60 protein-coding genes (2 of these 60 running past the window's edge) are annotated in these 55445 nt (G+C 61.0%); 26 read left to right on the forward strand and 34 right to left on the reverse strand.

The features are described 5' to 3' along the window. A protein-coding gene (locus CWE16_RS00305; RefSeq protein WP_131592064.1) for an AI-2E family transporter crosses the window boundary here: on the reverse strand, positions 1-928 show its 5' portion. The gene continues 134 nt to the left of window position 1, outside the view; 928 of the gene's 1062 nt are visible here — the first part of the coding sequence; it begins with the start codon at positions 926-928; its stop codon lies beyond the left edge, outside the window. 56 nt (positions 929-984) lie between these two features. Further along, positions 985-1518 (reverse strand): 5-(carboxyamino)imidazole ribonucleotide mutase, encoded by a 534-nt coding sequence (gene purE, locus CWE16_RS00310; RefSeq protein ID WP_131592066.1) that lies wholly within the window; start codon positions 1516-1518, stop codon positions 985-987. A 62-nt stretch (positions 1519-1580) separates the two neighbouring features. On the opposite strand from purE, the gene CWE16_RS00315 reads away from it, so the two are divergent. After that, positions 1581-2735 carry an N-acetylglucosamine-6-phosphate deacetylase gene (locus CWE16_RS00315; RefSeq protein ID WP_131592068.1) on the forward strand — a complete coding sequence of 385 codons (1155 nt, stop codon included), beginning with the start codon at positions 1581-1583 and terminating at the stop codon, positions 2733-2735. Between the two features lie 28 nt (positions 2736-2763). Further along, the gene (bchM, locus tag CWE16_RS00320) at positions 2764-3477 is read left to right on the forward strand and encodes a magnesium protoporphyrin IX methyltransferase (RefSeq protein ID WP_131592070.1); all 714 of its coding nucleotides are present in this window, start codon (positions 2764-2766) and stop codon (positions 3475-3477) included. 2 nt (positions 3478-3479) lie between these two features. On the opposite strand, the gene CWE16_RS00325 is transcribed toward bchM, so the two are convergent. The 3 genes from CWE16_RS00325 to CWE16_RS00335 are packed head-to-tail and all read right to left on the reverse strand — an operon-like array spanning position 3480 to position 5741. Continuing rightward, positions 3480-4436 carry a pseudouridine synthase family protein gene (locus tag CWE16_RS00325; RefSeq protein WP_236629483.1) on the reverse strand — a complete coding sequence of 319 codons (957 nt, stop codon included), beginning with the start codon at positions 4434-4436 and terminating at the stop codon, positions 3480-3482. After that, positions 4433-5185, reverse strand: coding sequence for a response regulator transcription factor (locus CWE16_RS00330; protein ID WP_236629484.1), 753 nt, complete (start codon positions 5183-5185; stop codon positions 4433-4435). The genes CWE16_RS00325 and CWE16_RS00330 overlap by 4 nt, the downstream gene beginning before the upstream one ends. A gap of 34 nt (positions 5186-5219) precedes the next feature. Continuing rightward, entirely contained in the window at positions 5220-5741 is a 522-nt protein-coding gene (locus CWE16_RS00335) for a hypothetical protein (RefSeq protein WP_131592072.1), read from the reverse strand. Between the two features lie 25 nt (positions 5742-5766). Here CWE16_RS00335 and CWE16_RS00340 point away from each other — a divergent pair, with 25 nt between their 5' ends. Continuing rightward, positions 5767-6951, forward strand: coding sequence for a cysteine desulfurase family protein (locus CWE16_RS00340; protein ID WP_131592074.1), 1185 nt, complete (start codon positions 5767-5769; stop codon positions 6949-6951). A 51-nt stretch (positions 6952-7002) separates the two neighbouring features. Next, positions 7003-7758, forward strand: a complete 756-nt coding sequence (locus tag CWE16_RS00345; protein WP_131592076.1) for a hypothetical protein — start codon at positions 7003-7005, stop codon at positions 7756-7758. Between the two features lie 61 nt (positions 7759-7819). Here the strand turns inward: CWE16_RS00345 and rsmH are convergent, their stop codons facing one another. Next, on the reverse strand, positions 7820-8746 hold the full coding sequence (rsmH, locus tag CWE16_RS00350) for a 16S rRNA (cytosine(1402)-N(4))-methyltransferase RsmH (RefSeq protein ID WP_131592078.1): 927 nt from the start codon (positions 8744-8746) through the stop codon (positions 7820-7822). Positions 8747-8789: 43 nt separating this feature from the next. Between rsmH and CWE16_RS00355 the strand changes: the two genes are divergently transcribed. Together CWE16_RS00355 and CWE16_RS00360 are read left to right on the forward strand one after the other, a co-directional pair. Continuing rightward, positions 8790-9974 (forward strand): NAD(P)H-quinone oxidoreductase subunit H, encoded by a 1185-nt coding sequence (locus CWE16_RS00355; protein ID WP_131592080.1) that lies wholly within the window; start codon positions 8790-8792, stop codon positions 9972-9974. Then, positions 9964-10425: an acyl-CoA thioesterase gene (locus CWE16_RS00360; protein WP_131592082.1), complete on the forward strand. Its 462-nt coding sequence runs from the start codon at positions 9964-9966 to the stop codon at positions 10423-10425. The genes CWE16_RS00355 and CWE16_RS00360 overlap by 11 nt, the downstream gene beginning before the upstream one ends. A 168-nt stretch (positions 10426-10593) precedes the next feature. Here the strand turns inward: CWE16_RS00360 and CWE16_RS00365 are convergent, their stop codons facing one another. From CWE16_RS00365 to menA, 4 genes are read right to left on the reverse strand one after another with little or no spacing between them, the layout of a single operon-like run. Continuing rightward, positions 10594-10872: a TM2 domain-containing protein gene (locus CWE16_RS00365; RefSeq protein WP_131454936.1), complete on the reverse strand. Its 279-nt coding sequence runs from the start codon at positions 10870-10872 to the stop codon at positions 10594-10596. After that, a complete protein-coding gene (locus CWE16_RS00370; protein ID WP_131592084.1) occupies positions 10856-12148 on the reverse strand; it encodes an AMP-binding protein in 1293 nt (430 codons plus the stop codon). Before CWE16_RS00370 ends, CWE16_RS00365 begins: the two co-directional genes overlap by 17 nt. Continuing rightward, entirely contained in the window at positions 12145-13146 is a 1002-nt protein-coding gene (menC, locus tag CWE16_RS00375; protein ID WP_131592086.1) for an o-succinylbenzoate synthase, read from the reverse strand. Before menC ends, CWE16_RS00370 begins: the two co-directional genes overlap by 4 nt. A gap of 4 nt (positions 13147-13150) precedes the next feature. Further along, positions 13151-14125 (reverse strand): 2-carboxy-1,4-naphthoquinone phytyltransferase, encoded by a 975-nt coding sequence (gene menA / locus CWE16_RS00380; RefSeq protein ID WP_131592088.1) that lies wholly within the window; start codon positions 14123-14125, stop codon positions 13151-13153. A 68-nt stretch (positions 14126-14193) separates the two neighbouring features. Between menA and CWE16_RS00385 the strand changes: the two genes are divergently transcribed. Beyond that, positions 14194-15609, forward strand: coding sequence for an isochorismate synthase (locus CWE16_RS00385; RefSeq protein ID WP_131592089.1), 1416 nt, complete (start codon positions 14194-14196; stop codon positions 15607-15609). Here CWE16_RS00385 and gshB read toward each other — a convergent pair. Together gshB and grxC are read right to left on the reverse strand one after the other, a co-directional pair. Continuing rightward, a complete protein-coding gene (gene gshB, locus CWE16_RS00390) occupies positions 15597-16523 on the reverse strand; it encodes a glutathione synthase (protein ID WP_131592091.1) in 927 nt (308 codons plus the stop codon). The genes CWE16_RS00385 and gshB overlap by 13 nt on opposite strands. Positions 16524-16534: 11 nt before the next feature. Continuing rightward, positions 16535-16798, reverse strand: a complete 264-nt coding sequence (gene grxC / locus CWE16_RS00395; RefSeq protein WP_131592093.1) for a glutaredoxin 3 — start codon at positions 16796-16798, stop codon at positions 16535-16537. Between the two features lie 80 nt (positions 16799-16878). Between grxC and prfB the strand changes: the two genes are divergently transcribed. The 6 genes from prfB to CWE16_RS00425 all read left to right on the forward strand — a co-directional run bounded on the left by prfB (position 16879) and on the right by CWE16_RS00425 (position 20637). Further along, positions 16879-18007 (forward strand): peptide chain release factor 2 gene (prfB, locus tag CWE16_RS00400; RefSeq protein WP_131592095.1). Its coding sequence is split into 2 segments (ribosomal slippage): positions 16879-16953 and positions 16955-18007, totalling 1128 coding nucleotides; the frame shifts between segments, so codons are not numbered across the junction. Positions 18008-18046: 39 nt separating this feature from the next. Continuing rightward, positions 18047-18226 (forward strand): DUF3285 domain-containing protein, encoded by a 180-nt coding sequence (locus tag CWE16_RS00405; RefSeq protein WP_131592928.1) that lies wholly within the window; start codon positions 18047-18049, stop codon positions 18224-18226. After that, positions 18223-18792, forward strand: a complete 570-nt coding sequence (gene ybeY / locus CWE16_RS00410) for an rRNA maturation RNase YbeY (RefSeq protein ID WP_131592097.1) — start codon at positions 18223-18225, stop codon at positions 18790-18792. Before CWE16_RS00405 ends, ybeY begins: the two co-directional genes overlap by 4 nt. Positions 18793-18800: 8 nt before the next feature. Further along, positions 18801-19280, forward strand: coding sequence for a diacylglycerol kinase family protein (locus CWE16_RS00415; RefSeq protein ID WP_131592099.1), 480 nt, complete (start codon positions 18801-18803; stop codon positions 19278-19280). A gap of 8 nt (positions 19281-19288) precedes the next feature. Then, positions 19289-19897: an anthranilate synthase component II gene (locus CWE16_RS00420; protein ID WP_131454945.1), complete on the forward strand. Its 609-nt coding sequence runs from the start codon at positions 19289-19291 to the stop codon at positions 19895-19897. A 32-nt stretch (positions 19898-19929) separates the two neighbouring features. Beyond that, the gene (locus CWE16_RS00425; RefSeq protein WP_131592101.1) at positions 19930-20637 is read left to right on the forward strand and encodes an MBL fold metallo-hydrolase; all 708 of its coding nucleotides are present in this window, start codon (positions 19930-19932) and stop codon (positions 20635-20637) included. Here the strand turns inward: CWE16_RS00425 and CWE16_RS00430 are convergent. Genes CWE16_RS00430 through mnmE form a run of 6 tightly spaced genes read right to left on the reverse strand, consistent with a single transcriptional unit; the run spans position 20634 to position 27483 of the window. After that, on the reverse strand, positions 20634-21686 hold the full coding sequence (locus CWE16_RS00430) for an asparaginase (RefSeq protein WP_131592103.1): 1053 nt from the start codon (positions 21684-21686) through the stop codon (positions 20634-20636). The genes CWE16_RS00425 and CWE16_RS00430 overlap by 4 nt on opposite strands. A gap of 13 nt (positions 21687-21699) precedes the next feature. After that, entirely contained in the window at positions 21700-22824 is a 1125-nt protein-coding gene (locus CWE16_RS00435) for a pyridoxal phosphate-dependent aminotransferase (RefSeq protein ID WP_131592105.1), read from the reverse strand. Positions 22825-22835: 11 nt separating this feature from the next. Then, positions 22836-24641, reverse strand: a complete 1806-nt coding sequence (gene argS, locus CWE16_RS00440) for an arginine--tRNA ligase (RefSeq protein WP_131592107.1) — start codon at positions 24639-24641, stop codon at positions 22836-22838. A 31-nt stretch (positions 24642-24672) separates the two neighbouring features. Continuing rightward, a complete protein-coding gene (nadC, locus tag CWE16_RS00445) occupies positions 24673-25548 on the reverse strand; it encodes a carboxylating nicotinate-nucleotide diphosphorylase (RefSeq protein WP_131592930.1) in 876 nt (291 codons plus the stop codon). Then, positions 25548-26054: a TerB family tellurite resistance protein gene (locus CWE16_RS00450; RefSeq protein ID WP_236629485.1), complete on the reverse strand. Its 507-nt coding sequence runs from the start codon at positions 26052-26054 to the stop codon at positions 25548-25550. The genes nadC and CWE16_RS00450 overlap by 1 nt, the downstream gene beginning before the upstream one ends. A gap of 46 nt (positions 26055-26100) precedes the next feature. Then, entirely contained in the window at positions 26101-27483 is a 1383-nt protein-coding gene (mnmE, locus tag CWE16_RS00455; RefSeq protein WP_131592111.1) for a tRNA uridine-5-carboxymethylaminomethyl(34) synthesis GTPase MnmE, read from the reverse strand. Positions 27484-27563: 80 nt separating this feature from the next. On the opposite strand from mnmE, the gene CWE16_RS00460 reads away from it, so the two are divergent. Beyond that, on the forward strand, positions 27564-28037 hold the full coding sequence (locus CWE16_RS00460) for a DUF2062 domain-containing protein (protein ID WP_131592113.1): 474 nt from the start codon (positions 27564-27566) through the stop codon (positions 28035-28037). A gap of 58 nt (positions 28038-28095) precedes the next feature. Here the strand turns inward: CWE16_RS00460 and CWE16_RS00465 are convergent, their stop codons facing one another. Genes CWE16_RS00465 through CWE16_RS00475 form a run of 3 tightly spaced genes read right to left on the reverse strand, consistent with a single transcriptional unit; the run spans position 28096 to position 32422 of the window. Beyond that, positions 28096-28911, reverse strand: coding sequence for a class I SAM-dependent methyltransferase (locus tag CWE16_RS00465; RefSeq protein WP_131592115.1), 816 nt, complete (start codon positions 28909-28911; stop codon positions 28096-28098). Further along, on the reverse strand, positions 28877-30070 hold the full coding sequence (locus CWE16_RS00470; protein WP_131592117.1) for a cyclic nucleotide-binding domain-containing protein: 1194 nt from the start codon (positions 30068-30070) through the stop codon (positions 28877-28879). Before CWE16_RS00470 ends, CWE16_RS00465 begins: the two co-directional genes overlap by 35 nt. 18 nt (positions 30071-30088) lie before the next feature. Further along, the gene (locus CWE16_RS00475; RefSeq protein ID WP_131592119.1) at positions 30089-32422 is read right to left on the reverse strand and encodes a RelA/SpoT family protein; all 2334 of its coding nucleotides are present in this window, start codon (positions 32420-32422) and stop codon (positions 30089-30091) included. Positions 32423-32478: 56 nt separating this feature from the next. On the opposite strand from CWE16_RS00475, the gene CWE16_RS00480 reads away from it, so the two are divergent. Further along, positions 32479-34086, forward strand: coding sequence for an ABC transporter ATP-binding protein (locus CWE16_RS00480; protein ID WP_131592121.1), 1608 nt, complete (start codon positions 32479-32481; stop codon positions 34084-34086). Here CWE16_RS00480 and CWE16_RS00485 read toward each other — a convergent pair. From CWE16_RS00485 to CWE16_RS00495, 3 genes are read right to left on the reverse strand one after another with little or no spacing between them, the layout of a single operon-like run. Next, positions 34040-35047, reverse strand: coding sequence for an RluA family pseudouridine synthase (locus tag CWE16_RS00485; protein ID WP_131592123.1), 1008 nt, complete (start codon positions 35045-35047; stop codon positions 34040-34042). The two genes, CWE16_RS00480 and CWE16_RS00485, sit on opposite strands and share 47 nt — an antisense overlap. Next, entirely contained in the window at positions 35044-35910 is an 867-nt protein-coding gene (ylqF, locus tag CWE16_RS00490; protein WP_131592125.1) for a ribosome biogenesis GTPase YlqF, read from the reverse strand. The genes CWE16_RS00485 and ylqF overlap by 4 nt, the downstream gene beginning before the upstream one ends. After that, positions 35907-36290 carry a universal stress protein gene (locus tag CWE16_RS00495; protein WP_131592932.1) on the reverse strand — a complete coding sequence of 128 codons (384 nt, stop codon included), beginning with the start codon at positions 36288-36290 and terminating at the stop codon, positions 35907-35909. Before CWE16_RS00495 ends, ylqF begins: the two co-directional genes overlap by 4 nt. Positions 36291-36388: 98 nt before the next feature. Between CWE16_RS00495 and CWE16_RS00500 the strand changes: the two genes are divergently transcribed. Continuing rightward, entirely contained in the window at positions 36389-37597 is a 1209-nt protein-coding gene (locus CWE16_RS00500; protein WP_131592127.1) for a phosphoglycerate kinase, read from the forward strand. Positions 37598-37647: 50 nt separating this feature from the next. Here the strand turns inward: CWE16_RS00500 and CWE16_RS00505 are convergent, their stop codons facing one another. Next, entirely contained in the window at positions 37648-38103 is a 456-nt protein-coding gene (locus CWE16_RS00505; RefSeq protein WP_201737934.1) for a hypothetical protein, read from the reverse strand. 76 nt (positions 38104-38179) lie between these two features. Between CWE16_RS00505 and CWE16_RS00510 the strand changes: the two genes are divergently transcribed. Then, on the forward strand, positions 38180-39118 hold the full coding sequence (locus CWE16_RS00510) for an NAD(P)-dependent oxidoreductase (protein WP_131592129.1): 939 nt from the start codon (positions 38180-38182) through the stop codon (positions 39116-39118). 21 nt (positions 39119-39139) lie between these two features. Here CWE16_RS00510 and CWE16_RS00515 read toward each other — a convergent pair whose 3' ends face one another. Further along, positions 39140-39880, reverse strand: a complete 741-nt coding sequence (locus CWE16_RS00515) for a hypothetical protein (protein WP_131592131.1) — start codon at positions 39878-39880, stop codon at positions 39140-39142. 62 nt (positions 39881-39942) lie between these two features. Here CWE16_RS00515 and CWE16_RS00520 point away from each other — a divergent pair, with 62 nt between their 5' ends. Then, positions 39943-41019, forward strand: a complete 1077-nt coding sequence (locus CWE16_RS00520; RefSeq protein ID WP_131592133.1) for a UDP-N-acetylglucosamine--N-acetylmuramyl-(pentapeptide) pyrophosphoryl-undecaprenol N-acetylglucosamine transferase — start codon at positions 39943-39945, stop codon at positions 41017-41019. Positions 41020-41042: 23 nt separating this feature from the next. On the opposite strand, the gene CWE16_RS00525 is transcribed toward CWE16_RS00520, so the two are convergent. After that, a complete protein-coding gene (locus CWE16_RS00525) occupies positions 41043-42191 on the reverse strand; it encodes a pyridoxal phosphate-dependent aminotransferase (RefSeq protein ID WP_236629486.1) in 1149 nt (382 codons plus the stop codon). Between the two features lie 74 nt (positions 42192-42265). Then, entirely contained in the window at positions 42266-42943 is a 678-nt protein-coding gene (locus CWE16_RS00530; protein WP_131592135.1) for a histidine phosphatase family protein, read from the reverse strand. A 715-nt stretch (positions 42944-43658) separates the two neighbouring features. On the opposite strand from CWE16_RS00530, the gene CWE16_RS00535 reads away from it, so the two are divergent. The 5 genes from CWE16_RS00535 to CWE16_RS00555 all read left to right on the forward strand — a co-directional run bounded on the left by CWE16_RS00535 (position 43659) and on the right by CWE16_RS00555 (position 49426). Further along, positions 43659-44120, forward strand: a complete 462-nt coding sequence (locus tag CWE16_RS00535) for a prepilin-type N-terminal cleavage/methylation domain-containing protein (protein WP_131592137.1) — start codon at positions 43659-43661, stop codon at positions 44118-44120. Between the two features lie 97 nt (positions 44121-44217). Further along, positions 44218-45522 (forward strand): pilus assembly FimT family protein, encoded by a 1305-nt coding sequence (locus tag CWE16_RS00540; RefSeq protein ID WP_131592139.1) that lies wholly within the window; start codon positions 44218-44220, stop codon positions 45520-45522. After that, positions 45522-47165, forward strand: a complete 1644-nt coding sequence (locus tag CWE16_RS00545; protein ID WP_131592141.1) for a GspE/PulE family protein — start codon at positions 45522-45524, stop codon at positions 47163-47165. Before CWE16_RS00540 ends, CWE16_RS00545 begins: the two co-directional genes overlap by 1 nt. Before the next feature lie 20 nt (positions 47166-47185). Further along, positions 47186-48238, forward strand: coding sequence for a type IV pilus twitching motility protein PilT (locus CWE16_RS00550; protein WP_131592143.1), 1053 nt, complete (start codon positions 47186-47188; stop codon positions 48236-48238). A 114-nt stretch (positions 48239-48352) separates the two neighbouring features. Continuing rightward, positions 48353-49426: a type II secretion system F family protein gene (locus tag CWE16_RS00555; RefSeq protein WP_131592145.1), complete on the forward strand. Its 1074-nt coding sequence runs from the start codon at positions 48353-48355 to the stop codon at positions 49424-49426. A gap of 39 nt (positions 49427-49465) precedes the next feature. On the opposite strand, the gene pilM is transcribed toward CWE16_RS00555, so the two are convergent. The 6 genes from pilM to CWE16_RS00585 all read right to left on the reverse strand — a co-directional run bounded on the left by pilM (position 49466) and on the right by CWE16_RS00585 (position 54075). After that, entirely contained in the window at positions 49466-51235 is a 1770-nt protein-coding gene (pilM, locus tag CWE16_RS00560; protein ID WP_131592147.1) for a type IV pilus biogenesis protein PilM, read from the reverse strand. Positions 51236-51238: 3 nt separating this feature from the next. Beyond that, a complete protein-coding gene (locus tag CWE16_RS00565; protein WP_131592149.1) occupies positions 51239-51769 on the reverse strand; it encodes a hypothetical protein in 531 nt (176 codons plus the stop codon). A gap of 38 nt (positions 51770-51807) precedes the next feature. Beyond that, a complete protein-coding gene (locus CWE16_RS00570) occupies positions 51808-52026 on the reverse strand; it encodes a hypothetical protein (protein ID WP_131592151.1) in 219 nt (72 codons plus the stop codon). Between the two features lie 12 nt (positions 52027-52038). Beyond that, a complete protein-coding gene (locus tag CWE16_RS11980) occupies positions 52039-52572 on the reverse strand; it encodes a hypothetical protein (RefSeq protein ID WP_131592153.1) in 534 nt (177 codons plus the stop codon). Positions 52573-52675: 103 nt separating this feature from the next. Continuing rightward, positions 52676-53395 (reverse strand): hypothetical protein, encoded by a 720-nt coding sequence (locus CWE16_RS00580; protein WP_131592155.1) that lies wholly within the window; start codon positions 53393-53395, stop codon positions 52676-52678. Next, entirely contained in the window at positions 53392-54075 is a 684-nt protein-coding gene (locus CWE16_RS00585; protein WP_161567549.1) for a PilN domain-containing protein, read from the reverse strand. The genes CWE16_RS00580 and CWE16_RS00585 overlap by 4 nt, the downstream gene beginning before the upstream one ends. A 66-nt stretch (positions 54076-54141) precedes the next feature. Here CWE16_RS00585 and CWE16_RS12445 point away from each other — a divergent pair, with 66 nt between their 5' ends. From CWE16_RS12445 to CWE16_RS00600, 3 genes are all read left to right on the forward strand, one after another. Next, positions 54142-54894 carry a DsbA family protein gene (locus tag CWE16_RS12445; RefSeq protein WP_131592159.1) on the forward strand — a complete coding sequence of 251 codons (753 nt, stop codon included), beginning with the start codon at positions 54142-54144 and terminating at the stop codon, positions 54892-54894. Between the two features lie 3 nt (positions 54895-54897). Beyond that, on the forward strand, positions 54898-55275 hold the full coding sequence (locus CWE16_RS00595; RefSeq protein WP_153188429.1) for a hypothetical protein: 378 nt from the start codon (positions 54898-54900) through the stop codon (positions 55273-55275). Positions 55276-55336: 61 nt separating this feature from the next. Then, positions 55337-55445, forward strand: partial view of a pentapeptide repeat-containing protein gene (locus CWE16_RS00600; protein WP_330848512.1) — the 5' end (the start) only. 722 nt of this gene lie beyond the right edge of the window; only the first 109 of its 831 coding nucleotides appear in the window; the start codon lies at positions 55337-55339; the stop codon falls past the right edge of the window.

Genomic DNA, 55445 nt, shown 5'->3' on the forward strand with positions numbered 1-55445 from the left:
CACCCAACGGCAGGGCGATCAGCAACCAGGCGGGCTGCAAACCAACGATGCTTCCCATCAGACGGGGTTGGATGACCTGATCCACGATCTGACCGACACCGATAGCCGCGGCCAGGATCTCCAAACCGGTGCGGGGGTCCTGCACCGCCAGTAGTGCACTCACGGCAACGATGGTGAGGGCGCTGGCATAGGGAATCAGGGTCGTCAGGCCGATCAAAACGGCAAAAAGCACGCCGTAGGGAATGGACAGCAACGTGAAGACAAGGATCTGCCCGGCACTGAGAATGAGTGCCAGCAGCACCTGGCCGCCGAAATAACCACGAAAGGTGCGCGTGATCGTGCGAATCACCAGGGCACGCCACGGCTCAGGCAACCAGCGAGCGAGCCCGGCGGTGATCGCATCGCCCCCCAGCAGAAAGAACACGGCCAGCACCAGAACGATCACTGTGTTGATCGTGGTGCCGAGCGTCGCCCCGAGAATTCCCAGCAAGCGCTGACTCAACTGACTCGCCACCCGGCTGACACGCGTCAGCAGATCGCTGCTCAGATCACCAAACTCACTGGGCAACCCACGCGAGGCGGCCCAATCCTGCAAACCGCTGATCCAGGCTTCCGCCTGCACCAACCAGCTCGGCAGGGCATTGATCAGCTGCGCCAGCTGATCAATCAACCGGGGAACCAGGGTGACCCCAGCGAGACCAAGGGCTCCGACGGTGACCAGGGTGACCAGCAGGATCGCCACCCATCGGGGCAGACCGCGGCGACTGAGCCAGCGACAGGGAATATCCAGCAGAAAGGCAATCAGAGCCGAGGTCAGAAACAGCCCCGGAAATGGCGCCAGAGGCAGCAGTAACTGCCTCAGAACGTAGAGATTGAGGGTCAGCAGCGGCAGAGCAAGACCCCATCGCAACCAGCTCGGCCAAGCCATGAGAGAACGCACCTGCGGCCATTGTGTGGGGATCGGCCAAGCGCTGACTGCTTGGGTCAGCGGCCCGCCATCCCTTCCAGGTAGCGGCTCGATCCGATCGCCTGAAGCCGGGCATCCTTGCCGGTGACCATCTCGTGCAGTTCCTGGCGATAGGTGGCCAGTCGCTCCGCCAGGGCTTCGTCGGCGGTGGCAAGAATTTGAGCCGCTAGCAAGCCGGCATTGAGCCCCCCTCCGATCGCCACCGTGGCCACCGGAATCCCTCCTGGCATCTGCACGATCGAATGCAGGGAATCCACCCCGGAGAGCGCCCGGCTCTGCACCGGCACGCCGATCACAGGGAGGGTTGTGAGCGCGGCAACCATCCCGGGCAGATGGGCAGCACCACCAGCACCGGCCACGATCACCTTGAGGCCCTGGCCTCGAGCCTGCTGCGCGAAGGTCACCATCTCCAAAGGTGTGCGATGGGCGGAGAGCACACGCACCTCAACCGCCACTCCCAACTGCTCCAACGCCTCAACGGCTGGCTGAAGGGTGGGCAGATCGGAATCACTACCCATGATCACCGCCACCTGGGGTGCGACTGAAGGCATGGTGCTGGCGCAAGAAAGCGAGACTGTCATCGTCCCGCACGAACCGCTGGCAGTCACCTGGCATGGATCGGATCACCAACGTGCGTTTGCCCCAGCGACCGGGCCGTGATGACCGGCCTGGTCTGTGGTGGATGGAGTTAGATGACGACAGGCTCATCCTCGAGCTTGGCCGAATGCCGGAACGAGGCGCCATGGAGGGCCAGAACTGGCGAGGCGACTGGCTGAGTCCGATGGGGATCGACCTTCAGATCAACGGCGGACTTGGCCTGGCATTCCCCGAACTCACCGAGAAAGACCTTCCCAGACTGCTCCAATTACTGGATCAGCTCTGGTTGGACGGGGTGGAAGCGATTGCTCCGACCCTGGTGACCTGTGGCATTGAACCGCTACGCGAGGCCCTATCGGTGCTTCGGACGGCGAGGAACGAGGAACATCCGAACCGCTGCAGGCTTCTGGGAGCCCATCTCGAAGGCCCCTTCCTGGCCGAGGCGCGCCGAGGCGCCCATCCCCTTGAGCATCTCTGCAAGCCCAGCCTGGAGGCCCTTGAACACAGGATCAAAGGCTTCGAGCATGAGATCGCCTTGGTCACCCTGGCCCCGGAGCTCAAGGGATCGGAGCCGGTCATCGAGCGGCTCCGATCCCTTGGCATCACCGTGGCGCTGGGGCATAGCGCCGCCAACGCCAAGGAGGCGACGGCGGCCTATGCGCTTGGGGTCGGGATGCTGACCCACAGTTTCAATGCCATGCCAGGACTGCATCACCGTGCGCCGGGCCCCCTGGGTGCGGCCTGTCGTCAGGGCGGCATTGCTCTGGGGCTGATCGCCGACGGGGTGCATGTGGACCCGACGATGGCCGTGCTTCTGCAACGGCTTGCCGGAGATCAGCTGGTGCTGGTGAGCGATGCCCTGGCGCCCTATGGCCTCGCCGATGGCCAGCATCGATGGGATGAACGGGTGCTGCTGGTGGAGAACGGCACCTGCCGGCTCGAAGACGGCACCCTGGCTGGCGTCACCCTCCCCCTGCTGGAGGGGGCCCGCAGACTCGCCCGCTGGAGCGGAGATCCCGATGGGGCGATCTGGGCCGCAACCCGTGCTCCCCGCGAGGTCCTGGAAGCACCGGAAGCCTGGGACACGCTTCTGCTTCATCACCCCCTCCAGGCTTGTCTGCGCTGGAGCCTGCAGGAGGATGGGGACCTGCACTGGCAACACGCTGCTTAGGATCCCGCCGACCCATCCACTCCTCCCCATGGCTCCCGTGCAACGCCTGAATGACACCCAGGCCGAGAAGCAGGAGGTGAAGGGCTACTTCGAGACCACAGGCTTTGATCGCTGGAACCGCATCTACAGCGAATCGGACGATGTGAACAAAGTGCAGCGCAACATCCGCATCGGTCACCAGAAAACCGTCGACGAGGTGCTCAGCTGGATCCAAGAGAGCGGAGACCTGCAGGACGTGAGCTTCTGCGATGCCGGCTGTGGGGTGGGCAGCCTCAGCTTGCCTCTGGCAGCACTGGGGGCGGGCTCGATCAGCGCCAGTGACATCTCCGAGGCGATGGCCAAGGAAGCAGAACGCCGCGCTCGCGAAGCCGGGCTCGACATGGGAAGGCTTCAGTTCAGTGCAAGTGATCTAGAAAGCATCAGCGGCTCCTTTCACACCGTCTGCTGCCTGGATGTCTTCATCCATTACCCGCAGCCTGCTGCAGAAGAGATGGTGAAACACCTCTGCGGCCTCGCCGAGCAGCGATTAATCGTGAGCTTTGCGCCCTACACGCCCCTGCTGGCGCTACTCAAGGGGATTGGCCAACTGTTTCCAGGCCCCAGCAAAACCACCCGCGCGTACACCCTCAAAGAGGACGGCATCGTGCGCGCAGCTGCGGCCTGCGGCTTCCAACCCATGCGCCGGAGTCTCAACAAAGCACCGTTCTATTTCTCAAGGCTGATCGAGTTCCGCAGAGCCTGAGCTCACACCCAGGCGGTCGGCGCTTCAAGGGCCAGCACGCCAGAAGCGCTCGCCAACTCAAGCTTCCAGGCGTGCAAGCAGTAACCGCCATCACCAGGTGTGGCATCAGCGGAGATCCGCCGTTCCAGGCGATAGAGCGGATCTCCCAGCAGCGGACTCCCGATCTGAGCCAGATGGATCCGGATCTGATGGGGTCGCCCCGTGCTGATCGTGACCTCGAGCAGATCTCCTTTGGCCTGGCGATCAAGCAAGCGCAGCTGGGAGTGGGCTGAGAGCCGCTTGCGGACCGGCTCATCCACCCAAGGGAGCGGCCCCCAAATCCAGCCCAAGAGCGGATGCTCACGTTCCACAACGTCGGTATCAACCTCCAGGGTCTGGCCAAACTCAAGACCTTCCACCCGTCGGGCCCAAGCCTGGTAAGTCTTGCGGCAGCTGCCTTCGGGCCTGAATTGCCTGGAGAGCACTGCCCGTGTGGCTGGTTCACGGGCACAGACCTGCAAGCCCGAGGTGAAACGCCCCAGTCGGTGCACTGGCTTGGGCACCAGGGCCTCTCCCCGTTCCCGGCTGCGTTGCACCAGCTGATGGCTGAGGGTGTGGAGCAGGAAGCCTCCACCAGGCATCACCGGAAGCCCCGAGGGTTTATTGATCACCAGCAAATCACCGTTGTCATGGATGGTGTTCCACTGTTCGGGGACAGCGGGCTCGCGCCAAGGCGGCCGCCGCCACTCAATCCGGTCTCCGTTGGCGACCACTGCATCAGCCCAAAGCACCTGGCCATTGAGGCTGAGCTCCCCAAGCTGGAGGCGCTCCAGCCAAAGCTGAACGGGCGAATGGCGATGGCGAGCCGAGAGCACGGCACTGAGAAGTTGCCCGGACTGATCAACACCAACCCGGTCGCGATAGATCCAGCCTTGATTCAGGGCCGCCTCCCGCCAGCCGAGCGGCGCAGGTCCGATCAATCGACCAGGCGATGCTGCAAAGCGAAGCGGACCAGCTCCGTGCGACTGGACGTACCGGTTTTGATGAACAGCCGGCTGACGTATTTCTCGACGTTGCGGATCGAGGTTTCCAGCTGACGGGCAATCTCCTTGTTCATCAGCCCTTCGGCCACGAGCTGCAGCACGCTGGCCTCCCGCGGAGTGAAGCTCAGCTGCGGCGCCTCGGCCGCCGCCGCGGCATCGGCAGCAGAGCCGGTGAGCATCGAGCGGATCTCGTTGATCTGACGGGCCATCTGGCCCACATCCGCATCGGCGAACCGCGCCGCTTCAGTCAGCAGGCGATCCTGACGGCGCACCACATTGCGAACCCGCGCAACGAGCTCATCGGGGTCGAAGGGCTTGGGAATGTAGTCGTCAACGCCGGCCAAGTATCCCTGGGTGCGGTCCGCCGTCATGCCCTTGGCGGTGAGGAAAATCACGGGTGTGCCCCCCAGGCGTTCGTCCTCCCGCATGCGACGCAGCAGGCCGTAGCCATCACAGCGGGGCATCATCACGTCGCTGATCACGAGATCGGGGAGCAGCTGCTGGGCCTTGCTGAAGCCCTCCTCACCATCCACTGCCGTGGTCACGTCGAACCCCTCGTCTTCCAGGTAAGCCTGCACAGCAGTGCGCAAACCCGGCTCATCGTCCACCAAGAGCAGACGAGGGACCGGCTGGTCGACATCAGCCGCCGGTGCTGGCTCCTGATCGGCTGGACGGGAAGTCGTCATGGCCCGGGATCGATCTGGCGGAAATCTAGAAGCGTCAGGGCGATGGGACACGCAGGGTCTCGATCGTCTCGACCAGGAGGCCGCTGTAGCCAAGCTCCCGGGCCTTGGTCGACAACGTGGCAGGGTCCTGACCCGCCTGGGAAGGCACACAGGCCGCCCACCACACCAGATGGTTCTCGCGATTCGCGGCTGTGATCGGGCCGCCGGGATTGAGCCTGCGGATGTAGATCGCGTCGTTGTCACGGGTCACCCTCAACGGGGATGTCCTGCTGCAGTTCACCGATTCGCTGGGCACCACGAGATTGTCGGGATATTCCTTCCAGAGCTTGTAACGGCGCAGATCCGGATCACTGGCATCCCCCTTGATGGCGTAAATCGCCAGGGTGTAGGTGCCACCACCTATCGATTTGGTTTCGAGGACGGTCATGTCGGATGGCCGCATGCGCTTCATCTGCTCCAGCAGCTCCTCCCGCTCGATCGCGCGTGCTGGCAGGGTGGTGATCGCCGCAAGTGATGCGGTCAAGCCCAGACTGAGGACGCTGAGTAAGGCGCGCATTCAAAGCAGGAGCAAACGTCTCACCATGCTGCCAAGCCCAACCAGAAGCCAGCCGATTTGTCTCGACCACCAGGCCACCACACCCTGCGCATCGGAGGTGGTGGAAGCGATGGCTCCCTGGTGGACAGAACAATGGGGCAATCCCTCGAGTCGGCAGCACCGGCTCGGCCTCACAGCCTCTGCGGCTGTGGCAGAGGCCCGCGATCGACTCGCTCGGATACTCGCCGTAGAGAGCGAGCGGGTGGTCTTCACTAGTGGTGCCACGGAAGCCAACAACCTCGCTCTCCTGGGTCATGCCCGGGGCAGGGCCCGCCAACGGGGCGGCCCTGGGCATCTAATCAGCGTGTGCACAGAGCACCATGCGGTGCTGGATCCCCTGCAGCAGCTCACAGAGGAGGGCTTCCGGCTCACCCTGCTCCAGCCAGATCCTGATGGGCTGGTGTCTCCGGAAGAACTGAAAGCGGCAATCCGCGATGACACCCTGCTGGTGAGCGTGATGGCGGCCAACAACGAGATCGGCGTGCTCCAACCTCTCGCTGCCCTGTCACGCCTTTGTCGGGAGCATGGCATCACCCTGCACAGCGATGCGGCCCAGGCTTTCGGAAACCTGCCCTTCGAACCGGATGCGCTCGGCGTCGACCTGGTCAGCCTGAGCGCCCACAAGATCTATGGCCCCAAAGGGATTGGGGCCCTGGTGCTGCGGCCTGAGCTAGCGATCCAACCCCTGATGTTTGGCGGTGGCCAAGAACAGGGGCTACGCCCTGGCACCCTTCCGGTGCCACTCATCGTTGGCTTCGCACGGGCGGCGGAACTAGCGATCAGCGATCGATTGGAACGGAGACAGCGGCTCCGGCTTCTTCGCGATCGGCTTTGGAGCGGTCTGCAAGCAGCGGTGCCTGACCTGCTCTGCAATGGCTCGATGGAGCACCGGCTGGATCACAACCTGAACATCACGATCCCTGGCGTGAGCGGGAGCCGCCTCCATCAGGAACTGCGTCGCCTGGTCACCTGCAGCAGCGGCTCGGCCTGCAGCCGGGGCACCCCATCCCACGTCCTGCTGGCCTTGGGACGCAGCCGCAAGGAGGCGGAGGCCTCCCTGCGCCTCAGCCTCGGACGCCAGACCAGCAGCGAAGACATCGATCGAGCGATCGCCGCCATCAGCACAGTCACCCAGACATTGCGATCAAGCTCGGGTATCGGAAACCCCTGAAAAAATCGGTCAAAGCGGCTACCTTCCGGCCAGAACCGTCCCATCCAGATCATGACCGACACGCCCAGCAGCAGCAGGCTGCATGTTCTGAAAGCCGTTGAGGACGGCTGGAATGCCTTCACCAAGGCACCCTGGCCTTTCATTCTCTACACCCTGCTGGTGGGTGTGCTCTCGCTGATCTTTCAAGCGATCGGCAATGCGGCCACCGGCGGCGGCAGCAACACAACCCTCGGCATCGGTGGCGTGATCCTCACGATCGTTGCAGTGGTGGGCTCCTGGATCGTGAGCCTCTGGGGTGTCACCGGCATGGTGCGCGGCTCCTGGATCGCCCTGGATGGTCGCAAACCCGCCTTCGCAGAGTTCACCCGTTGGGATGGCGCCGCAGCCTCCCGACTGTTCGTGCGCTCGATCGCCCTGACCATCTTGTTCCTGGTGATTGCCATCATCTGTGGCCTGGTGGGCTTTGGCCTGGCTCAGCTCAATCAGGTCCTGATCTGGATTCCAGCCGTTGTGGCTCTGATCCTGTTCATCTATCTCAGCGTCAATCAGAAATTCCTGCCCTACGTCGCCTTGCTCGAGCAACGCGGCCCGTTTGACACCGTTCAGCGCGGTCGTGATGTGGTCGATCCCTCCTGGTGGTGGGTGGTTCTTCTGCTGATTGTGGATGCCGTCATCATCATCATTGGCGCTCTGCTGTGTGGCGTGGGCCTGCTCGTGGCCGCTCCGGTGGTGGCCTGCATTACCACTGCGGCCTACCGCCAACTGTTCGGCAACGAAGACCAGACCGGCCTGTTCAACGGGAACTGATCCGCATACGGCCTACGCGAAAGGTCCTCTCTCGAGACCATCAGCCCTGGTGGAGCATCCATCAGGGCTCAAGCATGTCGTGACGGCGCCTGGCGATTCGCAGCTTGGCGCTGCGACTGCGGGGGTTCTGCTCCTGCTCCTGTTCTGAGGCAACGAGGGGGCGACGGGTGATGCGTTGCAGGCGCTCATCCTGAAGAAACGCCGTTTTCACGCGCCGATCTTCAAGCGAATGAAAGCTGATGATCGCCAGCAGCCCTCCGGGCTCAAGCCAGTCAGGAGCCTGCGCCAACAAGCGATCCAGCACCCCCAATTCATCGTTGACCGCAATCCTCAACGCCTGAAACGTGCGCGTGGCTGGGTGAATGCGTCCTTTGCGGGCCTTCGGGGGGTAACAACCGGCAACGGCATAGGCCAGAGAGGCCGTGCCGTCATATGGACCCTGGGAGACCAGATCCGCCTTGATCCGCCTCGCGATCCGGCGGGAGAGACGCTCCTCGCCGTAGGCGTAGATGAGATCGGCCAATTCAGCTTCCGGCAGGCGTTCGATCAGCTCAGCTGCCGTTTCCCCACCGCCTTCCGGATTCATCCGCATATCGAGGGGGCCATCGAGGCGAAAGCTGAAGCCCCGCTCCGCCACATCAAGCTGTGGGCTGCTCACGCCCAGATCGGCCAGCACCAGCGAGACCGGCTCCGTTGGCTCGTAATCAGCGAAGTTGGTCGCCACGATGGTGACCCGATCAGACATCGGTGCCAACCGCTGGGCAGCGGCGGCCCTGGCGGTGGGGTCTTGGTCCAGACCGATCAATCGCAGGCCTGGGTAACGCTCCAAGAGGAGCGCACTGTGGCCTCCTCCCCCCAAGGTGCAATCGAGAAGAATGCCCTGGAGGCCCAGGCCGCCAGGCTCCTCGACCAGCGCCTGCAAGAGCGGGTCAGCCAGCACAGGGACGTGCATGAACAGCTGAGTGGAGCCGGGGGACTGATCGGGCATGGGTCCTTCCTAAGATCCCGTCACGATCGTTTTGCCACGGCCCATGACGCAGCTGGAAACGCGCACGGAGCCGATGGTGGTCAACTTCGGCCCCCATCACCCCTCGATGCACGGGGTGTTGCGGCTGGTGGTGACCCTCGACGGTGAAGACGTGGTGGATTGCGAGCCGGTCATCGGCTACCTCCATCGCGGCATGGAGAAAATCGCCGAGAACCGCACGAACGTGATGTTCGTGCCCTACGTGAGCCGCATGGACTACGCGGCAGGCATGTTCTACGAGGCAATCGTGGTCAACGCCCCGGAACGGCTTGCCAACATCCCGGTTCCGAAGCGCGCCAGCTACATCCGTGTTCTGATGCTGGAACTGAACCGGATCGCCAACCACCTGCTCTGGCTTGGCCCCTTTCTTGCCGACGTGGGTGCCCAAACCCCGTTTTTCTATATCTTCCGTGAACGGGAGATGATCTATGACCTCTGGGAGGCAGCCACCGGCCAGCGCCTGATCAACAACAACTATTTCCGCATCGGCGGTGTGGCCGCTGACCTGCCCTGGGGATGGTTGGAGAAGTGCCGCGATTTCTGCGACTGGTTCGGCCCGAAGATCGACGAATACGAGAAGTTGATCACCAACAACCCGATTTTCCGCCGCCGGATTGAGGGCCTGGGAACCATTGGCAAGGAAGAGGCCATCAACTGGTCTCTGTCAGGGCCGATGCTGCGCGCCTCAGGCGTGCCCTGGGACCTGCGCAAGGTGGATCACTACGAGTGCTACGACGATTTCGACTGGGATGTGGCTTGGGAGAAGGAGGGTGACTGCTTCGCGCGCTACCGCGTGCGCGTCGAGGAGATGCGCCAGTCGCTGAAGATCCTCCGCCAGGCCTGCGACATGATCCCCGGTGGGCCGACCGAAAACCTGGAAGCCAAGCGCATGGCCGAGGGCAAGGACAGCGACTTCGCAGGCTTTGACTATCAATACGTGGCCAAGAAAGTGGCGCCCACCTTCAAGATCCCCGAAGGAGAGCTCTACACCCGACTGGAATCAGGCAAAGGAGAGATCGGTGTGTTCATCCAGGGCAACAACGACGTGACCCCCTGGCGCTTCAAGATCCGCGCCGCCGACAGCAACAACCTGCAGATCCTTCCTCACATCCTGAAGGGGCACAAGGTGGCCGACATCATGGCGATTCTCGGCTCCATCGACGTGATCATGGGATCCGTTGATCGCTGACTCCGCCAGCTGGTTAACACTGTCGAGAACGGTGCGCTTTGGCGACACCGATGCAGCCGGCGTGATGCATTTCCATCAGCTGTTGCGCTGGTGCCATGAATCCTGGGAGGAGAGCCTGGAGTGTTACGGCACGAAAGCTGGTGAGGTCTTTCCTGGCTGCCGCGGCCAGGAGCAGTGGCCTGAGATCGCACTGCCAGTGGTGCACTGCAGCGCCGACTTCCTGCGGCCGGTGCACGGGGGTGATCATCTCCAGGTTCTGGTTGCCCCGCAGCGGCTCGATCCAGGGAGCTTTGAGGTGCGCTATCGCTTCAAGCTGGATCACCAGGATGTAGCCCGTGGCTTGATTCGTCAGCTAGCGATCAGCAGCACGTCCCGCCGGCGTTGCGCCCTACCGGAAGCGATTGATCGCTGGCTGGAGGCATCGGCCCTTGGAAGCATCAGCAGCCTCTGAATGCCCAAACCCAAAGCAGTGCAACCACCTGGAGTGGGGCCAAACTGAGCAGTACCCCCAAGGGGTGAAAACCAGCCAGAGACTGGGAAGCAAACAGCACACAACTGAGTGCCGCCGCCGGCACAAAGAGTGCGACCGCACGCTTATGCCCCGTGAAACCAGGTTCCATCAGAACCATTGCTTCTGAGCATCGATATAAAGCTCGCGGAATTCCTCCGGAGTTTTCGTGAGATAGATGATTCCCTCGATCAGTCCGATCACTCCCATCACAAACGAGGCGACACCACAGGTCACCACGCCACCAGCAAGACTCACCACCAACATGATGATCCCGGCGTTATTAAAACCGAGCACAAATTTGTGCACGCCGAAGGAACCAAGAAAGACGCCCAGCAAACCCGCCGCAAGCTTCCTGTTACTAATTTCGGTGTCAGAAAGGGTGGTCATCGCGCGGCCTGATCTGCTCCGCTTCTAGCGACCGAAGCCAGACCTGCCAACGCGCACGCTCCCATTTTCCCGCAGCAGTCGGCTCGAGTTCGTCGCATCCATGCCAGGCGATTGGACGCTCCGCAGGCAGCCAATCAGACACAAGGGCTTTCAATCCCCCAAGTCGTCTCGCCGCAAGCTCAGGATTCCCATCAGCCCCCCTCCAGCGCACCAGGGCCACCAGCCGTTCACCCCACTCCCGATCCGCCACAGCCAACAGCAGCACCGCTTCAAGTGGCAGGGCCGCTGAGCGAGCTGCGGCCATCAATCGCGCCTCAAGCTGCGCGGGGAACACCGTGACCCCCCCGGAGTGAATCGCGCCATCCAGGCGGCCCAAGATGCGCAGCTGAGCCAATCCTCCAGCCTGCACCAGCTGCGCCGCATCCCCGGAGCGCCACCAGCCCTGAGCATCCGCCAACGCCTCCAGGGAGCCGTCTTGAAGGAGCCTGGCCAGCGCAAGACGCTGGCTGCGCACCGCCAGCGCTCCATCGGCATCCACGCGCAACTCCACGTCCTCGAGCGGGGCGCCGCATCCCTCCTCTCCCGCAAGGAATGCCTGAGGGGCCTGCGCCGTCACCATGGCCGCCGTCTCCGTGGCCCCGTAGCAAGGCGCCAAGGGGAGCTGAAGGTCCCGTGCCCTAGCGGCAAGGTCAGCCGGCAGAAAGGCTCCTCCCACCCAAATCAACGTCATGGCCTGGAGCCATTCGACGCCGGCCGGCTCAGCCATCAGGCGCACCAGCTGGGTGGGCACCAGCGACAACAGCATGGGCCGTGCGCACCAGTCCGCCCTGGCCCGACTCCAAGCCAGCAAGGAGGAGGGCTCTTTCATCAGAGTGGGAGCCAACCAGGCATGGGCCGCACCCCACTGGCGGGCCCGCCACCAGGGCATCAGACCGCTCACGTGCTGAATCGGCAGCGGATTCCAGACCAGCGCCTGGGAGGGCTCAACTCCGAGGTGTTGCAGCCAAAGCCCTGTGGCCCTGGCGGATTGGTCAAGATGCGCCGCGGGTTGCAGGCAGAGCTGCCTTCCCCCGGTGCTGCCTCCGCTGGCCAGCACCAGTCCAGGACCCGCAGGCAGCGTTGGCACCACGATTGGCCGTTGGCGAGCAGCTGACTGCAAGCGTGCGGCAGCGCCCTGCAGACGCACCCAACGGCCCTCTGCGAGAGCCAACGCCAATTGGCCCGCTGCAGCAGCGGGTGCCGCAGGATCGCAGTGCAGCATCATCCAGTCGCTCATGATGCCCCTGCAGCGGCATCCCACACCTCTTGAGGATCCGCACTGAACAGCGGGCCCTCAGGGCACCAACCCGGCGCCAATCCTGGGGCCGTGGGCGTCGGCCCCTGCATTTGCAGCGCTGCCAAAAGGGCCAGCCAGCGCATGCCGATCCCCGTTTCAAACGCCGTGCTCAGCATCAAGCGAGGCTCTCCGGCGCGCAACCGGGCCAGCAGCGCGCGGGGGTCACCCTCGAGAAGTGGCCGCCGCACCTGCCAGCCAGGCCAGCACTGACGCCAAGCCGGATGGGCCAACAAGGACTCATCAAGCGCCACCGGCAAGCGTTCCGCCAGCTCCAGGTGTCCCTGGAGATCATCCGTCGCCAGGGGCTGCTCCAACCAGTCAAGGCGTGGCTCCCCTTCCAGGGCCCTCACCCAGCGATCGGCCTTGGAACGATCCCAGCCGCCGTTGGCATCCAAGCGCAGGCGAGCGCCGCTGGGCAGACGCTCCAAAAGCAGGCCTAGCAACGACCACTCCTGCTCCGGATCACTGGCCGCCACCTTCCATTTGACGGTGGGCGGCCGGTCGGGAGCGGCCTCCGCCAAAAGCCGATCAAGGGCCGCTGGCATGGCTGCACCGGCAGGCAGCAACCGGGCAGAGGACGGCGCCGGAAGCCAGGGCTGTCGTTCCCCATCGTCCGAACGGCCCACCAGGCCATCGAGCTCCCCGAGAGCCGCACCGAGAGCGAAGGCCACAGGAGCGGGAGCCCTCAACAGCAGGGTCTCCAGTGATGCTCGCGTGCACTCGATGCCCTCAGGCTGGTGCCAGCGCGCCATCAGCTCCTCACAGGCGCGCCTCTCCGCTGGATCGAGAGGCGCCACCTCCCCCCAGCCCAGCCGTGCGGACGAACGCTGCTCCAGACGCAGCAGCCATCCCGATCGCTGCTGCCAGCGGCCATGGGCCGTCTGAAGCGGCTCGCGTAGGGCAAAGGCATAGGGCCTGAGCTGGAGCCGCATCACCATCGGCTCAGGCCAGGGGGCCGAATCCAAGCCAAGGGCCAAGCGCGAGACCCACACCCAAACCCAAACCATTCAGCGCCTGAAAGCGGAGGGCTAGGAATTTGCTGCCCACAACCCGATCAGGAGTGTGATGGTGCTCCCTCAACAGTCGAATCAGAGCGGCACCCGCGGGGAGAGCCAGCCCGCTCAACAGGGCTGTCGGAGGCCAGTCCCCCTGCAGGATCGGCACCCACTCCAACGCCAGGGTTCCGGCCACGAACCAAGGCACCAGGGCCGCAGCTCGCGCCGTTCCCAGTCGCACCACCGGCGAACGCTTGCCATGGGCGGCATCCTCTTCAATCTGATGAAAGTGCGAGCAGAACAGCACCAGGGTCGTGGCCAGGGCTGGGCCGGAGCCGAGGGTGAGGGCCGTGGCCCAGGGGACCACCGCGGTCGGATCTGCAGCTGGAACGGGAGCCAGCACCAGCAGGGCTGCCGCCGTGGCGAAGGGACCGAACGCCATCCAGCAGAGCGGTTCCCCGAGGCCCAGGTAGCCGAGCCGGAAGGGCGGCCCTTGATACAGATAGCCCAGGCCACAGCTCACCAGCACCAGGGACAACACCGCAAGGCTGCTGCGCAGGGCGACCACCAGCATCAGCAGGAGACCCAACAGCAGGGCGAGATTGGCCAGGCGGCGTACCGGTCGGCGGCGCCCCAGCAGTGCCACCACGGAATGGGGCTTGCCGTTGGTGTCAACGCCAGTTTCGGCATCGAACAGATCGTTGCTGAGGTTTTCCCAGAGCAGGAGCAGCACCGCTGCCACCAGAAAACCAAGGGCCTGGCTCCAACGCACGGGCTGGCCTGCAGCCAGACGCCAACCTGCCGCCAACACCACGGGCATCACGGCCACGGAATACATCGGCCACTTGATCGCGGCCTTCCAAAGCCGACGCCGCTCGGCCACCGGGGCGTGAAGGGATGCAACAGCCTGACGATCTGGCATGGACTCGGCCCCTGAACCCCGCATGAAGGCCCATACATTTGAGCAGCATCACCCACCCATGCCGCCGGATGACGGCTGAGTCCAACACCAGCCCTGCCGAGATCCGCTTCAGCGAGCTGCTGGACCGGGCCATGCATGTCTGGCGACAGCGGCAGGGAGAGGAGGGAGTCTTCAGCCTGGCCCTGCCCCTGGTGGGACTGGACCCCCTCACCCAGCTCCCCCTGCTGGAGGCCCCCGACCCCTTCCGCTTCCTCTGGGATGGGGCACCAGGTCTGAGCCTGGCGGCAGCAGGGCGCTGCCATCATCTGGATCTCGCGGGTCCACGACGTTTCGAGCTGGCCCAACGCTTTAGCGACGCAACCCTGGCCCGGGTGCTGGATGGCAACCCGGAAGCGCCTGCCCAGGCTCGCTCCCGGATCTTGCTGGCCTTCTCCTTCTTTGAGCAGAGTGGCGAACAGCAACCAACTGGTGGCACCCCGTCGGTTCAAGCCGTACTGCCCCGCTGGCAGCTGAGCTGCCATGGCCGACAGGGATGGCTGCGCCTGCATGGCGTCGTCAACCAAAGCAGCGATGTGCGTTCGCTGGCGGAGACGCTCTGGTTGATGGCTGAACGGCTGCAACAGAACCCAAGGAGCCAGAGGAGACCAGGAATCTCCACCGTCAGCGGCACCACGATTCCAGGAGCCTGGGAGCAGCGTTATGCGCCGACCCTGCGCCGAGGCATCGAGCTGGTCAACGAAGGGGAGCTGCACAAATTGGTGTTGGCGGTGCGCCAGTCCATCCAACTTGAGGCCCCACTCGACCCTCTGCCCTTGCTGGATCGGCTGCGTCAGCAACAGGCGGGGAGCTGTCGCTTCCTCTGGCAACGCCACAGAGATGACAGCTTTTTTGGGGCTTCACCGGAACGTCTGCTCAGTCTGCGCAACGGCCAGCTACGCAGCGATGCCCTAGCCGGAACCGCCGGTCGCAACGAACAGGCCATCAGCCTGCTGCGCTCCGATAAAGACCGACGGGAGCATGAACTGGTGGTGCAGGCCATCACCGAACATCTGCGCGCCCAGGGATTGCAGCCGCGCCGCCCCCGTCGTCCCCAGCTGGCACGCCATGGCCAGCTGGTGCATCTCCACACCCCGATCACCGCCGCGGCCCCCGACCAGCAACCGCTCACCCTCGCCGGTGCTCTGCATCCAACACCAGCCGTCGCCGGGCTGCCACGCCGGGAGGCGATGACCTGGCTGCGCAGCCTGGAACCATTCGAACGCGGGGGGTACGCCGCACCGATCGGCTGGATTGACAGCGCCGGAGATGCGGAGCTACGGGTGGCGATCCGCTGCGGCCATGCCCGAGACCGCCAATTGGATCTAACAGCCGGAGCAGGCCTGGTGCGCGGTTCGGTAGCCGAACGCGAATTGCAGGAAGTGGGACTCAAGCTCACCGTGCTGGCGGATCAGCTTGAGCTGCGCCCCCAGCTTCACTGCACCTGAGCCTGAAGCCGCTCGATCACCTGGTCAGCCAGGGGCCGCTGCATCAGACGCTCCACCTCACGGATGCCAGTCGGACTCGTGACATTGATCTCACTGAGCATGCCGCCGATCACATCAATCCCCACGAAGAACAAGCCTTCGGCCCGCAAGGCGGGGGCAAGGGCTTCACAGATGCGCTGTTCTCGTTCCGTCAGCTCAGTCGCTTCCGGATGACCGCCCACTGCAAGGTTGCTGCGGAATTCCCCTTGCTTCGGCCGCCGGTTCACCGCCCCGAGCGGTTCACCGTCCACCAGCAGGATCCTCTTGTCACCAGCGCTGACCTCGGGCAAGAAGCGTTGGGCCATCACAGGCAGCCGCTCCTGTTCGGTGACCAGTTCAAGCAGAGCACCGAGCCCCGGAGCATCGGCACTGACCCGAATCACGCCGAGGCCGGCACGCCCCCCGAGGGGCTTGAGCACGATGTCCCCCTGCTCGCGCGCGAACGCTTCCAGCTCCTGAACGCGACCAGCCACCAGGGTCGGGGCCATCCAGCGACTGAAACGCAGGGCGCCGAGCTTTTCGTTCCAAGCGCGCAGCGAGGAGGGCCGATTAAGAACGCGAACGCCAGCCCGCTCCGCCACTTCCAAAAGGTGCGTGGCATAGAGATAGGCCTCATCCACGGGCGGATCCTTCCGCATCCAGATCACGTGAAAGCGACTCAGGGGCAGACGCTGCCCTTCGCCGATCGTGATCCAGGGTTCCGGCTGCACGGGCGCGGCCACAGCAAAGGGCTCATCGGCCAGAGCGATCAGATCAGAAGGGGTGCACGCCCAGAGTTCGTGACCGGCCCTCGCCGCAGCCTCCATGAGGGCGGCGGTGGAATCTTTGGCTGGATTGATGCGCTGGAGTGGATCCAGTACGAACAAGTGACGCATGGCGAGCAGCCTCAGGCGTCACCAGCGAGCAGGGCATCAAGCTCCCCTGCCCGTTCGAGGGCATGGAGGTCGTCACAACCACCGATGTGTCGGTCAGCGATAAAAATCTGGGGCACGCTGCGACGACCATCCCCGCGGGCGGCCATGGCATCACGACCCGGCTCATCGCCATCCACAGCGTGTTCGGTGTACGCCACCCCCTTGCGATCCAGGAGCTGCTTGGCCCGGATGCAGTAGGGGCAGGTGCGCCAGGTGTAAATCTCAACCGGAGCCATGGGGAAACACGCCGAGCTTCTGGATCCTATGCAGTACGACCTCGCTGATAGGTTCAACCCATTGGATCAGCTGGCAACCGTTGCTCGACCTCACCGACTTCAAGCGCGACCTTTCTGAGCTCACCGACCGCCTGGGCCATGCCCAGGACTGTCTTTGACGTCCCTGCCCTCAAAGCCAGACAACAGGACCTCGAACAGCTCGCCGCCCAACCGGACTTCTGGGACGACCAACAGAACGCTCAGAAGCAGATGCGCCGCCTCGATGAGGTGAAGGCCCAACTCGAGCAACTCGGTCAATGGAGAGGTGCCGTCGATGACGCCCAGGCCACCCTGGAGCTTTACGACCTGGAACCTGACGACGAGATGCTCAGCGAAGCCCAGCAGGGGCTCACCACGCTGCGCAACGACCTGGACCGCTGGGAGCTGGAGCGCCTGCTCAGTGGGGAGTACGACAAAGAAGGCGCCGTGCTGTCCATCAATGCCGGAGCCGGCGGCACCGATGCCCAGGACTGGGCGTTGATGCTGATGCGCATGTACACCCGCTGGGCCGAAGACCACGGGATGAAGGTGAGCGTCGACGAACTCAGCGAAGGTGAGGAAGCAGGCATCAAGAGCTGCACGATCGAGATCGAGGGCCGCTACGCCTACGGCTATCTACGCAACGAAAAAGGCACCCACCGCCTGGTTCGCATCTCACCGTTCAACGCCAACGACAAGCGCCAGACCAGCTTTGCCGGTGTGGAGGTGATGCCAAAGATTGAAGAGGAGGTCAAGCTCGACATCCCCGAGAAGGACCTGGAGATCACCACCAGCCGCTCCGGCGGTGCCGGTGGTCAGAACGTGAACAAGGTGGAGACGGCTGTGCGCATCCTGCACATCCCCACCGGCTTGTTTGTGCGCTGCACGCAGGAACGCTCCCAGCTGCAGAACAAGGAGAAGGCGATGGCTCTGCTGATGGCCAAGCTGCTGGTGATCGCTCAGGAACAGCGGGCTGCAGAGATCGCCGACATCCGCGGCGACATCGTTGAGGCGGCCTGGGGCAACCAGATCCGCAACTACGTGTTCCACCCCTATCAAATGGTGAAAGATCTCCGCACCCAGCACGAAACCACCGATGTGCAAGGAGTGATGGACGGTGATCTCGATCCCTTCATTCAGGCTCTGCTGCGCCAGGGTGTGGATAGCCCAGGCCGTGAAGAGGACAGCTGAGCGATGAGCACCAATCCGGCGTCAAACGACCCTGCCCCCATGGATCCCACGACCAGCGAGGGAGCGCCGACACCACCACCCAGTTTCGTGAAGCTGGCCATGCGCAACATGGTGCGTAAAGGTCGCCAGAGCCTTGTCCACTTCGGGTTGACGGCCTTCGGCTTCATCGGCTTCATCCTGGTGGTCGCCTGGCTTGGGCGACCGACCCTGCCGCAATGAGCACAACTGCGGATCCAGTGATCAGCATCGACCTCGCCTTCCAGGCCGCACCCTCAGACCTGATGGACGCCGAGGCCGATGCTCAGCTCCAGGGACGGCTCAACAGCCAAGACGCTTGGGAGCTGGACTTGATCACCTGGCTCACAGCCATGCGCAGCGACGCGAGCCTGGTCTGTCCAGAGGCCGTACAGACCGCAACCGAGTTCAGCCTTGGTCTGCAGTTCTGCGATGACCCAACAATTGCCGCCCTTAACGGACAGTGGCGTCAGAAGCCCCAAGCCACCGATGTGCTCTCCTTCCCTGCTCTGGAGGGGGATCCGCCGATCGGGGCCGATGCCTGCCTGGAACTCGGAGACATCATCGTGTCGGTACCCACCGCTCAACGGCAGGCTGACGAGCATGGCCATGACCTGCTGCACGAACTGCGCTGGCTCGTGAGCCATGGTTTTTTGCATCTGCTGGGCTGGGACCATCCCGACGATGCTCAGCTCAACGCCATGCTCCAGTGCCAGGAGCGTCTGCTAGCCATCAACGGTAAGGTTCAGTCCCAGGGTGAGATCAGCTGAATCAACAGATGGGATCACTGCTGCACTCCGAAGATGACCGCTCATTGACCGACGAGCTCAGCCACGCCAGCAGCCAGGCTGCCGCCAGCCACAGGGCCGCGCGGCGCGGGGCCTGGCGCATCGCCGGTGACCTGCCCGCGAGCTTCCGCTATGCAGCCCAGGGCCTGGGCTACGGCTTCGTCAGCCAAAGGAACTTCCGAATCCATGTGGTGATCGGGGCGGTGGTGTTCAGTCTTGGCCTCTGGCTGCAACTGCCCACCATCCAGCTGGCCGTGCTCGTGCTCACGGTGGCGGCGGTGCTGGTGCTGGAACTGCTCAACACTGCGATTGAATCAGTGGTGGATCTGGCGATCGGTCGCCGCTTTCATCCCCTGGCAAGAATCGCCAAGGATTGCGCCGCCGCCGCCGTGCTCGTGGCAGCGATCAGCTCCCTGCTCATCGCCTTGCTGCTCCTCCTCCCTCCATTGCTGGAGCGCCTTCACGGATAATCGCCCCCATGCTCCTGGTCATCGACAACTACGACAGCTTCACCTTCAACCTGGTGCAGTACTTCGGTGAGCTCGCCGACCAGCACCCGCTGGCTGCGGATCTGCGGGTGGAGCGCAATGACGCTTTGAGCCTGGACGAGATCCGCAGCCTCAATCCCGACGCGATCCTGCTCTCCCCAGGCCCTGGGGACCCAGACCAGTCGGGAGTCTGCCTCGAGGTCCTGCGCGAACTCTCGCCAACGGTGCCGACCCTGGGAGTGTGTCTCGGCCATCAGGCCCTGGCCCAGGTGTATGGAGGTCGCGTGGTGCGGGCAGCGGAGCTGATGCACGGCAAGACTTCACCGGTGCTGCATCAGGGTGATGGCGTGTTCGCGGGCTTGCCCCAGCCGCTCACCGCCACCCGTTACCACAGCCTGATCGCTGACCGCGAGACCCTACCCGCGTGCCTGGAGGTGACGGCCTGGCTGGAAGACGGCACGATCATGGGCCTGCAGCATCGGGACTTTCCCCACCTCCAGGGCGTGCAGTTTCATCCCGAGAGCGTGCTCACCGAAGCCGGGCACCAGCTCCTGGCCAACTTTCTGAAGTTGGCGGAGGGTGGCGCTCACCACTGCTAGCTTCCAGCTTCCATCGGACTCCGCCTCCGCCCATGCTTGTCCGCCCGCTGGCCTCGGCCCTGATTGCAGCAGCACTGCCCGGAGCGGCGATCGCTGGCGGCGTCACAATCACCAGCTATGGCCACAGCGCCCTGTTGATCAACGGTGGCGGCCAATCGGTGCTCGTGAACCCCTTCAAGGCCGTGGGCTGCGCCAAGGGCCTTCGGGAACCGAGGGTCAACGCCACGGTGATCCTGGCCAGCTCACAACTGGCCGACGAGGGTGCCCGCATCGCCGGGGGTACCTTCCTCTCCAAGCCTGGTTCCTACAGGGTCGGCGGCTTGAAGCTTGAAGGCTTCGCCGCACCCCATGACCGGGTCGGCGGACGACGCTTCGGCCAGTCCACCCTCTGGCGCTGGCAACAGGGAGGATTGAGCTTCGCCCATCTGGGGGGCACCGCAGCTCAGCTCAGTGGTGAAGACAAGGTGCTGCTGGGTCGCCCGGATGTGCTGATCATCGGCGTCGGTGGCGGCGCCAAGGTCTACAACGCTGCGGAGGCCGCCAAAGTGGTGAAGGAGCTCAATCCCCGTCGGGTCATCCCCGTGCAGTACGTGAGCGGACCCACCCCTGCGGGCTGCGATCAAAGCGGGATCCAGCCCTTCCTTGATGCCATGGCCGGCACGGAGGTGCGTCGTGCTGGCACCACCCTCTCGGTTCCCACCGGCCTCGGCGATGGCACCGTCATCGATGTGATGCGTTAGTGCGTCAGCAGCAGGTCGGCGAGCCGCTGGCGGTCCGCCCCTTGCAGCAGCGCCAACAGCACCAGCACCCTCGCTTTCTGGGGGCTCAGATCTTCCGCTGGAAGCAAACCGAGCAGCTCATCATCCGACCGCGCCGGCACCCGACCCCGGCCGGTGCGTGACGTGCGAACGAGCAGCGGAACCTCCTGGCACCTCCCCTGCGCCAGGCACTTGCGCTCCAACGCCAGCCGCTCGAAACAAGAGAGCTGTCCCGCCCCGGTTCCCGCAAAGACCAGAGCATCGACACCAGCGTCGATCAAGGCCTCAATCAGCCGCGTCGACGGCTGCACGTAGCCATACAGGATCTCCACCAACGGCCAGCATTCAGGGTCCGGCATGGCCGCGAACGAGGACCAATCAACCACCAGCCCGGAATCGGTGGTGTGGCGATGGCTAGGTGTGCGGGTGAAGCGCACGCCATCACCATCGACCGTGCCAAGGCGCCCGTGACCGGGGGAGCGAAAGGCTGCGACCCCGGAGCAGGCGACCTTCGTCACCTCGCGGGCACCATGAATCTCCCCGTCCATCACCACGAGAACCCCACGACCAACAGCCTGGGGATGCACGGCCACCTGTAGGGCCTGCAGCAGGTTGAGGGGACCATCCGCACTCAACGCTGTGGAGGGCCGCATGGCTCCCACCAGCACGACGGGCCTGGCATGTCCGAGTGCGAGATGCAACCAGTAGGCGGTTTCCTCCAGGGTGTTGGTGCCATGGGTGATGACCACACCGCTGAGGCCAGGATCCTGATGGAAGGCTGCATCGATCCGCCGCAGCAGCTGCAGCCAGAGCCGATGGCTCATATCAGCGCTGTCGATGTTGGCGAGCTGTTCCACCTCCAGATCGGCCACGCAGCTGGCATCCGGCAACGCTGCGAGCAACTGCTTACCGTCGATCACCCCGGCGTTGTAATCCTCCAGGGCAAGGCGCGACTCACCGGTGCCGGCGATGGTGCCACCCGTGCAAAGCACCAACAGACGGGGGAGGGACTGGGAGGGCCGCTCGCTCATCAGCAATCAGCCTTCAGGGACGGGGGCCTGGAGCGGTCAAGGAGACATACACTTCCCAAAAGTGCTGCATCTGCTGGGTGGTACCGATGCTGACCCGCAGAGAACCGTCGATCTGGGGCTTACCCGCCATCGATCGCACCAGGATCCCTGCCGCGCGCAACTCCGCCTCCACCTCCGCAACGGCCCGCTGCGGCCAGATCAAGAAATAGTTCCCTCCAGCTGCGTGGAAAGACACACCAGATCGTGTCAACTCCGAGACGATCCAGTTACGGGCCCGTGTCACCTCGGCCACATAGGCATCGGTATAAGCCTGGTCCCGAAGGGCAGCGAAAGCAGCGGTGACCGCCACGCTATTCACGTCATAGGGACCAGTGACCCGACTGACGCGATCCACCACAGCGGCATGACCGATCGCAAAACCGATGCGCAGGCCAGCCAGACCCGCCGTCTTGGCCAGGGAGCGCAACACCAGCAGATTGGGAGTGGCGGCGAAATCGGCGCTCGGCAACACACTGTCGCCGGTGAATGCCTCATAGAGCTCATCCACCACCACCAACGTGTCAGGGGCAGCAGCCGCCAGCGCCAGCACCTGACCCGCCGCGAGACGGGTACCCGTGGGGTTATTCGGATTGCAGAGCATCAGGATCCGCGGCTTCCGACCTAAGGCCGAACGGATGGCATCCAGCGGAAAGACGAACCCAGGCATGCCATGGGGGATCGCCTCGATCGTCATCCCCTGCATGGCAGCGCAAGGGGCGTAGTAACCGAAGGTGGGACTCGTGGTGAGCAGCGTGTCACCGGAGGCGCCATAGGCATGGATGACGGCATGGATCGCCGCATCCACCCCGTTGAAGAGACCGATCTGATCAACGGCCAGTGGAACACGCAAACCCGAAGACGAGGCCGCCAGATTGGCCATCAAGGCCTCCCGCAGACCGTCGTACTCGGGATAGATGGCCATGTGATCGGCGGGAATGGCCCGGATCGCCTCCAGCACCTTCGGGCTGGGACCAACCGTGTTCTCATTGAAGTCGAGTCTCAACAAACCCCGCCGACCTTCAAGAGGAGCGCTGTAAGCCTTCAGCCGCTCCACGTCGGGACGCGCTGCAGGACCCTCTTGCCGTTGCTGCCTGGACATCGAGGTGTCGCTCACATCCGCTCCAGGGTGGCAATGCCCAACAGTCCTAGGCCGCACTTCAACGTATCGGCCGTGAGCCTGCACAGGGCCAACCGGGAGCGGAGTGTGGCCCCTTCGGCCTTGAGCACCGGCACCTGGTCGTAAAAACGGTTGAACACCTGGCTGAGCTCAAACAGGTAGCTGCAGAGACGATTGGGCAGCAACTCCTCCTCCACCTCGGCGATCACGGCATCAAATTTCAGCAACTCCCGCACCAGAGCCCACTCCTGGGGCTCGCTGAAGCTCAAGCTGCCCGCCTCTGAGGCGGCGGAGGCTTCCAGATCACCACCCTTGCGGGCAATCCCCGCGATGCGCACCACCGCATAGAGCAAATAGGGCGCCGTATTGCCCTGCAGCGCCAGCATCCGATCAAAGCTGAACTGATAGTTGGTGATTCGGTTCTGGCTGAGATCGGCGTATTTCACCGCCGCTAGTCCCACCGTGGTGGCCACATCCTGGATGAACGCCTCGTCCTCGCTGCGGCCCTCTTCCTCGAGGCGACGACGCAGGTCGGCTTCGGCCCGCTCGACAGCTTCATCAAGCAAATCGCGCAGGCGAACCGTGTCGCCAGCCCTGGTCTTGAGCTTCTTGCCATCGTCGCCCTGCACCAACCCAAAGGGCACATGTTCCAGACGTCCGTCCTCGGGGATCCAACCCGCACGGCGGGCCACCTGAAACACACCCGCGAAGTGATTGGCCTGGCCGGCATCGGTCACATAAATCACGCGGCGAGCACCATCACCATCCGGCCCTGCTGCGTAGCGGTAGCGAATCGCCGCCAGGTCGGTGGTGGCGTAATTGAAGCCCCCATCACTCTTCTGCACGATCACTGGCAGCGGTTTGCCGTCCTTGCCGCTCACGCCCTCCAGAAACACGCATTGGGCGCCGTTGTCGGTCACCAGGAGCGCCGCCTCTTGCAGGCCTTCAAGCACAGCCGGCAGATACGGGTTGTAGAAGGACTCACCCCTCTCGCTCAAGCGAATGTCGAGTCGGTCGTAAATCTTCTGGAATTCACGACGGGACTGATCGCAGAGCAGTCCCCAAGCCTTCAGCGATACCGGGTCACCGCCCTGCAGTTTCACCACCTCCTCGCGGGAGGTGATCTGAAACGTCTCATCGTCATCAAAGCGCTTCTTGGCCTCGCGATAGAAGGCCACCAGGTCGCCGAGGTCCACCGCATCAGCAGTCTCCAGAGCGGCTGGCGCCACCTGCTTGAGATGGGTGATCAGCATCCCGAACTGAGTGCCCCAGTCGCCCACATGGTTGAGACGCAGCACCGGATGGCCACGGAACTCGAGCACCCGCGCCAACGAGTCGCCAATGATCGTGGAGCGCAAATGGCCCACATGCATCTCCTTGGCAATGTTGGGGCTGGAAAAATCCACCACCACCGGTGCCGAGCTCTCCACCGGCGGAACGCCCAGGCGGGGATCACCGAGCCGGGTGACCACCTCCGACGCCAGCTGCTCAGGGCGAAGGGTGAGATTGATGAACCCAGGGCCCGCAATTTGGGGCTCCAGGCAGAGATCGGTGAAGCCGGGGTCTGTCTGGAGCTGCTCCACGATCGCGGTGGCGATCTGCCGGGGCGCCTGCTTCAGGGGTTTCGCCAGGGGCAGGGCACCGTTGGCCTGAAAGTCACCGAACTCCGGCTTGCTGGCCGGGGCCAGCTGGGGGTCGAGCGGCCGCCCGTCCTCACGCGCTTGTGCTGCCGCTGCTGGAAACGCCCGCTCGATCGCTTCGCGCAGCTGGGTCTCCAGGGTGTGGGCGATGCGCAGCATGGAAGGGGAATGGGGCAGGGCCTGGCTCTGATCATCCCCCGGCGAGGGTGAAACGCATGCTCAGATCCAGCCAGCTGCTGCGCGTCACGGGTGCACTGGTGGAGATCAGATCAAGACCGCTGGCCGCATAGGCCGCGAGCGCATCCGGCTGGATCCCTGAGGCCTCCAGCACCACCGGTGCCGCACCGGGGCGAGCACGCGCCTCGTCCCGCAGTCGAGGCACCAACACCTTCAGCTCCTCCGGGCTGAACTCATCCAACAACACCCCATCGGCGCCGGCCCGCACGGCCGCGATCGCTTCCATCTCGGTTTCCGCTTCCACAATCACAGGCGCCGGCCAGGGGGCCGAGGCGCGCACAGCCGCCATCGCCGCCTCCACCCCCCCAGCCCAGGCCAGGTGGTTTTCCTTGAGCATCGCTGCATCGTCTAAACCCATGCGGTGGTTCAAACCACCGCCGCAACGCACGGCGTATTTCTCCAAAACCCGCAGCCCTGGCGTGGTTTTGCGGGTATCCGCCAACTGCACACCTGAGCCCTTCAGCTGGGCGACCAGTGCTGCGGTGGCCGTGGCAATCCCGGAGAGGCGCATGGCCAGGTTCAGGGCCGTGCGCTCCATCGCCACCAGCGCCTGGGCCTCAGCGTCCAGTTCGAGCACACGCTGCCCAGGCTTGACCAGCTCTCCCTCCTCCACCAGCAGCCGCACCCGAGCCGCAGGGTCGAGCAGGCACAGCAATGGCTCCACCAGCACACCACCGCAGAAACGCCCCTCAGCCTTGGCGACCCAGTGAGCAACACCATGGCAGCCATGAAGTGCTGGAGCTGTGAGATCGCCGCGGCCGAGGTCCTCCATCAGCCAGGCCTCCAGCTGCGCGCGTAGCTGCGGGGTGATCAACAAAGGTGCCACCATCAGAGCCAACTGGTGCCAGAGGCTTCCAGGGCTTCGATCGAGGGCCAGGCCCCCCAGCCAAACAGGAGCTGGTTCAGACGGTCCATCAAGGCCGGCGTCTCCTGAAGAGCCTGACGGGCGGCCCATTCGGCCTCTTGCACCTGGTCATCGGAAAGGTTGAGAGCCTCCAGCAGGCGTCGGTAAGCGACCCGCTCAGCGGCGTTGATGGCACTGTCATCCTCTGGCCCCTGACTGCTGCACGCCATCTGATAAGCGAGAGACACCATCTCGATGCGCACATCCTTGTCCTGGAGCTGGCCGACCCAGGCCTCCAGATCCGAGGCCTGTTCAGCCTGCAAAGCCGCCAGCGCATCCTCGGGATCCACCTGCGGCAACAGGCGGGCCGACAGCTTGCCCAGCAGGGCCCTCTCTTCCGGGGCCACCTCCCCATCCACACTCGCCACCCAACACAACAACTTCAACTGAGCCTGTTGCGCGGGGTTGAGGCCAGCCAGGGGATCAGTCACCGGACACACCGAGCGATAGGCCTTCATTCTGAGAGCCCAGCGGCCCTCACTTGCCGATGCAGAACCGGGAAAAGATCCGATCCAGCACTGATTCGGTGAGCTCCTCCCCGGTGATTTCACCCAGGCTGTGAATTGCCTGACGCAAATCGATCGTCCAGAAGTCCCAGGGCAGCCCCTCGGTCGCCACCTGATCACTGCGGGCCAGGGCATCGGCGGCCTCCTGAGCCAGATCCGCCTGGCGCTGGTTCAGGGAAAGCAGCAGGGAGCCATCTGTCAGGGCTCCACAACGCTCCAGCATGGCCTGCACCAACTCAGCCTCCCCAGCTCCTGTACTGGCACTGAGACGGATGTCGGCTGCAGAGCCAGTCAGCCGCACCGGGGTGTCCGTGCCAGCAAGATCCACCTTGTTGCCCACCAGCAGATGGGGCACAGCGGCGGGGATGCGTTGCCGCAGCGCCTCATCCTCAGGCGTCCAGCCCGCGCTCAGGTCAAAGAGGAGCAGCACCAGATCAGCACTGGCCAGGGCGTCATGACTTCGGGCGATACCGAGCTGCTCCACCGCATCGCTCGTCGCCCGGATGCCAGCGGTATCGAGCAGGGTGATCGGCACCCCCTCCAGCACGATCTCGCTCTCCAGCAGATCACGGGTGGTGCCGGGTAGGTCGGTCACGATCGCCCGCTCCCGACGGCTAAGCCGATTCAGCAAGGAGCTCTTGCCCACATTCGGACGTCCCACCAGGGCCACCCGCAGGCCACTGCGAAGGACAGCGCCCCGTTCAGCATCCGCCACCAACTGCAGCAGCTGAGCGCGCACAGCCTGCAGCTCCGCGAGCAACGCGGCGCCATCAAGAGGCGGCAGATCCTCCTCGAAATCCACCCGCGCCTCCAGCTCACTGAGCTGATCCAGAAGTCGTTCCCGCAGGGCCGTGATCCGTTGCTGAATCCCCCCGTCCACGCCGGCCATCGCCAGCTGCGCTGCCCGCTGACTGCGCGCCGCCACCAGATCACTGATCGCTTCAGCCCGGGTCAGATCCAGGCGACCGTTCAGCACCGCGCGCTGGCTGAACTCTCCCGGCAGGGCCCGGCGCACCCCGGGCTGTTCCAGCACCCTGGCCAGAACACGCTGGACAGCGATCACACCCCCGTGGCAATGGATCTCCACCACGTCTTCAGCGGTGAAACTGCGAGGCGCCAGCATCAAGAGCAGCAGCACCTCATCAATCCGCTCCTCGCCGTCAGCGGCGAGCACGTGGCCGTAGAGCACCCGATGGCTCTCCCAGAGCTGGGGGCCGGGAATGCGAGTCACGGCGCGCACAGCCGCCTGAGCCTGGGGCCCCGAGAGACGGATCACCGCGATGCCACCCTGCCCCGGGGCCACAGCCGTCGCGACGGCTGCAATGGTGTCCGGACCAGAGCTGCTCTCAGACATTGGCGCGTTGGGCCGGTTTCAGCTCTCTCCTCTCTACGATCGCAAGCCAAACCCTTCTCCGCAGGCGACGGACTGCACCCATGGCCCAGATGCTCCTGAAGGATGTGCAATCCAGAGTGAGACGAGCGATCATCTGGATCTGGGACCAGGAAGGCACGCCAGGACAGCGGGCCCGTGGTGTGAGCGCTGGCGTCTTCTGCGGCTGCTTTCCCTTCTTCGGGCTGCAAATCATCCTCAGCGTGGGTGTGGCGTCCTTACTGCGGGGCAACCATCTTCTGGCCGCCGCTGCCACCTTGATCAGCAACCCCTTCACCTACGTGCCCCTCTACTGGTTCAACTACCAGGTGGGTGATGCGCTCATTGGGAACGGTCAAGGTCCTGCCCTGAACAGCATCAGTCGCAGCACGCTTTGGGAGCAGGGCTGGGGCTTCAGCTCCCGCCTCCTGCTTGGTTCAGCCGTGGTGGCCACCGTGCTGGCGATCCTGATGGGAGTGCTGGCATTCCTCGCGTTTCGACGGAATCAGGTCTCCGCCAAAACAACAAGTCATCCGTAAAGCTCAGCACTGACTCAGCTACGACTTGGTTGCCTGTTCATTCCAGGCCGGCTATGGCTCAGGGGCGCACACCCCGGGCGAGGAACACACCCACAAAAGCCCAGGCCCTGGGATCGTCCACTAGGGCATCAGCAGCCTCCAACGTGGCGCGAGCCGCTTCAAGTTCCTCTCCCTCGAGCAACAGGCGTTTGAATCCGAGCGTGATATCGAGAAACGCCCGCATCCCGAGCTGTCTTGACGTCACCGTCTCCACATGCACGTCAACCGAGTCGTAGCCGCTCTCCTCCAGCAGGCGACCAAGCTGGCGGCCGATCTGGCGATTACCACCGCGCCGTTCCTGGGCACGAGCCGCATGCGTCGTGAAGGTCGCGAAGCCCTCCGGTTCGGGGACCAACGTCAACCAGCTGTCGTCAATATCAAAAATGCAGAGCACACCACCAGGCTTCAGCAGAGCTCGGATCGCCTCCAGAGCCTGCAACGGCTTTTCAAGGTGCTGGAACAGCAGCCGGGCATAGATGAAATCAAACTGCCCCTGCTCGAGGGGAGGGGCATACACATCGCCCTGTAGAAAACGAATCGACGCCAACCCCGCAGTCGCCGCTTCTTCGCGGGCGGCAGCGAGCAACTCACCGTTTAGATCCATGGCCGTGACCCGCGAATTGGGATGGGCCTGGGCGATCAATCGGCTGATCACCCCAGGGCCGCAGGCCAGATCGAGCACAACCTGGTCATCCGCCAACCCCATCCTCTCGAGCAGCTGCAGTTCGAGCTGGGCCGAGCGCTGAGCCTGAAGCTGAAGCCGCTCCAGTTCACCACTCTCGTCACCGAGGGCGGTGAAGTCATAGGAGCCGGCGGCGTTGGGAGTAGTCGTCATCAGGGGCATCCCAGCTGAGCTGAAGTAGGCGTTCCGTTGTGCTGGAAAGGCGTTCCGACAGCACCAACGCCAGGTTACGCAGCACGAGCGCCATGGCATCCGGTTGGGTGCGCAGCGCTTTGTTCAGAAAGGCCTGAGTGAGCACCAGCACCCGCATGTCCGTGGCCGCCACCACATCAGCACTGCGCTGCCTGCGGCCGAGGAAGCCCATCTCTCCGAACACATCGCCGGGCTTGAGCACAGCAAGCCCAAACCGTTGCCCCTGATGCTGCCGACTCACCTCGGCAAAGCCCTCCATCACCACAAACAGATCCTGCCGAGGCTCCCCTTCCGAAACGATGCAATCTCCAGCGGCACACTGCAGCACGGTGCCGGTTTTCAGCAGACGACGGGACTGCTCATCGCTCAACTCCTGGAGAAGCGGCAGCCCCTGGCCCGGCTGACGCAGGGCATCGCCAGCCAGCTCCCAGAATCGATCGGGATCCACCAGGCGATGGTTCAGTCCCCAATAACTCTGAGACTGTTGATCGAGCCAAATCCCATCGGCCTGTGCATCGGCGCATTGCGCAAGAGCCGGATGGCGCAACAGGGGAGAACGACTACGGCGCAGATGATCGCGATCGCGGAGGGCCAGCAACATCGGCACCTGATACCCCACACCAGGCCAGGCGATGCCGGCACAGAACCGGCGATACCCCAGCTGCTCATACAGCTCGATCAATCCGGGATGGGCGTGGCAGAGATCAAAACGGATGCCCTGCTCAAGGGCATCGGCAAAGCAACGGTTGAACAACAAACCAAGGGAGCCACCACCGCGCCAGTCGGCGCGGAGCATCAGCCTGGAGGTGTAGGACAGCGCAGCGAGGGGGGCCTGCTCAAGCAGAAAGTCCAGTGCAATTGGGCGCAAGGCTTCCAGGGCCGACGCCAGGGCTTCAAGGCGATTGAAACGAAGCGTGCCGACCAGAGCACCTTCGCCATCGCGGAGAACATAGAGGCTGGCACTGGCATCAAACCGATCCATGAGCTCGCGGCGGTCATGGTTGGCATCCGGTGGAGACTTGCCCATCTCCTCCACATACACCGCGTAACGAAAGCGAAAAACCTCCTGACGCTCGGCCTCCGAAATGGCGAGCGACACGCTGGTGTGCTGATCGGTCAAGGTCCTATCTCCTGGCGATCAGCTCTGCCCGGTCCGCGCGATATCGAGCACATCCGCCATGGAGCGGATCTGATCCATGGTGCGCTGCAACAGGTCTGCGCTGGCCAGCTCCACTCGCAAATCGATGCGGGCCGGTTTGCCATAGGCCGTTTTCACACGGGCATCGCTGACGTTGATCGATCCATCCGACAGGCGCATCAGGATGTCTTTGAGGATGCCGACCCGATCGATCACCTCGATGCGCAACTGCACGGGGAAGCGCTGACGATTGCGGGCATTCGCCGGGTTCCAGCGCACAGGCAATCGTCGTTCGCTGGGAATTGCCTCCACGTTGGCGCATTCTTGCCTGTGAATGGTGATCCCATGGTTGCCAAGGGCCACCGTGCCCACGATCGCTTCACCCGGGAGCGGGCTGCAGCAACCGCCCAGGCGGTAATCAAGACCCTCCAAGCCGAGGATCGGCACGGCATCGCCATGGTCATGGCGTGCCGGCGCTGATTCCGCCTGTTCCACCAACTTGCGAGCCACATCCTCATTGCTGAGGGGCTGGGTCTCCGCCGCGGATTGGAGACGAATTTCCTCCCGGAGCCTGTTGAGCACCTGGTGAAGGGTGACGGCGCCGAAACCGAGGGCCGCAAGCAAATCGTCGGTGCTGTGCAGGTTGCAACGCTCGGCGACACGGGTCATCGCCTCGCTGTTGAGCAAGGCATCCAAACCGCTCCGCCCCAGCTCCCGCTCCAGCAGCTCCTTGCCGCGCTGAATCGTTTCATTGCGATGGCTGCGCTTGTACCACTGGCGGATGCGATTGCGCGCCGTTGGCGTAGCCACGAAATTGAGCCAATCGAGGCTGGGGTGAGCGGTTTTACTGGTGAGAATGTTGACGAAATCACCGTTCTGCAGCGGTGTTGAGAGAGGGCAGAGGCGATCGTTGATCCTCACGCCATGGCAGTGATTACCCACCTCGGAGTGAATCCGGAACGCGAAGTCCACCGCCGTGGATCCCTTGCGCAGGCCGACCACATCGCCCTTGGGAGTGAACACGAAGACCTCTTCGTCGAAGAGATCTTCCTTGATCGACGCCAGGTAGTCGTTGTGATCATCGGCGCCCCCCTCCTGCTGCCAGTCGACCAGTTGCCGCAGCCAGTTGAACCGTTCGGTATCTCCGCCAGCCGCCGGTGACCCCCCCTCTTTGTATTTCCAGTGCGCCGCAATGCCGAACTCCGAGACCTGGTGCATCTCCAGAGTGCGGATCTGCACCTCGATCGGCCGATGCCGGCCGATCACCGCTGTGTGCAGCGACTGATAGCCGTTGGGCTTAGGAAGGCCGATGTAGTCCTTGAAGCGTCCGGGGATCGGCCGAAAGGTGTCGTGCACCACGGCCAGGGCCCGATAGCAGCTCTCCACATTGGGCGTGATGATGCGCAGGGCGGCCACGTCGTAGATCTCGTGGAATGCCTTCTGCTGCCGCTGCATCTTGCTCCAGATGCCATAGAGGTGTTTCGGTCTACCGCTCACCTCACAGCTGCCAAGGCCCACAGCCGCCAGACGATCGCTGAGCAGTTGCACGGTCACCCCAAGGCGTTCCTCACGCTCGCTGCGCTTGGTGGCCACCTGCTGCTGGATCTCCCGGAAGGCTTCCGGCTCCAGCAACTTGAAGGCCAGGTCTTCCAGTTCCCATTTGAAGCGACCGATGCCAAGACGATTGGCCAAGGGGGCATAGATCTCCCGGGTTTCCCGGGCAATGCGCTGACGCTTCTCCTCCTTGAGCGACCCGAGGGTGCGCATGTTGTGCAGACGATCCGCCAGCTTCACCAGCACCACGCGGATATCGCTGGCCATCGCCAAGAACATCTTGCGCAGGTTCTCCGCCTGAGCTTCGGTGCGGTTGGTGAAGTGAAGTCCCCCCAGCTTGGTGACACCCTCCACCAGCTCACGCACCTCGGCGCCGAAATGATTTTCGAGCTGTGCGGGAGTCAGATCGGTGTCTTCCACCACGTCATGGAGGAAGCCGGCGGCGATCACTGGCGCACTGGCACCGATATCGCGCAGCAAGTCGGCCACGGCCACCGGATGCACGATGTAGGGGTCGCCGCTGGCGCGGAACTGACCCTGATGCAACTGGAACGCGAAATCAAACGCTGCCGCCAGAAGCGCTTCGGGGTCGGTCGGGCAGCTGTATCCCTCGCCAGGGGGCACATGGGTGAGACACTCCCGCAGCCAGTCGGGCAGGTCGATGCCGTAATCCTCGATCGTGCGGATCGGATGCACCCTTGGCACAGGCTGGTCGCACCCCTCTGCTGCACTGACCGCATCGGTCTGTGTCGGTTCCGGCGCAGAGGTGACGTTCAGCATCCGACCCGGCAGGGTCAATCCATGGTATTGAGTCGGGTGCCCCTGTGCTGCCATTGATGTCCAGCGGTTCTGGGTTGGTGCTGGAGCTCAAGCAGTTGAGGCTGCGCTACCCGAGCAGTGATCGCTGGACCCTGGATGGGCTGGACCTTGAGCTGGAGCCGGGGGAGCGCCTCGCCCTGGTGGGCCCCTCCGGCTGCGGGAAAAGCACCGTCGCCAGAGCTGTGCTCCAGCTGCTGCCGGCCGGAAGCCAGTGCCTCGGCGGCCTGAAATTGCAGGGTCAGGACCCCAGAACGCTGGGCCGCTCAGCACTCCGGCAGCTACGCGGCGAAGCGGTGGGCCTGGTCTTTCAGGACCCGATGACCCGCCTCAATCCGTTGATGACGGTGGGGAATCACCTCCTCGACACCCTCAGAGCCCACAGGCCGGCCACTCCATCCACAAAACGGCGCAACCGGGCCGAACAGCTGCTGGAAGCGGTGGGCATCGGAGCCGAACGCTTCGGCGCCTACCCCCATGAATTCAGCGGTGGCATGCGCCAGCGCCTGGCGATCGCTCTGGCCATGGCCCTTGATCCGCCGCTGGTCATTGCCGATGAACCCACCACCAGCCTGGATGTGGCCGTGGCGAACCAGGTCATGGGCGCTCTGCAGACGCTTTGTGCAGAGCGGGGAAGCGCCTTGCTGCTGATCAGCCACGACCTGGCGATGGCCAACAGGTGGTGTGAACGGATGGCCGTGCTCGATCAGGGGCGGGTGGCGGAGCTCAACAGCAGCCTCACCGTGCTGACAGAGCCCCGGTCCGACGTGGGCCAGCGTTTGGTGGCGGCAGCACGCCAACGGGAGGGAGGGCAGACCCCGGCAGCACCAGAGAGCCGACTGCTGCTCCGCGTGGAGAACCTGCGCTGCTGGCACAACCTGGGGGGGCCACCCTGGGCACCCCACTGGCTCAAAGCGGTGGATGGGGTGAGCTTTGCGCTGCAGGCGGGGGAATCCCTCGGTGTGGTCGGCGGCTCGGGCTGTGGCAAGAGCACGCTCTGCCGCGCCCTCATGGGCCTGAATCCGATTCGGGGCGGGCAGGTGTGGCTCAACGGGCAGGAGCTGTTGCGCCTGCGCGGCCCCCAGGAGCAACTGGCGAGGCGTTCGATCCAGATGGTGTTCCAAGACCCCTTGGCCTGCCTGAATCCGGCCATGCGCGTGGTCGATGCCATCGCTGATCCGCTGCTCATCCACGGCTTAGCGAAACCGGCAGCCGCACGGGAACGGGCCCGGGAGCTGCTGGAACTGGTGGGCCTGACTCCGGCCGAAGAGTTTCAGAACCGTCGGCCCCGGCAGCTCTCCGGCGGCCAGCAACAGCGGGTGGCCATCGCCCGGGCCCTCGCCCTCGACCCACGGGTGCTGATCTGCGATGAGAGCGTGAGCATGCTCGATGCCGAGATCCAGGCTGAAGTGCTCATGCTGCTGCGCGGTCTGCAGGCCCGCCTTGGAGTCGCGATGCTGTTCATCACCCACGACCTCTCCGTGGCCAGTGGGTTCTGCCACCGGGTGATCGTGCTCGACAAAGGCAAGATCGTGGAGGAAGGCCGCGGTGATCAGGTGCTGCAAGCACCGGAAGCGGCAATCACCCGAAAGCTGGTGGCGGCGTGTCCCCGCCTACCCGCCGCCTGAGCACCGCCAACAGCTTCTCCATCACGGCCGGCAACGGCGCCTCAAACAGCATCCGCTCCCGCGTAATCGGATGGTCGAGGCCGAGTTGAAAGGCGTGCAACGCCTGGCCCGGAAGCTCGATCGGTAATTTGCGGCAGCGGCTGTAGGTGGGGTCCCCCACCACCGGATGGTTCATGTGAGCGCAATGCACCCGGATCTGGTGGGTGCGGCCGGTGTCGAGCTTGAAACGCAGCAACGAGTAATCCCCCAACCGCTCCAGCAGGCTCCAGTGGGTGCAGGCATAACGCCCGCTCTCTCCGCTCACCACCGCATATTTCTTGCGATCCGCTGGATGGCGACCGATGGCGCCAACGATCGTGCCGGAATCTCCCTGGGGCACCCCATGCACCACCGCGAGGTACTCCCGAGACGCGATCCGTTTCTGGATCTGCACCTGAAGCTTCACTAACGCCTCCTGGGATTTGGCGATCACGATGCAACCGGTGGTGTCCTTGTCGAGCCGATGCACGATGCCCGGCCTGAGCTTGCCGCTGATCCCCGGTAGATCGGGGCAGTGGTGAAGCAAACCATTCACCAGCGTGCCGTCTTTGTTACCCGGTGCCGGATGCACCGTGAGCCCCGCCGGTTTGTTGATCACGATCAGGTGCTCGTCTTCAAAGAGCACATCGAGATCCATCGGTTCCGGCTTCAGGTAAGGCAGCGGTTCCGGCGGTGGCATCCACAGCTGCACCTCATCGCCCTGGCGCAGGGGGGTCTTGGCCTTGCCGGTCTGGCCGTTCACCCGCACGAAGCCAGCGTCAATGAACTTCTGAATCCGGGCCCGGCTCTGCTCGGATCGCTGGCTCACCAACCAGCGATCCAGACGCATCGGCAGGGGCTTGGGATAGGTGAGCGACACCAGCTCGCCCTCCCCTTCGCCGAAGGCCTGAGTGAAGACCTCCTCGGGCAGCGGAGGCCTCAAACCGGCAACTCCAGGGCAATGCTGCCAAGGACCGACTTGCGAAAGTCATCCATCAGGCGCTGGCTCATCCGCGCCGTGTCGGCCGAGGTGTGACGCTCTGCAGCGGCCTGCATCCAGAGGGCTGGATCAGCCGTGTCCCCAGCCAGCGGGATGCCGTAACGCGACTCCAGCAGTGTCAGAGACACCCCGGAGCCCTGGCGCTGCTCCAGCGCCGCCAACAGACGCAGAAACGCTTGCGCGACGAGTTCACCGTCATAGGCGGCCTGACCGATGTCATCACAGAGAGCCAGGTGCAGCGCCGCTCGCTGGTCATCCAGCCGCGGCGGCAGCACGCCGGGGGCATCGAGCAGATCCAAGTCCTGCCCTAAACGCACCCAGCGCAGGGTGCGGGTGACCCCAGCACGGCGGGCACTGGCGACCACCTTCTGCTTCACCAGACGATTGATCAGCGCCGATTTCCCCACATTCGGGAAGCCGAGCGTGAGGGCCCGCACCGGCCGAGGACGCATTCCTCGGTTGCGGCGTCGTTCATTCAGCTGATCGCCGGCGCGGATCGCTGCCTGCTGGAGCTGTTTCACACCCGTTCCGGCCTTGGCATCACACCAGACCGTGCTCTGCCCCTGTCCCTTGAACCACTGCTGCCAGGCCTCGCGCGCCTCAGCGGTGACCATGTCGCGTCGATTAATCACCAGCAGGTGCTGCTTGCCCGTGATCCAGCGATTGAGGTGGGGGTGGCCGGTGGCCAGAGGGATCCGGGCATCGCGCACCTCGATCACCAGATCCACCTTGTCGAGATTGCGCTTGAGCTGCTGCTCCGCCTTGGCGATATGGCCTGGGTACCACTGAATCGGGGGGGAACTCACGGCACGACCAACACAGGGCAAGGGGCGAGCTGAATCACCCGTGCGGCGGTGCTTTCGGTGTCTGTGTCCAGATTCACGCCGCGGGTGCCCATCACGATCACATCCACATTCAACTCGTCGGCCACATCACAGATCACAAAGGCCGGCTTGCCCTCCCGCTCGATCACCTCGCAATCGAGGCCTGCATCCGCAAAACGTTGGCGAGCCTGCTCGAGCAGCACGGCCACAGCCGCAGGGTCATGCATCTCGGGCCGCTCAGGCTGCACCACAGACAGCACGATCAGGCGACTGCCATGGCTCTGGGCCAGTTCCAGGGCCTTGCCGGCGGTTTCGATCGCCTGGCGGCTCTGATCAATCGGAAACAGAACGGTGCTGAACATAACGGCCATCCCGATGCAGACCTTTCAGGCCAGTCCTAGCGAGTGCTGCGGAACTCGGGTTAATGTCACCCCGTTTTCTTACCGCACGACACAACCCCATGGCGAAGCGTTCCCTGGCCAGCCTCTCCGGCACCGACCTCAGCGGCAAACGCGTGCTTGTGCGGGTTGACTTCAACGTGCCTCTCAACGATGCCGGCGCCATCACCGATGACACCCGCATCCGCGCTGCCCTGCCCACCATCAACGATTTGATCGGCAAGGGCGCCAAGGTGATCCTTTCCGCTCACTTCGGCCGTCCGAAGGGCCAGGTGAACGAGGCCATGCGTCTGACACCCGTGGCCGCACGCCTGAGCGAGCTGCTCGGCAAGCCTGTGGTCAAGACCGAGAGCTGCATCGGCCCCGATGCCGAAGCCAAGGTGGGCGCCATGGGCAATGGCGATGTGGTGCTGCTGGAGAACGTGCGTTTCTTCGCTGAGGAAGAGAAGAACGAAGCCGGTTTCGCCGAATCCCTGGCTGGCCTAGCCGATGTGTATGTGAACGACGCTTTCGGCGCCGCCCACCGGGCTCACGCCTCCACCGAGGGTGTGACCAAGTTCCTGAAGCCTTCCGTCGCCGGCTTCCTGATGGAGAAGGAGCTCCAGTACCTGCAGGGTGCTGTGGATGAGCCCAAGCGCCCCCTCGCTGCCATCGTCGGTGGCTCCAAGGTGAGCTCCAAGATCGGCGTGCTCGAAGCCCTGATCGACAAGTGCGACAAGGTGCTGATCGGCGGCGGCATGATCTTCACCTTCTACAAGGCCCGCGGCCTCGCCGTGGGCAAGAGCCTGGTGGAAGACGACAAGCTGGAGCTGGCCAAGGAGCTGGAGGCCAAGGCCGCTGCCAAGGGCGTGCAGCTGCTGCTGCCCACCGATGTGGTGCTGGCGGACAACTTCGCTCCCGATGCCAACAGCCAGGTGACTGCGATCGACGCAATCCCCGACGGTTGGATGGGCCTCGACATCGGCCCCGATTCGATCAAGGTGTTCCAGGAGGCCCTGGCCGACTGCCAGACCGTGATCTGGAATGGCCCCATGGGCGTGTTTGAGTTCGACAAGTTCGCCGCTGGCACCAACGCCATTGCCACGACCCTGGCCGAACTGAGCGGCAAAGGCTGCTGCACGATCATCGGCGGCGGCGACTCCGTGGCCGCAGTGGAAAAGGCCGGCCTGGCCGAGAAGATGTCCCACATCTCCACCGGCGGTGGCGCCAGCCTCGAGCTGCTGGAAGGCAAGGTGCTGCCCGGCGTCGCCGCCCTCGACGAGGCTGCTTGAAGAAAGGAGCTGCTTGAGGAAAGCAGCTGCTTGATCAGACAGCAGGAGCTTCAGCTCCCCCGCGGGCCGTTCCACCAGGAGCGGCCTTTTTGCTGGTGCTGCTCAGCCCGGCGCCAGCCCTGGTGATCAGGGCGCAGCGGCAGGCCCAGACGGCGACGTTCCGCATTGATCACCTGTCGGCCCTGCGCATGAAGCAGACGACGGGCCTGGCGCTGGTTCTGCTGGCAGCGGCCAAAGGCCTCGGGTGTGCGCGCCCGCTCCAGACAGCGCCGCTGTGCACGCAACAGGGCCAGGCGTTGGTCGTAGCTGCGTAGCTCCCAGTCGCGGCGAGTCTGAAACAACTGCTGTTCCTGGCTGTCGGTGAGCCCCTTGAGATTCTGTTCTTGGGTCGACCAGGGACGCCCCGGTTCTGGGTCAGCCAAGGCCAGACCTGGTTGCAGGGCAGCGACCGTGAGGGCCGCACAGGCCACCCGCTGAGCCTGCTGCCAACGCGTCGTGAACGCCATGGAATCCATCCGTAAGAGGACCCGCTCATGCTGCGGCGATCGGCAGGGCAGGATCTGACCGGAACGGCCGCCAACGATGACTGAATCTGACCTGCAGGCCCCAGCCCCTATCGCCTGCATCGGCCTGGGGGCCCTGGGGCTGCCGATGGCCATCAACCTTCGGCGCGCGGGCTACGAACTGCACGTGCATACCCGGAGCCGAACCCCCGAGAGCGATCCCGCTCTTCAAGGCGCTCCAGGGGCAGACACCCCCGCCGACACGGTGCAGGGCTGCAGAGCCCTTCTGCTCTGCGTGAGCGATGACGCCGCTGTGGAAGCCGTGCTCTGGGGGGAGCACGGTGCTGGGCCGGCCCTGACGACCGGCAGCCTGGTGATCGACTGCTCCACCATCAGCCCGGCCACATCCCAGGCCATGGCGCAACGCCTGGCGGTGCGCGGTGTGCGCTATCTCGATGCTCCGGTCACCGGAGGCACGGAAGGAGCGAAAGCCGGCACACTCACCGTGCTCTGTGGCGGCAGCGACGCCGATCTGAAACGAGCCCTGCCGGTCCTGGAGGCGATCGGCGGCTCCATTCACCACTTCGGTGCCGTCGGCAGCGGCCAACAGGTGAAAGCGGTGAACCAGGTGCTGGTGGCCGGCAGCTATGCCGCCGTGGCTGAGGCGATCGCCCTGGGACAGCACCTGCAGCTGCCGATGGAGCAGGTGGTGGACGCCCTGCAACACGGGGCGGCTGGATCGTGGGCTCTGCAGCACCGCTCCGGGGCGATGCTCGCCGACACCTACCCACTGGGCTTCAAGCTGGCCCTGCACCACAAGGATCTTTCGATTGCCCTGGAGACCGCCCAGGCGGCAGGCCTGGAACTGCCGATCACCGCAGCCGTGCGCGCCCAGGAAGCTGAACTGATCAACAACGGACTTGGCGATGCGGATGTCTCCGCGCTGCGCCGCGCCCTACCCAGAAACACAGGCACCACAAAGGCACAAAACCGTTACGAAAACGAAACGCTTAAGTAACGAAATCGCGCCTGAAGGAGCTCAGAGCTGGCTGCGGTCGTTCACCACCCGCACCCGCTTGGTCACGGTGATCACTCCCTCCGGGTGCACCACCAGAGCGGCCCAGGTCTGAGAACCGGGCTGGAAGGGAGCCTGCACGGATTTGAACAGACCACCACCGCCCAGGGGCTCGAGCTGGATGTCCGGACTCTGCTGCTCGGCCACCTGCGTCGGGGTCAAACCGATCAGACCACCGGCGAGCAAGGCGTCACCGAGGGGCTGATCCAGCACCACATCCACGTCGTAACGACTGCCGGTGAGCACCGCATCGGGAATCAGGAGGCTGACGGGCAGGGGCTTGCTGGCACTGGTGAGAACCGACTCCTCCTGAAGGATCTCCTGGCCGGTGATCAAGCCCCCTTGGGTGCTGACGGCCAGTTGCTGGCTGGCCTTGAGCGTGTAACGCAAGCCATCTTTCTCGCGGGTGCCGCTCACGGCCACACTCAACGTCGGGCGACCATCAGCCAGGGGCTGCCCTGCCCGCAAGCTCCAGCGGGCATCGGGGAACTCAGCAGCGAAGCGCCGATAGCGACGGCCAATGACCCCCTGCTGCTCCGGCGCCAGGAGGGCATCAAGCCCGTTCTGCTGCGGAGCATTCAAGGCCTGCTGCAAACGCTGAACCAGACCAGATGCTGGGCTTGCAGGCTGAGGGGTGCCTGCCGCCAGGGCGGAGCCACTGGCCAACAGCAGGGCCGAGAGGGCGGTGAGAGCGGGTCGGAACACGCGGCTGAACCTCGTCGGCACTGCCTTTAAGTTAAGGCGCCTTTTGAACGCCGCCCGCTGCCATGTCTCGGCTTCTGATCGCCGCCAGCGGCACCGGCGGTCATCTGTTTCCCGCCCTGGCCGTTGCCGAAGCCCTGCCGGACAGCTGGCAGGTGCGCTGGCTGGGGGTGCCCGATCGGCTCGAAACCACCCTGGTGCCGGAGCGCTATGGACTGGAGACCGTGCGGGCGGGCGGCCTGCAGGGACGGGGGCTGCGCAAACTGCTGCAACTGGTGCAGCTGCTGGCCGCCAGTGGCGCCGTTCGGCGCCTGATCCGCCGCCAGCGAAGCCGCGTGGTCTTCACCACCGGGGGCTACATCGCCGCACCTGCGATCCTTGCGGCCCGCTGGTGTGGGGTGCCGGTGGTGCTGCACGAATCCAATGCGGTCCCCGGCCGAGTCACTCGGCTGCTCGGACGCTTCTGCACCCAGGTGGCCGTCGGTCTGCCTGCGGCAGCTGAGCGCATTCCGGGCTGCCGGGCCCTCGTCACCGGCACACCGGTACGCAAGGAGTTTCTCTGCCGCCAGACCTTGCCGGACTGGGTCCCACAAGGTCCTGGCCCACTCCTGGTGGTGATGGGCGGCAGCCAAGGAGCCGTAGGCCTGAATCGCATGGTGAGGGCGGTGCTCCCCAGGCTGCTGACGGCAGGCTGCCGCGTGGTGCACCTGAGCGGCAGCAGCGATCCGGAATCGGGAAGCCTCCAGCACCCCTCCCTGGTGGAACAGCCCTTCAGCGATGCAATCCCCGCGTTGCTGCAACATGCCGATCTGGTGATCAGCAGGGCCGGCGCCGGAAGCCTGAGCGAACTGGCGGTGTGCCACTCCCCCACGGTGCTCGTGCCCTTTCCCCAGGCAGCAGACCAGCACCAAGATGCCAATGCGGCCTGCGCCGCTGCCCTCGGCGCCGCCGTGATCGTGCATCAGCACGAGCCGGAGCATCACGCCCTGGCCGACTGCCTCTGGCGGCTGCTTGGCCCACGCCTGCGGGGCTGTGATCCCGCCGTTGACCCCCTGATCAAGCTCGCTGAGGGGATGGAACGGCTGGAGGTGCGCGATGCCGAGCAGCGGCTGGTGGAGGTGTTGATGAGGCAGCTGCGTTGACAGCAGGCTGGTTGCTGCGGTGCTCAGATCAAAGACTGAAGCGCGAGCTGATCACGCAACGCCCGCACAATCCGGCGGTTTCCGCGTCGATCCTGCAGGCCAATCCGTAACCAACGCTCCCCCAGACCTGCAAACGAACGACAGTCGCGCAACAGCACACCGCGACGCGCCAGGCCTTCCCGCAGCGCCAGCAACGACGCAGCACCCTCAACCAGGACGTAGTTGGCATGGGAAGGACGAGGGTCCAGGCCGGGCAGGCATCGGAGCTGCTCCTGCAGCCAGGCAGCCTCACAGCTCACCCAGCGCTGCACGCGCTGCTGCCAGCGGCTGAGCCCCGAGGGATCGGCCATCACCGCCGTGCCGGCGGCCAAGGCCAGGCCGTTCACCGGCCAGGGATCACGCCAGGCACTCCAACGCTGCAGCCGCTCCGGCGCAGCGATTGCGTAGCCCAGACGCAAGCCGGCAATCGCAAACAACTTGGTGAGGCTGCGAATTACCACCAGGTTGGGGTGATCCGCCACAAGCGGAATCAAGGTCTGCTGTTCGCCGTTGGGCACCAAGGGCAGAAAGGCTTCATCGCAGATCACCAGGCGATAACGAGCCAGAAGCGGCTCCAGGGACGCGCGGCTCCAGAGCTGACCTGTGGGGTTGTGGGGGTTGGTGATCCAGACAACGGATGCATTCGTCAACGAGTCCGGTGCGTACGGCCAAGGATGGGGATCGCTCTGATCAGGCCAGGCGAGCGGTAGCGACACCGACACACTGGCAGCGTCCCAGCAACGCAGGGCCCGGGCGTAATCAGCGAAACCCGGCTGGGGCAAAGCACTGACCCCGAGCGCGGCCGCATCACGGGCCACCCATGTGAAGAGCTCAGCAGCACCATTGCCTGGCAACACCTGCTCTGGTGGCACGCCATGCCAGGCAGCGATTCCTTCCCGAAGCGCGGTTTGACTGCGATCGGGATAGTTGCGCAGGGCACTGCTGCGGATGGCCTCAGCAAGGGACTGTCGCAGGCGGCGGGGTGGAGGAAACGGCACCAGTGAGGCGCTGGCATCAAGAACCCGGCCTGGATTCAGCCCAAACCGCTGCGCCTCCTGGATCAGGTTGCCGCCATGGGGAGGTGGTCCGCTGCTCACACCAGACGCCAGCTGCTGTCGCTCCATCCTGCCCATGGCACACCCCCCTCAATGAAGGGGGATGCCAGTGGATCGCATGAAGACAACGCCAACGCCTGTCAGAAGCCCGTCTAGCTTTTGCATCCCGCTGCGTAGCCCTTCGGCAACGGCGCACCCCAGTCGTTCTGAGGAAGGGTGTTAAACGGTGGGGCGTAGACCTGTTTCACCATCTCAAAGCTCGTGGGGATCTCAGAGCGTTGGGGGTCGTAATTGACAACCCAGAAGTAGTCGTAGTTCTTGCCAGGCCATGTCTCTGGCACGCCGGGAAGCCGATCAAGATTGAGCAACTGGCGAAGGGTGACCTTCTCACCAGGGTTTTGACGCTCTAGGCGAGCATTGGCAATGGATGTGTGCTGCCAGGTCATCACAACAGTGCGGCCGTGCCAGGCCGGATTGCTCAACACATCAGCAGCGGCAATCCTTGTGGCGTTCTTGAGCTCCTGTGGCACAGCTGCTCCGCCGCCGTCCAGGGGCACGACGGCATAGGTATTGATCGGCATCCCCCAACTCTGAGCAGAGGGAGCCGCCAACTCCAACGTGTGCAAGGTGATCGCCAAAAAAGCCGCAGGTGCCTGACCACCCAAAAGCACTCTGTTCGTGGCATCACGACCCAAGTAGGTATCCCGCAGCGCAAGGGATCGTTGCTGCCCGATCGCACACAAGGCGTATGCATTGGCCTTTTCGCCATGGCGCAGAAGGATGACCTTGCGAGGCACCGCATGAGCAGACGACAGAAAGGTGCCAAACATGGACAGGACGACACCTGCTGCCAGAAGGGGGCGGACTCTCTGGAAAAGCATTCGATCTGAAGTGGACACTGCCTATTGGTCAGGTAGCAACGAATTGGCTTCGAAACCCAAGGAGGGTGCCAACTAACAGCAAAAGAAACAGCACACTACGGACGCCAGGAAAGGGCGGATCCAGAAGAGTGCAAGCTTCCAAAGCAAGGAGCTCCGGCAGGTGGGCCAGAAAAGACCGGACGCCCCTAAAAAGGAATCAACACAATGCAACCCGACCAATAGACCGAGGAGATTCATCACGGCATGGAGGTACGACGAGGAACCCTGATCGACAAGAGGGGACAGACAGAAGAGAGGAATGGATCACAAATGAAGGATTCAGCCCCTGTGGCCAGAAAGCCGTAAAGGGTGCCGACATTGACAAACAAAACGGAATACACAATAGATAGCGCCCGCAAAAAGAAAAACACCAGATACAGCGCCATAAGAAAAGCGAGGCAACCAGGAGGCGAACGATCAGCAGTAAAAAAAGAAGACCAGAGAGAAGTGGAAGCCGACGGGAGCGACAAAACCAATGGAGAACATGGCAATTCAGTCGCAAACAAGAGCCGTGGCATGACAGACACGAATTCATTGCATACAATGCATTGCCGCAAAACAACAAGAACGTGGCATTGACAAAAGAAGCGCGGGCGGCCAGCCTTGTAAGGGCTTTCCAGATCTCATGACCCTTCTCCAGGCCTACCTCAACAAGCCAAGCACTCGCCGCGTACTGAGCCGTAAGGCTGGCGAGAAAGGCTTCTCCCTCATCGAACTTGTTGTCGTCATTGCCGTTTTGGCTGTGCTCATCGTGATCGCACTGCCAAACTTCCAGGGCGTGACCGATGACGCGGCGGCTTCCGCCGGCAAAAAATATCTTGTTGATGCCTTCACAGAGTGCTCAGTGGCAAGAACCCGCGGACAAGCCGCGTCAACACAAATCACCGCTCCGTCAATTAATGGGGGCGCCTTTTCAACAACAACAGCAATAACTTGCCCTACAGCCACAGGAACAACCCAAACGTTCACACCATCGCTGGCTACAATCCCAACTTTTACTATTGACCTCTATTCGGGTGCCAAGACATGCGCGCTGAGAGGCAATGCCGCTGGCAGTTACAATTGCACTGCAGCATCGAAGTGGTAGAGGCTGACCATGCCCATATGATTCACCTCTCAAGAGGTATGTCGTATGGGCAGCTTAGCCAAAAAGAATCAGGTTCCCCAATAGATGTTCCGGCGAGATGCAAAAAACATTCACCAGAGAACTTCTGATTAAGAAACATCAATACAACTCCAAAGCATTCACGCTTTTAGAGCTGATAGCGGTCATAGCAGTCCTAGGAATTCTGTCATCCTTAGCAATTCCACCGTTTGCCAAATGGATCAAGCAATCAAAGATTGATGGCGTTCAGACACAGGTCAATAGTGCCGCTGCCGATTGCCTACAAAGACTGCGGACGTCAGACGACGCAAATCTCACTGTTGACCCAAACATCATCTCTGATGAAAACCTGGAGCAGTACGGATATAAACTTTCTGAAGGCGGCAACAAATGCTCTTATTTGTCAATTGAACCAATCGGTAGCAACGAAACGCACCGCTATCCATTGGGATTCGCCATTGGCATGGGAAAACTCACAAAGCTAGCCACACCGACAGGGTCAGACTCACTGCCATCATGCAAAGCATGGGCTGGTGAAAACTGCAAAGTGAGTGAAGAACTAAAAGCACACGTCAAATATCTAGAACAAATCACAGCAGCCAAAAATGCATGCGAATCGGCCTATAATCAATGGATTAATGCAAAAAGCAGTGGTTCTACTGTTCGATGGAATCCTGCTGGTGATAGCAAATGCCCTACAAGGCCTCCAATCACAGAGGCCCAGTATTGTACAACAAACGCATGCAATCGCACTGTCTACGCTCTGGATGGAATCATCGTTGGCTACACACAAGATGATTACGACAAAGCACTAGAAGAAAAGTACGGCCGCATCTGCACAGAGAACGTTGAAAAACTAAGAAAGCAACAACCGCCATATACAAATCCACAAGAATCACCTGTCACATTCACAGAATGTGGGCCTCAAGAATTCTGGTTTCACAAAGGCACACAAGTGCCAACACAAGAACAATGGCGCGGCCTGATGTGCGACGATGAGGTTAACAACGTAATCGCATCAGGCGGACTTAACGACAAAATACTACCCTACTGTGGATCCAAACCCATCTACATATGTGGTGGAGAAAAACTGTTAAATGCGGATTCATATAGACAATGCGTAGAAGCCAATGAAGGGCGTCAGTGCCAATCAGAAATAAATGAACTTGTTCGTAAAAGCCAAAATGGCTTGGTCACACACGAATCGAAAGGACGGGTGACACAACCTTGCGGAGACACCTTTTGGGTATGCAACAATGACTACAAACGCAGCAAGGAAGCATACGATGCTAGCTGTCCAAAAATCGAACCAAAGTGTCGGACAAGACACGAAACATATTGCAGATTCTTCGGTGGATCCTGGTGTGATTGCGTTCCTATTTGATGAGCATTACACCAGCCTATGTCCGCAAGCTAATAGACGAGGTCCTCTCGTTACAGTGGTGCCGCGAGAACCTTGTTGTTCCAATTGCATTAAGCTCAGTAGAACGGACTGGCACTAAAGTAGTAACACTAGCAATCGGCAATTTTAGCTACCTGGCTACTATCGGGGAATTCATCAAAAAACGTGCAGCCGAGCATAAATACGAATGCCAATTCATCGAAAAACCGGCAGATGAAATACAAGCACTTCTTGATCAGGCTGCGCAAGAGCGACTCATCAGTGGTGACAGCATCTCAGAAACCGAATTCAGCGATGATGCGATTCTCGATGCCCTAAAAGAAGCTGACGGGGAGGGTTCCGCCGGCTTCGATTTTGATTTTGATGATGGGGAAGAACAAGTTATAGAGGATGCGGCGGAGGATCTGTCGGTAGAAATGCTGGGCAGCAAGATTCAACAGGCTGCTGCAAAGATACTAATTCACTCCTGCAGAAGTAATGTTTCTGATATTCACGTCGAACCCCGCCAAGACGATTACAACATCAGAGTTCGACGCGATGGTGTCATGCAAAACTACGTGAAAATGCCTCGTTCTGCAGGGATCAAGCTAACAGCTTGCCTAAAGAACATGGCCAAAATGGATATTGCAGAACGACGTGCTTCTCAGGACGGGAAAATTAAACGCAGATTTGAAGGGCAAATAATGGAGTTCAGGTGTGCAACAGCACCTGGCAAATATGGGGAAAAGATGGTGCTTAGGATCCTAAATAGCAATAGTGATATGCTCAGTCTTGACTTGCTAATCTCGAACGAAGGGGTGCGAAAAGAATTTCGTTCAATCATTAATGAGGCAAATGGCATCATTATTGTTTCTGGTCCAACAGGTTCCGGCAAGTCGACAACACTGGCCTCAACACTTCGAGAAAAAGACAGTGGAGAGTTGAATATAGTGACGGCAGAAGATCCAATTGAATATGATCTTGGTGGCAATATTCAACAGTTTCCAGTTATGCGCGCGAAGGGACAAACGTTTGCAAATTTGCTGCGCACCTTCTTACGTCAAGATCCAGATGTCATTCTGATTGGTGAAACACGAGATCCTGAGACAGCCGAATCTTCGATGGATGCCGCCGAAACCGGGCATTTAGTCTTCACAACACTGCATGCCAATAGTGCATCAAGCTCTTTAACCCGCTTGATGGATATGGAAGTACCCAGCTACAAACTCAACGCCTCACTACGCGGTGTACTAGCCCAACGCCTACTAAGAAAGGTCTGCCCAGAATGCAGTAGTGAAAGGCCAATCAACCAGGCCGAGAGTGAATTCACAGGTCTTCAGGTGGGGACGAGTGTTCGTGTTGCGACAGCACTCAATGCTGAAGAGAAAAGCAGACGAAAGCAAGAGCAGACGCTTTGTACCCGATGCAGCGGCAGTGGTTATCAGGGAAGGATTGGAACCTACGAGCTCATGAAGATCAACCGGGACATTCGAGAAGCGGTCAAACAACAACGATCAACGCATGAAATCGAAAGCATTGCTGTGGATGGAGGGATGAAGACACTCAAGAGCTATGCTGTTGATTTGATCCGGAACCACCTGACAACCGTTTCCGAACTCAAAAAAATCTGTAATACTGAGACCTAGAGAATCAGTCGAGTGCCACGATGAAGCTTGCACGACAGATTGTTGAGTTTGCGATTAAGGCAGGCTCATCTGACATTCATCTTGAGGAAGAGTCCCCAATAGCAATTCGTGTAAATTCAGATATTCGCATCCTTGACAATATTCTCAACAAGGAGAGCATGGATCAACTTCTAAGCGAACTTCTTGGAGATGAAAAACATGCGATCTATAGAGAAAAAGGTGATCTTGACACTTCCATTGGCTTAGAAGGACTCTCTCGAATTCGGATCAACGCCTATGTCGCCAATAACAAACGCTGCTTAACGCTTCGAATCCTGCCAGATAATCTGCCACGCTGGCAGGACCTTGGCCTGCCTCAACCTCTCATTGATCTCACCACTAAACATCGGGGATTATTGCTCTGCACAGGTCCGACAGGTTCAGGAAAATCGACTACTCTCGCAGCATTTATCAATTGCATATTAGAAACACAAAAAAGACATATCCTCACAATCGAGGATCCCATTGAGTTTGAATTTTCACATTCTCGCCATTCAATTATCCATCAACGAGAGGTAAAGCGCGATACACAGTCCTTTGCCTCTGCATTACGAGCCGCTCTCAGAGAAGATCCGGACGTGATCTATATCGGAGAAATGAGAGACTTGGAAACGATTCAACTGGCAATAACGGCAGCAGAAACAGGTCACCTTGTGCTGGGAACACTACACACAGCCTCAGCAGCTAAGACTGTTGAAAGAATTGTCGATGTCTTCCCGGGGGATCAACAAGAACAGGCGAGGTTACAAGTATCGACTTCTTTAGTTGGCATTATGTCGCAAACACTCTGCAAAAATACGTCAGGCAAACGATCACTTGCCTATGAGCTACTAATCAATACACCAGCCATTGCAAATTTAATCAGAGAACGCAAGGTCAGTCAGATTTACTCACAACTTCAGACTGGCAGCAAGGATGGAATGAATACGCTGGAACAATGTCTGCAAAAACTGGTCGATGACGGAGCAATTACTCTGCAAGAGGCAATCAGCAAGGCATCGAATCCGAAAGCAATCCTACAATCAGAAACATAAACTATGGCCACATATGGTAGCAGCAAACACTCAACCGCAACAGAGCCCTCCAGAGGGAGTAGCGGTCAACCTGCAACCTCTCTCTTAGGCGAAGAGGGCTTTCTGAATAGTCTAATGGGGGGTCAACCTGCACCTAAAGACCTAAAGATTGCACAAAAAGATTTACTCATCTTCTTCCGGCAGCTTGCAGTGATACTTCAAAGTGGTGTATCACTTGCACAAGGGATGAACCTCATAGCTGAAAATATGACAAACAAGAAGTTGGCCCATTGCATTCAGAGAATTGCTGCTCGTCTCAGCGCTGGGGAAGAGCTCTCTACATCATTAAAACAATATCCAAAAGTATTCAAGCCTATCACTGTAGGTCTCATCGAAGCCGGAGAGGCTGGCGGAATCCTTGATCAAGTCCTAGATCGAATCGCACTCTTAATGGAGGAACAGGCAAAAATCCGAGGGCAAATCATTGGTGCACTGGTCTATCCAGCACTTGTCTTTTTACTGTCAATCTCGGTCAGTCTCGGCCTACTCATTTTTGTTGTACCAAAATTCAAAGCGATGTTTGATGGTATGGGTGCAGATCTACCTGCACTCACTTCATTTATGCTGACCCTATCAAACCTTGTAACATCAATACAATTTGCGATTGGTGCACCACTGGTCATCGCAGGACTCCTCTACGGATTCAAGAGCATTTACAGCAGCAAAACAGGGCGACTGAAGATTGATACTGCAATTTTTCGAGTTCCATTATTTGGAGACCTGATCTTAAGGTCAGAAATGGCCGGTATGTGCGATACGTTAGCGACGCTCGTGAACTCGGGCATACCCATTGTGGATGGTCTAGACCGCTGCGCCAATGCAAGTTCGAATGAAAGAATCCGAGTTACAATTCGGCGCGGCATCAATTTTGTGATGCAAGGGCAAGAGCTAAATTACTCTCTTAATCAAAGCAAAGTATTTCCAAAATTAGTCATCTCGATGATTAAGATCGGAGAAGAAACAGGCCAGCTAAGTTTTATGCTTGAGAAGCTGGCCATTTTTTACAAGCGAGAAGTAGAGTCAATTGTTAGCTCCCTAACAAAAGCGATGGAACCGGCCGTTATTTTCGTGGTGGCGGGAATCGTGGGCACAATTGTCGTATCACTGTACTTACCCATGTTTAGCCTGATTCAGAAATTTGGAAAGTAATGAATCATGATACTCCCGCGCGTTCTCACATATACAGCTTTAGCTTTCGTCGCTAAATCTCAGTTCACCCAAGGGATTTGCAGGCGATTCTAGTCGAACCTCATTTTGCTCAGAGTCACTGTCTTTTAAAGCCATTTCATCGCTCGGTTCACATTGTGGCATTGGCTCATCTGTGTTGGCTAACTGCAAACGGCCAATACTCGGCCAATCTTCCTCCGGCAAGCTCTCAGTGGCGACTGATCGGTCAGTGGTGCCCTCAGGGTTTATTACATTTGCTTCTTCGTCTAGCTGTTCAACCGGAAAGAGATTGCCGTCTATGTGAGCAATACTTGGCCACTGATCTTCCTCTAAACCTTCAGTTGAAGGGAGAGTGGTAACCGAAGGCCTCTCCTCTTCTTGATGAAGAGGATCGGACTCATCGGCTTGAATGGTGTCCAATAAAGAATAAACAGTAGGTTGCTCCAAATCCTTGACGCTAGAAACATCGTAATCCCGAACTGAATCACCCTTGATGACAAGAGGAGCCAAGTCATCACTAATGTTCCCGACAGGAGTGGCAAAAGGCAAAACTTGTTGGGGCCTCGGGGGGAGGTCACTTCTAAAATCCTCCAACGCTGAAGACTGGCCAGCAGCACTTGAATCCTCTTCAAGTTTGACAATAGGACAAGACAACAAATGGTCAGGTGGAAGCAAGCCAAGACCTAAGCCAACGAGGCGATTAAGACCCTTTTGGACCAGAAAGCTATCGAGTTGAAGTCCTTCCACACCATGAGCCAAGGAAGGCTCCAAAACAACAACACGAAGCCCGAATTCTGTCTCGAGCAACTGCGAAAGAATCGGATGAGCACTATTAACGCCAGTGATCGCGATATCGCAAAGATGAAAGCCAGACCATTCTTCTGAGAATCGCTTTAACGCCTCGCGAATCTCAAAAACAAGCACTCGCAGATCCAACTCTGATAGGGCCATGTAGCCATCCTGACGGATCATGATCTGCTCAGCTGAAATACCATCCCCCACAAAAGAATCGGCCTGTTCATCAGAAAAACTCGGCTCAGTGAACTCACGTATGGCGGCCAGGCGCTCAAACCGCAATGGTCCTGAGGCAGTAATTAGGGTGAAATGAGTACATTCAGGCAATAACTCAAGAACTAAACGAACCTCACTCTCTCTCATCATCAAAAGTTCAGCCGCCATCAGGCGTAACTGACTATAACCACCGATTTCCAATGCCTGAAGCTCAAATTCAGAAAGCTGCAATGTGTCCATGATCTTGTCAACCAAGTGACGAGGTACGGCTGACAGTAAATAGGGAGTGAAGGTGCCATCTTGGCGATGAACAACTGGAAGAGAGGTAGGTTGAAGATCAAAGTCAGACTGGCTGAGAGCAATGGGGACCTGCAGAGCACTGGAAGGATCTACAACAAAAGCTCGAGCCTCCTCAAAAGACAATCGCGCAGGAAGCTCGATCAAGCGTTGAAATGCCACCTCAGTAGGCAAGGCCACTGCAGCACGATGCACGTTGATTTGCTTTTCACGACATACCTCCTGAATTAAACCAGCCATCTTTCCGGGGTCGGTTGGCACCCCCCTTTCCAAGGCCTCCTGGGGTAACTCAACAGACGTCACATGATCAAACTGCAAACCAGCACCTGAAAATCGCACTTCTGCGAGATTCAAACGGCTGGAATCAAACTCCAGAAGAAGCACCCTCTTCGAGACTTGCCTCTTCAATCCCTGCATGCGCAGCAGCAACGCGGTCAGATCCAAACCGAAGAATGTGGTACCAATAAGAGGTGTTGATGTCATGCTTCAGCAATAAGGACGTGGCCTACAGAAAAGACGTCGTGTTGGAAGACTGGCGGCACCTGACCGCTCAGGCAAGGCTTGCAGGACATAAATTCCTGCCTTAGCACCTGGTTGCAGGCTGCTCAACGCCTGGGCAGATGACTCAACAAGACCGGTTCGCCAAACGCAGATGCGATAACCAGCTGGAAAGCTGAGCGACGGACCAGGCAAACGCCACCAGGCCAATGGATTGGATCCTGCCGGTGCGCAGACCCGATCAGGATTCTCTGAAGAAGAGAAAGCGATTTGTGGCCAACCTTGCTCTGTCAGACGACCATCAAGCCTCTCCTTGCTAATCCCAGGCTGACCAAGCACCTCAGCCAACTGGTCTAAACCAGCCTGAATCTCTTGATGATCAATCAGAACACCATTAGCTCCATCACCACCAGCCTCTTGATCTGCCACAAAACGTGCTGTGAGCTCAAGAACAGCCACTACCACGCCAGTAAATAACACCAACATCATCATGGCAACCACCATCTCCAGCAACGACATTCCACTAAAGGCTGGCTCGATATAGCGATTCTTCACTCTCATTGAATTGGCAACTGACGAAGATCTGCTTCCAAAACCCGCCGATGCTCCGATCCAGCACTTCCGTCGTATCCGGCACCCTGGAGTATGTCAACTTCTCTCTTAAGTAGTGGTGAGCGACCAGCTTGGTCAAAGGCTGATTCGGCAACTTGAACTGAAACAACAAGAGCTGTCGTGGCCGTGACAGCAATCAATACGCCTACAATTGCATCAAGCATGAGAGTTCCCCTTCACGTCTTTTCAAATGAACATTGTCCCGTCGTACGAGGATTGTTGAGATCCATCAGACAAGAATAAACACCGTAAGGGGCTGAAGCATCTCTCGGATCAGGAGTGATCAAAATTCGGTGCTCTCGACTGTCCTCACGGTGAGTGAGAACACAAGCAGCTGGGAAAGGATGGCCTGAAGCATCAATCACGGTCCCTGTGAATTTCGCCAAAGACTCATAGCCTGGACGATACTGATTATCGAGGGTCCAGATGGCCTTCCCATCAGGACCAATCTCATTATGGCCTCTGCATCGCCCAGCATGGATTGAACTAGCCCTACATAGCAACTGATCACAAAGGTCTTGCGCACTCAACTCTCGGCTGATTGCTTCGAGGTCCTCAGAGTCATGAAGCATCTGAAGCAATAATCGATCATCACGTTGTTGAGGCGTACCGCCTGTATAGGAGTCCGAAGGCGGGACTAATTGGGCTTGCTGGCCAGTGAGTGAGAGACCAAACTCAAGCAGCGCAAAAATTGCTGTCAGCATGGCCATACCCAAGCCGGCATAGAGGTAAGACAGCTGACGACCTCCATCAACATCAATCTCACCTTAACCACAGCAAACAGCCTTTCCACTCCACCGCCAGGCCTCTGGATCAGGGGCTGCTTGCTGAAGCAGGCTGACGCCCATAAGCCCTGAGCTTGAGAGGGAGTGCAAGCGTTGGAGCTTTCTCTTGGCCCTTACTCTGATCAGCAGAACTGACTTGTGAATTCTTTAAGGCAAGGTCCTTGACCTCTACAAACACCTCCAAGGCCTCCAAAGCGCGCATGAACGTCAGGAGTCCAGCAAAGGGGCCTGAAACCTCAACTTGAGCAGAACGCCGCTCCAAGCCCTCGCGCAACAGCGGATCCAATGGTGGCGGCGCAGCGCCGCCTGCTGCAGGTGCTGGTGGTGCTGCTTGACCCTCTGCAGGCTTTTCTGGAGGTTGAAAAACCTCTACAGCACCAGGTTCCGCCAGAGTGATCAAGACACCAGACCGTTCAGCGAGATCGTTCAGTCCGGCCAAAAAAGTGTCGAACTCACCGGTTCCAGCAACCAATTGCAGTAACCAGCCCTCCTGCTGCCTCCGCTTCTCCAGACGCGCGAGCGATGTTTCGAGCTGATCACGCAACATCGGAACCTCATCCCTGAGCCGAGATAACGCATCCACTTGCTGTCGCTGCAATTGCACGCGGACAAGCAAGGGGGTGAGCACAAACGACATCAGGAAGCCGGACAGCAGAAGACCCGCAGCTACAGGCAAAACCAAAACGGCTCTCTCGGGAGTGAGCCAGCGCGTTCTTCTTGTGGGCGCATTCGCCTGAAAATTGGTCATGGCAATAGACCCTGCTGCTGCATCAGGGAAACTCTTCGTGCCATTCCCAGAGCTCCAAGCGCTGTCAAACGATCAACGCCGACCTGATACACATCCTTGGCAAAAGAGGCTTTAAGCTCGTAGTCAAGCTGAGGGTTGTCCTTGCTGTTGTTGAAGACAGCTTTCACAAGAGTGACAGACCCCGCACGAAGAAAGGATGACTGCTTCAGGTTCAGAAGGAATGCATTGACTGCTTTCAAGCCTCCCTTTGGCATTGCCAATCCCTGCAACACCAACCCATCACCATTAACAACAACGGAGCTGAGTTCCAGGCTGGTGGGAATAATCCTCTGCAATTCACTTAGGAATGCGGAGCTCGAACGTACATCCGCCAGCGCCTTAGCAAGTGCCCGATTTTGCGTCTCAAGGGTCTTAAGCTCAGCCTGGGTCGAGGTGAGCCGCTGCTGTAACTCGCCATGCTCTTGCACAGCAGGTTGCAAAGCGCTCACTTCACCAGTCAGTAAGCGCTCGCGGATCACAAACCAGCCACAAATCAACAACACCGCAATTGGCACTGCAGAGCCAAGCAGAGCTCCTCGCTTCAGCAAACTACCTGTGGCTTGAACCTGAGGCTTGACTTGCCCCAAGTCTTCGCGACGCTGGCGAAGCAAATCCAGATCCAGCCAGGCACCAACACTCACAGGCCGACTGCGCAACTCCCTTATTTAATCGACAACAGCCGCTGCGTGACACCCTGAATCGCAACCATGCACAATCTGAATTGGCAGGCAGCGAAACGCTTGCTGCCTGGATTACGCCTTGCTGGCTCGTTCGCGCTCGGTACAGCAATCGGAACGGTTGGAACGCTTGGGGTCCAGCATCAGCTCAGTTCCAGTACCCCTTCGCGGCTGGAACAAAAGCAGCCAAGCAGGCCCGCTACACCCCGAACACTGACCATCGATCTGCTCCTTCAGGGAGAACCAGTGCTTGGGAAGTCCAGCGCCCCGGTCACAGTCGTTGAATTCAGCGACTACGAATGTCCTTACTGCCGACTCTTTCAGCAAGACATCTTTCCACAGCTCAAACGGGACTTCATTGACAAGGGGCTGGTGCGCTTCATCCACAAGGATCTGCCTCTGCCCTTCCATCCACAGGCCGAACCCAGCGCTGCCGTGGCACGTTGCGCCCAGAAAAAAGAGGCCTTCTGGCAGGTCCATAGTGCCCTGTTTGCACAACAAACCTGCCTGGCATGTCGTGGCCCAGCAGCCATCGCTGTCGCAGCAGGACTTGACGACGAGCAACTGAGAAGCTGCCTGAAAGATCCTGGGATTCTCGAAGCAGTCCGCAGCAACGCCTCTGAAGCCGGGCTCCATGACATCCGGGCTACGCCAACCTTCGTGATCGGACCAACCATCGCTGAACTCCGCCACCGAGGGAGGGTTATCGAAGGTGCCTTACCTTGGCCGCAATTTCAGACTTTGATCAAACAAGAACTCGCCAAAACAAAGCCCTCCCCCTAATTGATGACCCGCACAACGCTGAACGACGATCGCCGTTGGTTTAACCAGCATCCTGGTGCCGTTGTCCGCTTTCGCCGGCAACGCGTCGATGAATTCGCTGCGATTCATGCGCGCGGAGAGGAAGCGCCGATCTTCAGGCCAAGCTTCAGCAGAGATGAACCGCTCTCATGGGTCGCTGTTGTTGACCTCTTGCAACTGCTGAAGGATTCGGCAACAACGGCGGACGGCAGCCGGCTGCGACTGAGGCTGAAAACCATTCCCATCCGAGGTGCGCAGGCCCATACTCAAGCCAAAACAGAACTCATTAAGGCTGTAGCGAAAGAGCTGCTGGATCAGGCATTGCTAGACGACTCCCTGGCTGCCGAAGCGCAAGCCGCGTAAACCAACTGCTGAGCAGTGTCATCGACAGGCCTAAGGAAGGCTGATACAAGGAGCTAACTTCGTGGCCGCTGACGGCATGTCTGCACGCTCATTCCTGGTCTGTCTGACCCTGATGGTCTCAGGCAGTGCTTTTGTCTCGGCTGATGCCGCTGATCCATCGGCGCTGCTGC

It is taken from the genome of Synechococcus sp. BS55D, assembly GCF_004332415.1.
Lineage (GTDB): Bacteria > Cyanobacteriota > Cyanobacteriia > PCC-6307 > Cyanobiaceae > Synechococcus_C.

Coding starts and splice junctions, on each gene's coding strand:
- CWE16_RS00330 (WP_236629484.1), bottom strand. CDS start 5,185: ATGACGACTTCCCGTCCAGCCGATCAGGAGCCAGCACCGGCGGCTGAT.
- CWE16_RS00565 (WP_131592149.1), bottom strand. CDS start 51,769: ATGTCGTTGCTGGAGATGGTGGTTGCCATGATGATGTTGGTGTTATTT.
- ybeY (WP_131592097.1), top strand. CDS start 18,223: ATGAGCACAACTGCGGATCCAGTGATCAGCATCGACCTCGCCTTCCAG.
- rsmH (WP_131592078.1), bottom strand. CDS start 8,746: ATGCCCGATCAGTCCCCCGGCTCCACTCAGCTGTTCATGCACGTCCCT.
- CWE16_RS00595 (WP_153188429.1), top strand. CDS start 54,898: ATGACCCGCACAACGCTGAACGACGATCGCCGTTGGTTTAACCAGCAT.
- pilM (WP_131592147.1), bottom strand. CDS start 51,235: ATGACATCAACACCTCTTATTGGTACCACATTCTTCGGTTTGGATCTG.
- CWE16_RS00365 (WP_131454936.1), bottom strand. CDS start 10,872: ATGACCACCCTTTCTGACACCGAAATTAGTAACAGGAAGCTTGCGGCG.
- CWE16_RS00550 (WP_131592143.1), top strand. CDS start 47,186: ATGAAGCTTGCACGACAGATTGTTGAGTTTGCGATTAAGGCAGGCTCA.
- CWE16_RS00480 (WP_131592121.1), top strand. CDS start 32,479: ATGTCCAGCGGTTCTGGGTTGGTGCTGGAGCTCAAGCAGTTGAGGCTG.
- CWE16_RS00510 (WP_131592129.1), top strand. CDS start 38,180: ATGACTGAATCTGACCTGCAGGCCCCAGCCCCTATCGCCTGCATCGGC.
- CWE16_RS00335 (WP_131592072.1), bottom strand. CDS start 5,741: ATGCGCGCCTTACTCAGCGTCCTCAGTCTGGGCTTGACCGCATCACTT.
- CWE16_RS00340 (WP_131592074.1), top strand. CDS start 5,767: ATGCTGCCAAGCCCAACCAGAAGCCAGCCGATTTGTCTCGACCACCAG.
- CWE16_RS00570 (WP_131592151.1), bottom strand. CDS start 52,026: ATGCTTGATGCAATTGTAGGCGTATTGATTGCTGTCACGGCCACGACA.
- CWE16_RS00460 (WP_131592113.1), top strand. CDS start 27,564: ATGGCCCAGATGCTCCTGAAGGATGTGCAATCCAGAGTGAGACGAGCG.
- CWE16_RS00425 (WP_131592101.1), top strand. CDS start 19,930: ATGCTTGTCCGCCCGCTGGCCTCGGCCCTGATTGCAGCAGCACTGCCC.
- CWE16_RS00520 (WP_131592133.1), top strand. CDS start 39,943: ATGTCTCGGCTTCTGATCGCCGCCAGCGGCACCGGCGGTCATCTGTTT.
- menC (WP_131592086.1), bottom strand. CDS start 13,146: ATGGTGATGCGGCTCCAGCTCAGGCCCTATGCCTTTGCCCTACGCGAG.
- CWE16_RS00370 (WP_131592084.1), bottom strand. CDS start 12,148: ATGAGCGACTGGATGATGCTGCACTGCGATCCTGCGGCACCCGCTGCT.
- CWE16_RS00530 (WP_131592135.1), bottom strand. CDS start 42,943: ATGTTTGGCACCTTTCTGTCGTCTGCTCATGCGGTGCCTCGCAAGGTC.
- CWE16_RS00430 (WP_131592103.1), bottom strand. CDS start 21,686: ATGAGCGAGCGGCCCTCCCAGTCCCTCCCCCGTCTGTTGGTGCTTTGC.
- CWE16_RS00345 (WP_131592076.1), top strand. CDS start 7,003: ATGACCGACACGCCCAGCAGCAGCAGGCTGCATGTTCTGAAAGCCGTT.
- argS (WP_131592107.1), bottom strand. CDS start 24,641: ATGCTGCGCATCGCCCACACCCTGGAGACCCAGCTGCGCGAAGCGATC.
- grxC (WP_131592093.1), bottom strand. CDS start 16,798: ATGGCTCCGGTTGAGATTTACACCTGGCGCACCTGCCCCTACTGCATC.
- CWE16_RS00465 (WP_131592115.1), bottom strand. CDS start 28,911: ATGACGACTACTCCCAACGCCGCCGGCTCCTATGACTTCACCGCCCTC.
- purE (WP_131592066.1), bottom strand. CDS start 1,518: ATGCCTTCAGTCGCACCCCAGGTGGCGGTGATCATGGGTAGTGATTCC.
- CWE16_RS00500 (WP_131592127.1), top strand. CDS start 36,389: ATGGCGAAGCGTTCCCTGGCCAGCCTCTCCGGCACCGACCTCAGCGGC.
- CWE16_RS00555 (WP_131592145.1), top strand. CDS start 48,353: ATGGGGGGTCAACCTGCACCTAAAGACCTAAAGATTGCACAAAAAGAT.
- CWE16_RS00415 (WP_131592099.1), top strand. CDS start 18,801: ATGGGATCACTGCTGCACTCCGAAGATGACCGCTCATTGACCGACGAG.
- nadC (WP_131592930.1), bottom strand. CDS start 25,548: ATGGTGGCACCTTTGTTGATCACCCCGCAGCTACGCGCGCAGCTGGAG.
- CWE16_RS00355 (WP_131592080.1), top strand. CDS start 8,790: ATGACGCAGCTGGAAACGCGCACGGAGCCGATGGTGGTCAACTTCGGC.
- gshB (WP_131592091.1), bottom strand. CDS start 16,523: ATGCGTCACTTGTTCGTACTGGATCCACTCCAGCGCATCAATCCAGCC.
- CWE16_RS00505 (WP_201737934.1), bottom strand. CDS start 38,103: ATGGCGTTCACGACGCGTTGGCAGCAGGCTCAGCGGGTGGCCTGTGCG.
- CWE16_RS00405 (WP_131592928.1), top strand. CDS start 18,047: ATGGATCCCACGACCAGCGAGGGAGCGCCGACACCACCACCCAGTTTC.
- CWE16_RS11980 (WP_131592153.1), bottom strand. CDS start 52,572: ATGGCCATGCTGACAGCAATTTTTGCGCTGCTTGAGTTTGGTCTCTCA.
- CWE16_RS00495 (WP_131592932.1), bottom strand. CDS start 36,290: ATGTTCAGCACCGTTCTGTTTCCGATTGATCAGAGCCGCCAGGCGATC.
- bchM (WP_131592070.1), top strand. CDS start 2,764: ATGGCTCCCGTGCAACGCCTGAATGACACCCAGGCCGAGAAGCAGGAG.
- CWE16_RS00420 (WP_131454945.1), top strand. CDS start 19,289: ATGCTCCTGGTCATCGACAACTACGACAGCTTCACCTTCAACCTGGTG.
- mnmE (WP_131592111.1), bottom strand. CDS start 27,483: ATGTCTGAGAGCAGCTCTGGTCCGGACACCATTGCAGCCGTCGCGACG.
- menA (WP_131592088.1), bottom strand. CDS start 14,125: ATGCCAGATCGTCAGGCTGTTGCATCCCTTCACGCCCCGGTGGCCGAG.
- CWE16_RS00545 (WP_131592141.1), top strand. CDS start 45,522: ATGAGCATTACACCAGCCTATGTCCGCAAGCTAATAGACGAGGTCCTC.
- CWE16_RS00540 (WP_131592139.1), top strand. CDS start 44,218: ATGCAAAAAACATTCACCAGAGAACTTCTGATTAAGAAACATCAATAC.
- CWE16_RS00535 (WP_131592137.1), top strand. CDS start 43,659: ATGACCCTTCTCCAGGCCTACCTCAACAAGCCAAGCACTCGCCGCGTA.
- CWE16_RS00580 (WP_131592155.1), bottom strand. CDS start 53,395: ATGACCAATTTTCAGGCGAATGCGCCCACAAGAAGAACGCGCTGGCTC.
- CWE16_RS00435 (WP_131592105.1), bottom strand. CDS start 22,824: ATGTCCAGGCAGCAACGGCAAGAGGGTCCTGCAGCGCGTCCCGACGTG.
- CWE16_RS00315 (WP_131592068.1), top strand. CDS start 1,581: ATGGATCGGATCACCAACGTGCGTTTGCCCCAGCGACCGGGCCGTGAT.
- CWE16_RS00475 (WP_131592119.1), bottom strand. CDS start 32,422: ATGCTGAACGTCACCTCTGCGCCGGAACCGACACAGACCGATGCGGTC.
- CWE16_RS00525 (WP_236629486.1), bottom strand. CDS start 42,191: ATGGGCAGGATGGAGCGACAGCAGCTGGCGTCTGGTGTGAGCAGCGGA.
- CWE16_RS12445 (WP_131592159.1), top strand. CDS start 54,142: ATGCACAATCTGAATTGGCAGGCAGCGAAACGCTTGCTGCCTGGATTA.
- CWE16_RS00385 (WP_131592089.1), top strand. CDS start 14,194: ATGACGGCTGAGTCCAACACCAGCCCTGCCGAGATCCGCTTCAGCGAG.